Here is a 55,566-nt window from a genome sequence, read left to right on the forward strand (position 1 = left end):
TCGCTGACTTGTTGCGGCGACCAGTTCTTCCGCAATCGTTCCTCGACCACAGCGACCAACCGGGTGTCGGTGAGCTTGCCGGGCTTGGGCCTGCAGGCTCGATCCTGCGAGCTTCGACTGTTCGCATGGAGGCCCGAGGAGCGTTCCGCTTACGCAGCAGTGGAGAACCGGCTTACGGACCACTGTGAGTTGGCTAGCCATGTGAGCTTGGTCGAGACGCCGACCTAATGTGATGGCCACGATGAGCAACATAGAGTCTTCGATGGCGGAATCCGGAACGAACCGTAAGGCGTCCGTGGAACTAGATATCCTCACGAAAATGGATCTTGTTCGGAAACTCGCACTCATCAATGAACGCATCGCCGCAGCAGACGGTGGAGCCCTGTCGAATCTCGATGACTGGAAGGCCCAAACTGAGGTTGTCCTACGCGCCGTTCTTGGGGCGGAAGCGCATCTCTACAAGAAATTCACGAGGGTAAGTTACTCGCCGGGCATCTTCACGGAGAACACCGACTTCGGCCCGTATCGAGTTCGAGGCGTTCAGAAGGCCGTCACAGTTTTGGAAGCAGCCAAGAGGGAACTCGAGCTGACCAAAGAGTCTAGAAAGTTAGCGACGCAAGCGGTAAAAGAAGTTGTCGATGTGAGCGACAAAGGCTCGGTAGATTCGAGTGGCAGGATTTGTTTGTAAGCCGTCCAACTTCAGAGCCATCCGTTCAACCGTTCTTACGGCTCGGGCAGTGAACCGACATCGAGGTGGGCCAAGGTGAGAGTCGAGACTCGGATAAAACCACCTAGGTACAGCACTCCAGCCCATTGTCCAGACGGTGTCTGGACAATGGGCTGGAGTGTCGGGGCTGCCAACTGGCTGGCATCATCACCGACGGAGCACACTGAACCAGTTTCCGACGAACAGCCCGCCTCGGTGCAGCCCGAGTCGGTTCCTGCACCGGAAGCACCCCCGGTCACCGAGCTGCCTGCTCCCACTCCATCGGCGGAGGCACCGGCACCTTCCATCCCGGCAGAGGCAGAAATGGTTTCCCCCGAGGTTCCCGCCGAACCGAAGAGCCCCGCTCCAGCAGTCGCAAGGGCACAGCCAAGGACGCAGGTGAAACCCGGCGGGCGGTTGTCCCGCCTGTTGAACTTCCTGAGCTTCCGGTCCAAATACCCGAACCGGTTACGACGCCGCGCTCCGTGGTCCCGGTGGATCCGCCTGGACTTCCCGTTCCCGGCGGACTGCCGAAGCCTGTTCGGGGCGCGGAGCCGTCTCGCTGGCTCCTGTGATTCCGAAGACCTAGGCGGTGACCTGGCGTCTCGAGGAAATCACTCCGGTATTGAAACCTGCCAGGTTGAGGCCGCCGTGGAAGCGCGCGTGTTCAATCTTGACGCAGCGATCCATCACCACGTTCATGCCGGCGGCTTCGGCGTCGCGAGCGACGTCCTCGTGCCAGGAGCCCAGCTGCAGCCACAGGGTCTCTGCTCCGGCGGCTTTGGCCTCCTCGAGGACCGAGGGGAGATCGTCGTGCTTGCGGAAGACATCCACAATGTCAGGCTGTTCCGGCAGGTCCGCCAGCGACTTGTAGACCGGCTGCCCCAAAATCTCGGTGGCTGTCGGGTTCACGAAGTACAGCCGGTACGGCGCCGAGGACTGCAGATACGTCGCCACGAAGTAGGACGCGCGGGACGGCTTGTCCGAAGCCCCGACGATGGCAATTGACCCGGCGTTACGGAGGATGTTCAGGCGCTCCGGTGCGGATGGGCCTTCCCAGGTACGTTCCTGCATGCTCATGCCTTCACTCCCTCATTCTTGAATCCGAGCGCTTCTTCCAGGTGCGCGGGTGTCCCGGCCACCGCCATGTCCAGCGCCTGGTCGAGGTCCCAGAGGATGTCCTCCAGGTCCTCAAGCCCTACCGAGATGCGGATGAGATCCTCCGGGATACCCGCGGCCGCGAGCTGTTCGGCGGAGAGCTGCTGGTGGGTCGTGGATCCCGGGTGGATGATCAGAGTCCTGGCGTCTCCGACGTTCGCGAGATGGGACGCCAGCTGTAGGGCCTCGATGAACCTCTGACCCGCTTCCCGACCGCCCTGGACCCCAAAGCTGAAGACCGAACCGGGACCCTGCGGCAGGTACTGCTTGGCACGCTCATGGTGAACGTGGGAAGGCAGACCCGCGTAGTTCACGTACTCAACGCGGCGGTCCTTCTCAAGCCACTCGGCAACGGCCTGGGCGTTGGCGACGTGTTCATCAACGCGCTGCGCCAGCGTCTCCACTCCCTGCAGGAGCTGGAAGGCCGACGACGGCGACAGCGACGGCCCGATGTCCCGCAACTGTTCCGTCCGGAGCTTGGTGAGGAAACCGTATTCGCCGAAGTTGGCCCACCACTGGATGTTCCCGTAGGACGGGACGGGCTCGGTCATGGTGGGAAACTTGCCGTTGCCCCAGTTGAAGCGTCCGCTTTCGACGACGACGCCGCCGAGTGTGGTGCCGTGGCCGCCAATGAACTTGGTGGCCGAGTGGATCACGATGTCCGCGCCGTGCTCGAGCGGCCGAATGAGGTAGGGCGTGCTCAGGGTGGAATCGATGATCAAGGGGACACCGGCGTCGTGCGCGACCTTCGCCAGCCCGGCAATATCGGAGATTTCACCGCTGGGGTTGGCGATCACCTCGGCGTAGACGGCCTTGGTGTTCTCCTGGATGGCCGCGGCGTAGTCGGCCGGATCGGTGCCCGGCACAAAGGTGGTCCCAATCCCAAAGCGGCGCAGCGTGACGTCGAGCTGGGTGACGGTGCCGCCGTAGAGCTGCGCGGCCGCGACGATGTGGTCACCGGCCTGGCAGAGTGCCGCGAACGTGATGAACTCGGCGCTCATGCCCGACGCCGTTGCTACTGCCCCGATGCCGCCCTCAAGCGAAGCGATGCGCTCCTCGAAAGCCGCCACGGTGGGGTTTCCGATGCGCGAGTAGATGTTGCCGTACTTCTGCAGTGCGAAGAGGTTGGCGGCGTCATTGGTGTCCTTGAACACAAAGGACGTGGTCTGGTAGATCGGCACTGCCCGGGCGCCATGTGTGGCATCAGGGGTTCCGCCGGCGTGCAGGGCGCGGGTGCGGAAGCCGAAAGTGCGGTCAGCCATTGGAACGGCCACCTTTCCTGGGGGATGTTTCTGGTTCTTCTCAAGTATCGCCCTATCGGGCGGCGAGCACTTCAGCGATCTTCGGAACGCAGGCCTCGTTTTGCAGGCTCGTGGTGTCACCCAGCGGCGTTCCTTCGTACAGCTGGGTCAGCAACCGCCGCATGATTTTGCCGGAGCGCGTCTTGGGGACGTCCTCCACGACGACGACGGCGGACGGCCTGGCAATCGGCCCGATCGCCTTCGCCACGTGGTTTCGCAACTCTGTTTGTAGCTCAGTCTGCAGCGCCTTATCTTGAACGGCACCACCGTGCACGACGACGAACGCAGCGATGGCATGGCCGGTCACCGCATGAGCCACCGGGCAGACTCCGGCCTCGACCACCCGCGGGTGCGAGACGAGCGCGGACTCGATCTCGATTGTGGAGAGCCGGTGGCCGGAGATGTTGATGACGTCATCGACGCGTCCGAGGATCCAGGTGTCGTCGTCGTCGTCGTACCTCGCCCCGTCGCCGGCAAGGAACCAGCCCTGGCTCGCAAACTTCCGCCAGTAGGAATCGAGGTAGCGCTGCGGGTTGCCCCACACGGTGCGGGCCATCGCCGGACCGTGGCGGTCAACCACGATCAAGCCCGGCTCGCCTGAAGCCACGGGGGCGCCGTCGTCGTTCACGATCCGGGTGCTCACACCCGGAAGTGCGCGCGAGGCGCAGCCGGGCTTGAAGGAAGCGTCGGTGGGCCGGGGGCTGAGGACGGTCGCGCCCGTTTCCGACTGCCACCACGTGTCCACCATGGGTGCGCTGCCGGAGCCGACGTTCTCGCGGAACCAGCGCCATGCCTCCGGGTTGGTGGCTTCGCCCACGGTGCCGAGGACCTTGATGGAGGAGCGGTCGTAGGAGTCGGGAACGCCGTCCGGGAACCAGCCCATCAGCGAGCGGATGAGCGTGGGTGCGGTGTAGTAGCTGGTCACGCCGTACCGCTCGATGATCTCGAAGTGCCGTCCCGGATGCGGGGTGTTCGGCGTGCCCTCGAAGATCACCTGGGTAGCCCCGTTGGAGAGCGGGCCGTAAATCTCGTAGGTGTGGGCCGTGACCCAGGCCAGGTCGGCGGTGCACCAGTGAACGTCATCGGTTCGCTTCGCCGGGTCGGGATCGCTGAAGAGGTACTCGTAACTCCAGGACGCCTGCGTGAGGTAGCCGCCCGTGGTGTGCACCAGCCCCTTGGGCTTGCCGGTGGTGCCGGAGGTGTACATGATGAACAGCGGCGTCTCAGCGTCGAGGGCCGGAGCCTCGTGCACGGGGGAGGCGGTTGCGACGGCGTCGTGCCACCACACATCGCGTCCCTCCTGCCAGGCGATGTCGCTGCCCGTCCGCCGGATCACCAGGACGTGCTCAATCGAGTTCTCGCCGGCGACGGCGGCATCGGCATTGTCCTTGACCGGCACCGCAGTGCCTCGACGGTACTGCCCGTCCGTGGTCACGAGCAGTTTGGCGCCGGTGTCTTCGACGCGGAAGCGCAGCGCCTCGGCGGAGAACCCGCCGAAAACGAGCGAGTGCACGGCGCCGATACGCGCACATGCCAGGGTCACGACGACGGTCTCCACCAGCACGGGAAGGTAGATGACCACCCGGTCACCCTTGCCGACGCCCAGGTCGGTCAGGGCATTCGCCGCCCGGCTGACCTCTTCCTGAAGCTGGGCGTAGGTGACGGTGCGGCGGTCTCCCGGCTCACCCTCGAAGAACAGGGCGGGCTTGTCGGCGAGCCCGGCCTCGACGTGCCGGTCTACGCAGTTGTAGGCAGCGTTGAGTGTGCCGCCGGAGAACCATTCGATGCGGGGAACCGAGAGCTCGCCGTTCCGGTCCGGGCGTGCCGGGTCGAACGTATGCGCTGTGTGCCACGGGGAGGACCAGTGCAGCCTGCGCGCCTGTTCCTCCCAGAAAGCGATCCGCTCCTGCTCCGTGGTCAGGGCCGGATCGACCCTGGTTCCAGCGGAGCTCACGTCGACCGCGCTTACGTCCACCGTCGAACCGCCCACCTTTCGGCGATGCCAAGCAGGGCGTCGGTCGTCTTGCCGATAACAGCGAGCAGGATGATCGCCAGGAAGATCCGGTCTGTGCGGCCGTTGTTGGTCGAATCGGTCAACAGGAACCCGAGTCCCAGTGAAGACGCGATGAGCTCGGCAGCCACCAGGAACAGCCAGGCCTGCGCCAGAGCCAGCCGCAGCCCCGAGAACACTGCGGGCACGACGGCGGGCAGCTGCACCGTGGTCAGCAGCCTGATCCCCTTCAATCCGAACGCCCGTGCCGCTTCAACGAGGTTCCGGTCAACGTGGCGCAATGCCAAAAAGAGCGTGGTGAAGACGGGGAAGAACGCGCCGATGAGGATCAGCGTTACCTTCGAGTCCTCGCCGATTTTCATCCACAGAATGAGCAACGGGACCCAGGCCAGCGACGGAACCGCGCGCAGCGCGCCGATGGTCGGTGCGAGCAGCGCGTCGGCCATCCGGGACAACCCGAGCAGGGCGCCCAGCGCCAGTCCGAGCGTGGCACCCAGCGCGAAGCCAATGAGCACGCGCTGCGTGGAGATGGCGATGTGGATCCACAGTTCGCCGCGCTCAATCAGTTCGACGGCGGCGGTCAGCACAGCGGAGGGCGGCGGCAGCTGCACGGCGCTGAACACGCCCACGACCGAGTTCAACTGCCAGGCGACGAGGATGAGGGCGGGAACCACCAGCCCCAGCAGGAGACGGACCGGTCGCCGGCTCAGCAGCCCCCCGGAGGTCTCTGTGGGCTCAAGAGGTGAGCCGCCGTCGTCGTCCGCTGTTGTCACGGTATGGCCGGTGGCTTCCAGGCCTTCCTTGCTGGTGGGGTAGACGCTGGCCCCGGTATTACCGGGATTACCCATCTGAGTCATTAGGAACCCTGGATGGCGTCAGGATCGGCGTTGGTGACGAAGGAGTCGTCGAAGAGGGTGTCGAGGGCTTCATCGATCTGCTCCTGCGAGGAGACATCACCAGTTTCCACGAATACCGGGCCGACCTTCTCGAGAACCTTCCGCTGTGCCTCGCCCGGTGCGGGGTCGACGTCCAGGTTGGTGCGTTCGATGATGACGGCGTTGGCGATCTCGACGTCGATGCCGGCAACATCGGCGAGGATCTGTGCCGTCTCCTCCGGGTTTTCCTTCGCCCACTCGCGCGCCTTCTCGTAGGCATTCACCACGGTCTGGGCAAGCTCGGGGCTCTCGGAGAGGAATTCCTCGTTGGCGTTGAGGAAGCCGTAGGTGTTGAAGTCGATGTTGCGGAAGAAGAGCTCGGCGCCCTCCTGCTCAGCCGAAGCCATGATCGGGTCCAGACCCGCCCAGGCGTCAACGGATCCGTTGTTCAGTGCTGCCCAGCCGTCGGCGTGCTGCAGGTTCTGCACGGTGACCTCGGAGGGGTCGATGCCAGCGGACTCGAGCGACTGGATCAGGAAGAAGTAGGGGTCGGTGCCCTTGGTTGCCGCGATCGACTTGCCGCGCAGGTCCTCAAGGGTCTCGATGCCGGTGCCCTCGACGGTGACCATGGCGGACCACTCGGGCTGGGAGTAGATGTCGATCGTCTTGATCGGTGACCCGTTGGAACGGGCGAGGAGAGCAGCGGACCCGGCGGTGGATCCGACGTCGACCGCTCCGGCGCGGAGGGCTTCATTGGCCTTGTTGGAACCGGCGGACTGGACCCAGTTGACGGTCACGCCTTCGTCCTCAAGCTCCGCTTCGAGCCAACCCTGGTCCTTGATGACCAGGCTGAGCGGGTTGTAAGTGGCGAAGTCAATGTTGAGCTCGGTGGCCGTGGAAGCCTCTTCGGCGGACGCGGCGTTCTCACCGGCGAGGCAGCCGGTCAGGGCGAGCGTGCCGGTGGCGGCGAGCGCTACGGACAGGACGGCGCGGCGGGTGAAGGGCGAGCGGGTGCGGTTCATGGTTTCCTTTGCGAGGGGTAGCAGTCGCCGTGCAGACGGGCACGACGACGGAACAAGCTGTGTGTGGTCTAGTGGCCTTTGACGCCGAGGGTGGTGAGCAGGGAGCTGCGCATTCGGCCGAGGTCGGCGGCATTGCGGTCCCGCGGGCGGTCGCCCGGGACGGTGAGCACCTCGGTGACGGAGGCGCCGGGGCGTGACGGATCGGCGGACTTGCCGAGCACGATGATGCGGTCTGCGAGCTGGAGGGCCTCGTCGACGTCGTGCGTCACCAGCAGCACCGTAGTGGGCTGGGCTGCGTGGATATCCAGAAGGAGGTCCTGCATCTTCAGCCGGGTGAGGGCGTCAAGAGCGCCGAACGGCTCATCGAGGAGCAATACGCCCGGGTTCCGGGCGAGTGCCCGGGCCAGGGATGCCCGCTGGGCCATGCCGCCGGACACTTCACGGGGCCGGTGCCCGGCGAAGTCCGCGAGCTCCACGAGGCCCAGCAGTTCGGTGACCTTCGCCTTGCCGGCGGCCGCGCCGGTTCCCCTGGGCAGGCCGATTGCGACGTTGGCCCGGAGCGACAGCCAGGGGAGGAGACGCGGTTCCTGGAAGGCGACGGCGCAGCGGTCATCGATGCCGTTGACCGCGGTTCCGTCGATGAGGACGGCACCGGATGTCGGTGCGTCGAGGCCCGCTGCGGCCCGCAGGAGCGTGGACTTCCCGCAGCCGCTGGCACCGACGATGGCGAGTACCTCACCGGCGCGGACATCGAGGTTGATGTCGCGGAGGACTACATGCTCGCTGGTTCCGCCGCCGAAGGACCGCGTGAGGGAGGAAAAGGTCAGGGGAAGGGCCAGCTTGTCTGTGGCGTTGTTAGTGGCCTGTGCCTGCTGCTGCGCGCTGAGAACGGTGCTCATGTATAACTCCATCGCTCCTGGCAGTAGCACCCGTTCTCCTGCATGCAGGTAAGGGTTGCTGCGGCGTCAACGATCCAGGTCTCTCGGCCGCTCGGGATGGTGGACTTCCACTAAACGACTTTCTGACGTGCCTTTGCAATATATGTCGTAACAAAGCAGGCCCACAGCGGTCAGGCGAGCAGCCAGTCCACCGCGCGCTCCAGTAACTCCCGGTGTTCCGGTGACGCGTACGACGCCGCGTCGTGGCCGAGAGCGTCGTAGAAGCTCCGCGCTGTAGCGGTTCCCGCTCCCTGTTCCACGGTGCGCTCCAGCGGTCGCTCCAGCGACCACATCAGCGGATGCAGATGCCCCTCGTGTTCGTGGCGGGCATGGACGACGACCTCCGGTGACGTGCGCAGCCAGCTGTAACGTTCGTCGTCGACCGTGAAGTCAGAGACGCCTACCGGAAAGGAGCCCTCCAACACAATGTGTGCCCGGCCGTACTCCGGATGCATGGACACGCCCCGCACCCACCGACCCCCGAGTGCCTTCTCCCACGACTCCGAATCCAAGAAGCTGGTGGAGCTGGAGTGCAGGGCCAGCAACGGCCGCCCGCCGGCAACCCAGGCGTCCAGCCCCGCGGAGGCGGCCTCTGATCCGGGGGACGTGCCGTCGTCGTCGCGGGGGAGGCCGACGTTCACCACCAGCAGGTCCGGCCAGGAGGCGGAGTCCTGGAGGCCTTCGAGAGCGCAGTCGACGTCGTCCGCGGTTTCCACGGTGAGACCGTGGTCTTGAAGTAGGCCGGCAACCGCAGCGGATGTCTCGGCGAAGGGGTGCCAGGGGTCCGCGTACCGTCCGGTGCCGCTCAGGAGCAGTGCTGTTGTCATGGGAGCTCATCTCTGTAGGTGACGGGTGAGGCGTTCCAAGCGAGGAGTCCCTCACGATCAGGTCCGGATTCAGCTCCAGGCGGTGGACGGGCCGTCGCCGGCCCTCGGCGATCCGGGCGGCGAGCATCTGCACCGCCACCCGGCCGACGTAGTGCTTCGGCGGCCGCACCGCGGAGATGGCGGGCTCGGCAAGGTAGGCGACCTCGTCGTCGTACGCCACGACCGCCAGGTCATCCTTAGGATTTATCGAAGTGCTCGGCCCGCGGACTGCCCTGCTTTCCAGCCGTCTCGTCGAGTGCTGCGTCCGTGGAGAGGCGGAAAACGTGATTGCTTCATGCCGACTCTGAGTATGTACTGGTCCCGAACGTGATGCAAGGCACACCGATCGAGTATCAGGCACAGGAAAGGACCGCTCCATGAATAAGCCGGAGGCAGTAGCTGCGATGGGTTATGGAACCTTCGCCGAACGGATCGTCGCCGCAGGGCCGGAGCGGTTGGGATGGGTGGCGCCGGGTGAAGGACTCATGAGCGCATGAACAAGCTGACACTTCCGGCCCTGGACCGGGAACTCTCGCCCTATACGGGATGGACCCGCGAGCACCACGCGGCACAGGCCGACTCGATGCTGCTCGGCGTACGCAAGTGGGCCAGTCCCAGCCACGCCCGCATCACGCCGCCCGGACGCGAAGGCGGCTACGGCCGGGCCATCGACGGCCTCGAAGGCTTCGCGCGCACCTTCCTCACCGCGGGCTTCCGGCTCACAGGCGAGCGCGGCGACGATCCGCTAGGACTTGCCGAGTGGTATGCCGAGGGCCTGCGCTCCGGCTCCGATCCCACGTCGGCCGAACGCTGGGTTCGCCCCGACGAGCACGGCCAGGCAAAGGTCGAGGCTGCGGCCCTGGCCATCGTGCTCGACATGACGCGCCCCTGGCTGTGGGACGGACTGGACGCCACCGTCCAGGAACAGCTCGTCGACTGGTTCTCCCTGACCACCAACGCCGAGTACCCATCCACCAACTGGGTTTGGTTCCGCATCGTCGTCCAGCAGTTCCTGAAGTCCGTCGGAGCGGACTACAGCCAGGACAACATCGACGAGGACCTCGTGCGCCACGACACCTTCGTGCGCGACGCCGGGTGGTACAGCGACGGCAGTCAACGCGCCTATGACCACTACGCCGGCTGGGCACTCCATCTGTACCCGGCGCTGTGGCACCGGATGGCCGGTCACGACGACGGCGGCCCCGGCCCCGCCCGCCGCGACCGCGACACCGCGCACCTCGACCGGTTCCTGCTCGACGCCGTCCGCCTCGTCGGTGCTGACGGCTCCCCGCTCATCCAGGGTCGAAGCCTGATCTACCGCTTCGCTGCCGCCGGGCCGTTCTGGGGCGGCGCGCTCGCCGGCTGCACCGCCGTCGAACCTGGTCTCCTGCGCCGCGCTGCAAGCGGCATTCTGCGGCACTTCGCCGACCGCGGGGCCCCCGACAACGACGGACTGCTCTCACTCGGCTGGCACCACGAGTGGCCGAAGATGGCCCAGTCCTATTCCGGGCCGGGGTCACCCTACTGGGCATCGAAAGGGCTGCTGGGGTTCGCGCTTCCGGCAGATCACGAGGTCTGGACGGCCGTCGAGAAGCCCCTGCCCATTGAAGAAGGCGACTTCGCCTTTACTGCTGCGGCACCCGGCTGGGCTGTCAGCGGCACCAGGGCTGACGGCGTCGTACGTGTGATCAACCACGGCACCGACCATGCCCAGGAGGGAGCTGAGGTTGCCGACTCTCCGCTGTACGCGCGGCTTGGCTACTCGACCGCTACCGCCCCGATCATGGACGACGACGGCGAGACCCACCCTCTTGACATGTCCGTCACCCTCGCGGACGAGAACGGCCGGCCGAGTCACCGCACCGGCTTCACCACGCTTGAGATCCAGGCAACCGATGACGACGCCGGCGCCCTTATCGGGGCCTCCCGTGCGGCCACGCACTGGGTGGACCCGGAACCCACGGATGCGCACCACGGATACGGGCAGGCCGGGACCGTGCGCCATGGAGCGCCCGTCACCACGGTTTCCCTGGTACACGGGCCGTGGGAGGTGCGGCTGATTCGGGTGGACCGCGAGCCCACTCCGAACGAGGCACCTCTCGGCGCGCTCACCGTGGGCGGGTGGGCGCTGCCCGCAACCTCGGAGCTTGACTCCGTCATAGTTCCTCTTCAGGGCTGTGACCGTTCCGACGGCTTCGACCAAGCGCAGAGCCGGTTACACCTCGACGCCACCCCGTTAGCGGAGCGCACCACAGTTCCGTACGTGACGGCGCCGAATCCGGTTCCCGGAGCCTGGTACGCCGTGGCTGTCGGCCTCGGCGCGCCCAATTCCCTCGCAGAGCAACCGCGCCTTGAACTCGGGCCAGGCACCGCAACGGTGCAGTGGCCCAGCCGGAGCATCACAACGCTCATCCTGCCCGAACCATCCGAATAAACCCCACTCACCCACTCCCTCCGGCGTGAAGCCCTCGTCGCATTACCCGTGTCAGGATGGCACCGTGATGCTTGCCGAACTGGTCGACCGAATAGAGCGCATCTCGGCGCACGAGACCGCCGTCGTAATCGGGATAGTCGGCGCGCCGGGAGCGGGTAAGACCACCCTGGCCGGGCAGCTGATGGCCCTGCTGAACCGTGTTGAACCGAATCCGGAACGACAGCGCTACGCGCACGTGCCCATGGACGGCTTCCACCTGTCGGACCGGGAACTGCTGCGGCTGGGTCTATTGGAGCGGAAAGGTGCGCCCGAGACCTTTGATGCCTACGGGTATGCCGCCCTACTGCAGCGACTTCGCGGAGTTCGTGATTCAGTGGTCTACGCGCCCGGTTTCGAGCGGACGATTGAACAGCCGATTGCCGGCGTCGTTCCCGTGTATCCGTCAGCGCGGACCATTCTGACGGAAGGCAACTACCTCCTCCTCGATACACCGGGCTGGCGGGAGGTGCGCAGCCAGTGCACAGAGATCTGGTACTGCGAGCAGGAGGACCGCCTGCGTATTGAGCGCCTGGTTCAGCGCCATGTCACTTTCGGGAAAAGCCGGGCTGCGGCGCGGGACTGGGTTGAGCGGGTCGACGAGCCGAACGCGCGGCAGATCGCGGCCACAAGAGAGCGGGCGGATCTGGTTATTCGTCTCGGGTAGGGCATGAGCGACCGGACGAGTTGGCTTACGACCCGTTCCACAAGATTGACCAACCTATTGTTTTTCGATATGTTTCATCTGTAAAACAATCGAAGGGAATCCCGATGGGAAAGTTGACCATCCTCGCGTTGCAGATCGTCATCGCGATGGTGATTGCCGGTTCGCTGTTCGTCCAGCTCTGGATGGTGCCTCTCATACCGACGGACCTGGAAGAAGCGGGCGTGCCCACCGGGTTGCGCATCACTTTCAACGCGATCGTGGTGTTCGGCATCCTGACCGTGCAGGTGAGCGCCGTCTGTGTCTGGAAGCTGCTCACCATGGTCCGCAGCGGCACCGTGTTCTCCCACGGCGCATTCCGCTACGTCGACATCATCTTTGGTGCAATCGTGGCCGCTTCCGTACTGGTATTCTCCCTTGCGGTTCTCCTTGCGCCGGGCGAAATTGCTCCGGGGATCATCCTGCTCATCTGCGGTGCATCGCTCCTCATCGGCGGCGTAGCGCTGATCGTGCTGGTCCTGAGGATGCTGCTGGCGCAGGCGGTTGCCCGCGATGCCGAAGCCAAACACCTGCGCGACGAGCTCGACGAGGTGATCTGATGCCCATCATCGTCGACATCGACGTCATGCTGGCCAGACGCAAGATGCCGGTCGGTGTTCTGGCTGACCGGATCGGGATCACACCGGCCAACCTGGCGGTCCTGAAGAACGGGCGCGCCAAGGCTGTCCGCTTCACCACTCTCGAAGCCATCTGCCAGGTGTTGGACTGCCAGCCGGGTGATGTGTTGCGTTGGGAACCTGACGGGGCTGCGCAATCATCCGAAGGAGAACACGAGTCCGAAGCACGATAAAATCGCCGGGTGAGTGGGTTCAGGCCAGAAAGTGCCGCGACAACCAGGGTCCTTACGGGAGATGAAGCATTTAGGGCGGACCCGGTGCCGACGGTATTGATGGACCGCAATTCCGTCATTCGAGCGGTCAATCCATCGTTCAGCAGGACAATCGGACGACCCGCAGACGCGCTGCTGTCCCTGAACGCATTCGAGGCTTTTCCGGATAATCCGGATGATCCCGAGGCGAACGGCGTAGCGCGAATGGGCGCGTCCTTTGAACAGGTCTTCAGCTCGGGGATTGCCGACAACATGGTTATCCAGAGGTACGACATCGCTGATCCGCGGTCCGGGAAGTATCTTCAAAAGCACTGGATTCCGATCAACACGCCTGTCTTCCATGAGGGACGCGTCATCGGCATTCGCCAACAGGTCAAAGATGTGACGGTGCTGAGGGCCGATGCTCTTCAGGTGATGGAGCACTACCGGGACATCATGAACAGCGGCAAAGTGACTTCCCAGGAAGTCGAGAATCACCAGAACATGGTCAATGCCTTTACGGAAGGCGTTACCTACTACAAAGACCTGGCAGCGGAAGTGGCGCAGTTGCGGGAGGCGCTCACCACACGCGCCACGATCGAGCAGGCAAAAGGCATGCTCATGGTCAGCCGGCGATGCTCCGCAGAGGAAGCATTCGACATCCTGCGAGGGCTGTCCCAGAACACAAACGTTCGTCTTGCCGACGTCGCCGCGGCGCTGGTCTACCAGCTGCAGACGGAGAACTGACGCGCCCTGGTGCCGCCGCCACGTTGGGGCATTCACAGAGGCACTGTATGAGAAACTCGCGTAAGCCTTGGACGGACAAAGAGTAGGGACAACACGGTGGCCATCGTTGACAACGGCGTGTACGTGAATGGTCACCGGAGCGCCGACCCGGTGAACCTGGATGAAACGTTTGAGTTGAAACGTGATCGCGGAGGAATGGCCTGGATCGGGCTCTACCGCCCTGACGACGCAGAGATCCACAGGGTGGCCGAGGAGTTCTCGCTCCACGAACTTGCCGTCGAGGATGCTCTCCACGGTCACCAGCGGTCCAAGCTTGAGCGCTACGGGGAGACGCTTTTTGCGGTGCTCCGTCCTGCCCGTTATATCGACGCCGAGGAAATGGTCGAGTTCGGGGAGCTCCATGTTTTCATTGGTCCCGACTTCATCGTGACCATCCGTCAGGCAGAGTCACCCGACCTTGGGAAAGTACGACGGCGGCTCGAGGCTGATCCTGAATTTCTTGCGCTGGGGCCTCAGGCAGTGCTTTACGCCATCCTGGACGAAGTGGTGGATCAGTACGCACCCGTCGTGGCAGGACTTGAGAACGATATAGACGAGATCGAGGACGAACTCTTCAATTCTGCCCCTGACGTTGCACGCCGCATCTACGAACTTTCACGTGAGGTCATCGGCTTTCAAAGGGCCACGCATCCGCTGCGGCCCATGCTTGAAGCCCTGCTGCGCGGAGCCGAAAAGTATGACCTGGAAGTCGAGCTGCAACGCAGGCTGCGCGATGTGCTGGATCACGTGTTCCGGGTGGTTGAACGCGTCGATTCCTTCCGTATCCTGCTGGAGAACGCGCTGTCGGTTCACACGACTCTTGTCGCCCAGCGCCAGAACGAGGAGATGCGCCACCTCTCCGAAGCCAGTCTCGCGCAAAGCGAAGAGGTCAAGAAGATCTCCGGCTGGGCCGCAATCATCTTCGCTCCGACCCTCGTGGGCACCGTCTATGGCATGAACTTCGAACACATGCCGGAACTCGAATGGACGCTGGGCTACCCCTTCTCGCTCGCTCTGATGCTGCTGATGGGTGTTGGCCTCTACCTGACGTTCAAGTACAAGAAGTGGCTCTAGCGCCTGGCAGGAACGCGCTCTGCAGAATTCCGCTCAGTAGAACTCAACAGTGTCGACAACGTTGAGCAGCGGTTCGCCGTCCAGTAGGCGCCGGGCATTCTCTGCGAACAGTTCCGCAATCTTCCGCTCCTCCTCCTCGTAGGTTCCGGCGTTGTGAGGGCTTATGACAACGTCGGGCATTTCCCACAGCGGGCTGTTTTTCGGGAGGGGCTCCTGTTCGAATACGTCGAGCGCAGCGAACGCCACCCGCCCGTCGCTCAGCGCCTCGATCAGTGCGTCCTCATCGACGGTGGTACCGCGCCCTACATTGACGACAGTGATGCCCTTCTTTACCCTCTTGAGCAGTTCGCGGCTGAGCATGTGCCGGGTGTGTTCCGTGGCGGGAAGGCACAGCACCACGGCGTCCACCTCCGGGAGAAGATCGCCAAGGCGCTCAGGAGGGAGGATGCCGGACACTCCCTCAGCCTCTATATCGCGCCGATGTACACCAACGACGTCGGCCCCTAACGCACTCAGCTTCCGCGCAACGGCACGTCCGATGCCACCCAAACCGACGACGGCGACACGTTGGTTCGCTACCTGCGGCACCGTGCGCCGTGCTCCCCAGAGGTGCGCTCGTTGGTCCTCCAGCAGTTGTGGCAGACCCTGTGCGCCGGCGAGTACGCCGAACACCGCGAACTCGGCGAGTGGTTCGGCGTGAACGCCGCCCGAGGTGGTGAAGGTGATGCGGTCCAGTTCATCGGCAGTCAGCTGTGCCGCCTTGACCTGGCTGCCGCCGCCTGCCGGGGTTGTGTGGACCCAGCGAAGGTTCGGATTGGTGCGGACTGCCCGGCGCAGCTCCGTCCCTGACTGGCCCGGCACCCCGTACAGAGCCTCAGCACTGTCGATGAGGCGCTCGTATTCAACCTGTTGCGGTGGCGTGCGCCGGAAATCACCATTCCCCTGGTGATCACCCGCGTAAAGCTGTGGCGGCAGCAGGGAGTGATCCCTTACCAGTTCGATCCGCGGCTCCAGTTGCTCAATGAGCTCACACAGTGGCTCGGGTAGGGGAGTGGGTACAAATACGCGAAGTTCCGGCATGGTTCTCCAGTCAAGTAGGTGTTCTCACCGAAGCATATGGGACACCTCGGACAGACATCTCTCCCTAGCGTTCAGGCGGTCGGGTGCGCTCTCCCAGAATTGTCGGTGGTGGTTGTTTGACTGTATTCATGACGTTGGAGGCGGTGTTCGAGAGCTCATTGGCGCAGCCTGATGACTATGCCTGGCATGACTTCCTCACCGAACTCGACTTCCGGCCTGAGGACCTGTGTGAGTTTGACTGTGAAGCGCTGTCCGAGGGGAAAGCCGGTCCTTCCGAGGCCCCCTCAGGCTCATCCTATAATCCACCGCACCCAGAGGCGCCGCCGTCGGCGTCTAGTGGAGGTAAGGACGGTTCAGGGCCTTCACAGTTGGTATGGGAGCTGATCGCTCCCACACAGGACCCCCGCACCGATGCTGAGGACAACCGCGCCGACGACGACGGTCCTCACGCGGACAGGGCGGCCGGCCTCGGTGGGAGGGTGGTCCTGAGTGGGCTCGAAACCTGACCCTCAATGACACCACTGTTGCGTTGAAGGGCTTGGCCGGACTGCGATCGTGGGTCGATGCGATGGAAGTACGTATTGTCTTCAGACTGGCAAATCTCAGTCAGGACGACGTCTCGCCGCGCTTCGCGGGTGGTAGCCGTGGGGAGGAGTTGGCGCGGTCGGTTGCGGCGTCGGAAGTTGCCCTCACCCTGAACATTTCGGAACGCACTGCAAGCCGTCTGGTTGACGAGTCCACACACCTGACGGCGAAGCATCGGGCCACCCTCGAGGCGCTGGAATCGGGTCAGATTTCGCGTCGCCATGCTGTTCTTATTGCCGACGAGTCGCTCGGAATGTCGCCTGAGGCTGTGGCAGGGTTCGAGCGCGCTCTGCTGGATGAGGCAACCGGGCTGACTGTTGCCAAGCTCGCTCGCCGTGCCCGCCGGTTTCGCGAGGTGCACCACCCGGAAACCCTTCCCATTCGCAAGGCTAAGGAGGTTGCAGAGCGACACGTTGAGCTCCGGCCAGATGATGACGGCATGGCATGGCTGCACGCCTACCTTCCGGCGGAACAAGCATGTGGCATCTATCAACGGTTGACCGTGACGGCACAGAAACTCCGCACACCTGATGAATCCCGCAACCTCAGCCAACTTCGAGCAGACGTGTTTGCAGACCTGCTCACACACCGTTGCACCCCGGGTGAGCCGCAGATGCTTCCAGACGGCGGCTTCGCGGGCAGCGCCAACGCGGACGTCGCACCTGAGGCATCGGGGGCGCGCGAGGAACCGGCCTGGCAAGGGGTAACCGCACATGTGAACGTCACGGTGCCGGTCCTGGCGTTGCTGGATGTTCTCAATCCAAACGACAACAGCTCTGCTTGTACCGCGCCCGGAACCGGCGGCGTAGGCACAAGCGGCAAGGACAACGGCCTGGGGTTGGCTCCTCCTGCGGCTGAATCACCGCGCGATGCTCGCGGGCACAATCAGGTCGCAGAACTCGAAGGATATGGCCCAATGGACGCAGACACCGCGGCCAGGCTCGCAGCGCACGCACCGTCATTCACGCGAATTCTCACCCATCCGGTTAGCGGATCGGTGTTGGACGTCGGGCGAGAAACCTACCGTCCTCCCAAACATCTGCAGGACTGGGTACGAGCCCGCGACCGAACCTGTAGACATCCCGGCTGCAACCGATCCGCGATCGGTTGCGAGATTGACCATACGGCCCCCTGGGCCAGTGGAGGGACAACGAGCCACCGCAACCTTGCTTGCCTATGCCCAAAGCACCACCTGTACAAGTCAGAGGGGATCTTTGGATACCGCCAACCCTCTCCCGGAACCATCGTTGTGCGAACCCGCGCGGGAACAGTTCACACATCTACCCCCGAGCCACCTTTTTGAGGCGCTATGTCCACACCGAGCATCAACAATTAAGATCACCGAGCACCGAAAGCGAGCGCAGGGCAGGTAAGTTCCTAATCAAAGCTCGACGATAACGCGCGGCCTGTAACCCAGCCGCAAATCCGGCCAGGACCCCGACCCATAAACCCGATCCCTGATCCCGACCCGTAAACCCAACCAGTCAAAACGGAGACGCCCATGGCAGACCAACCCAGCCACCCCATCGACCCACGGCCCCTGGGCGCTTCAGGGATTCTTGCAAGCCCGATCACGCTCGGCACCTCATCCCTCGGGTCAGGAACCGGAGCGGGTGATTCTGAGGAGGCAGCCGCCGTCGAACTCGCCCAGGCAATGCTTCACGGACCGTACGCACTGATCGACACCTCCAACAACTACGCGAAAGGCAGAAGCGAGGCTGTTCTCGGTCTCGCCCTCGCCTCAGGCGGTATAGCGGAGGGCCGGTCGATCGTCACCAAAGCCGATCAGGATCCAGAAACGGGTGCGTTCGATCGGGACCGTGTCCGGCGGTCCTTCGAGGAAAGCTGCAAGCGGCTGGGAGTGGACCGGCTCGGGCTGCTTCACTTGCATGACCCGTACTCCGTCACCTTCGAAGAAGCAGCAGCACCCGGCGGTGCGGTTTCCGGAATGCTTGAGCTCAAAGAAGAGGGCTTGGTTGACGCCGTCGGCATCGCCGCAGGAACTGTCAGCCTGATGCGGCAATATGTCGCGACGGGAGCCTTCGACGTCCTCCTCACCCACAATCGATTTACCCTCGTAGACCGGAGCGCACTCCCGCTGATTGAAGATGCAGTAGGCCAAGGCATGGGCGTATTCAACGCCGCACCCTTCGGTGGTGGCCTGCTCGCCCGCGGCTCTGCCAGCGGCGCAAACTACGCCTACACGAACTCCCCACCGGAACTGCTTGAGTGGGTCGCCCGGGTCGAAGGCCTCTGCGACAACCACGGAATCGACCTCCCCACAGCTGCCCTCCACTTCTCGCTACGTTCATCCCTGGTCGATTCCACAATCGTTGGCATTTCCTCGGTGAAACGCATCGAACAACTCGAGCGCATGCGCCAGACCGAAGTGCCGTCGTCGTTCTGGCAGGGTCTCGACGCCCTTGGCACTCCACCGTCGAACATCGCTGACTGACTGGGTTAACCCATGCACTTCGCCGTAGCCGCGGACGGAACACGCCTTGCCTGGCGGTCGGACGGGACCGGCAGCCCCATGCTGCTGATCGCCGGTCAGGCTACCGGGCTGACCGGTTGGGGGCCCATCGTCCCCGAGCTGGCCAAAACCTTCCGGGTTATCCGCTTCGACCATCGGGGAACCGACAACAGCGATGACGGGCCAACCGAACACCTCAGCACCAGGGAATTCGCAGCCGATGCCATAGCCGTACTCGACGCAGCCGGTGTACAGCGGGCACACATCTACGGCCACTCGATGGGAGGGCGTGTAGCGCAGTGGCTCGCCATCGACTACCAGGACCGCGTGGGTGCACTCATCCTCGCCGGCTCCTCGGCAGGCGGTTTCCTTGGCAAGGACAGAGACCCCGACGTTACCCGCGCGCTCACCAGCGGCGACCCCGCGCGGCTCCAGCCACTGTTCTTCGACGCCGACTGGGCGGCTGCACACAGCGCCGCCGTCCGGACCTTCTTCACGTCCCACGCGTCCCGCCAGGCCAAACTCCGGCACTTCCGGGCAAGCAAAGAACACGACGCGCGAAACCACCTCGGCTCGATTCGTGCACCGACACTCATCCTTCACGGCACGGCGGACCCGCTGACGCCGCTCGAAAACGCACTTGTACTGCGCGAACTGATCCCGCGTTCGATGCTGGTGAAAGTCGCGGACGCGCGGCACGGCTTCCATCTCGACCACCCGGAAACAGTCGACTGGATCCGACGGTTCATCGCACGGAGGGCATCAGATATTTAGCGTGGCTGGATCTTAACTATCCGCCACGTACCTGCCAGACTGGGGGCATGCTCAGAAAAGTCGCCGTCGTGGCCCTGCCTGGCGTAACGCCCTTCGAGTTCGGTGTTGCGTGTGAGGTGTTCGGTGTTGACCGCTCCGCCCGGGGTGTCGGCATCCCTGCCTTTGACTTCTCCATCTGTACGCCCTCACCAGGTCTCATACCTACCAATCTGGGATTCTCGATCGCCGTGGAGGAGGACCTGACCGCCACGGAAACGGCGGACCTGATCATCATGCCGCCGTTCGGCATCGACGCCCAGGGACAACCGGAAGTCCACCGGGCGCTGCGAGCCGCTCATCAGCGCGGAGCGTGGGTGCTGTCAGTTTGCAGCGGAGCCTTTGCGCTGGCAGCGGCCGGCCTTCTCGATGGACGCCGTGCGACAACGCACTGGCTCCACGCACATCAGCTTGCCGAGCAGTACCCCGAAGTCCACGTGGACGAAAACGTGCTCTACGTCCAGGACGGCAACATCGTCACCAGCGCCGGTACTGCAGCGGGAATCGATGCCTGCCTCCATCTGGTGCGCACCGAACTGGGTGCCGCTGCGGCCACGAGCATCGCCCGATCCATGGTCGTTCCGCCACACCGCGCCGGCGGCCAGGCGCAATACATCGACCGGCCCATCTCGGTCGCGCAATGCGACACCCTCGAGGACATCCTCGTCTGGATGGATGAACACCTCGACGAAGAGCACTCCGTCAGCGCCCTCGCAGCCCGAGCACACATGTCGGAACGGACCTTCGCCAGGCGCTTCAAAGCAGAAACCGGCACGACGCCGGCCGCCTGGCTCACAGCCCAGCGCATCCTCCGCGCGCAGACCCTGCTGGAGGAATCCGACCTCAGCGTCGAAACCATCGCCCGCCAGGCAGGGTTCGGGCAGGCCGTGCTCCTGCGCCATCACTTCCAGCGAGCACTGGGCACGTCTCCGGCCGCCTACCGGAAAACCTTCCGGGGGCACCCCGCCCCCACGAAGAATGGTCATTCACAGCACGTCGATGCAACCTACGCCAACCTGCAGCCCGCCTGAACAGGAGCCATTCATGCCACACCACAACGATCCAGCCACGATCAAACGGCTCCTGACCACGCCGGCGCGTTGGGCCGTCGTCGGACTCTCAAACAATCCCCGGCGTGCAGCGATGGGAGTATCGCGATTCCTCATCGATCAGCTTGGAATGGACGTGATTCCCGTCAGCCTGAAGGGTGACGACGTCTATGGCCGGACAGGCTACAAACGGCTTGCCGACGTGCCGGGGGAAATCGACGTCGTTGACTGCTTCGTGAACAGCCGGAAGGTCGGCGCGGTTGTGGACGACGCAATAGCCGTAGGCGCCAAGGCAGTCTGGCTGCAGCTCGGCGTGATTGACGAGGCGGCCGCTCAGCGGGCTTCCGATGCCGGACTTGAGGTAGTGATGAACACCTGCCCCGCGATTGAGGCGCCGCGGCTGGGTCTCTAGCGGGGCGGGAACCAGTCTCAACCCGCACTCACATGCGCTGGTACCGGGATCGCACAATCATGAAGACGCCGTATGCAATCAACCCCAACGCAACAGCTCCGAGGATCCAGAACCCGAAGGGCTGTTCCTGCAGCGACTTCAGCGCACCGTCGAAACCACTTGATCTCTCCGGGTTGTGCGTTACGGTCGCGATGACCACCAAGAGTCCAAGTACGCCGAGCGCAACGCCCTTGGCGATATACCCTAACGTGCCGAGTGCGGTGAGGGCCTTGCCTGCGGAACCGGAGGGTTTGCCCTTCAGGTTCTCTTCGAACTTGCGGGTAGCGCCGCTGTAGATGAAGTAGGCGCCCACCGCGAGGATGCCCACTCCGATGGCAAGCAACAGCGCCGCTCCAGCCGGGTTGGACATCAGGGCAGCACTGGTGATCTGGGGGGACGATCCGCTGCCCCCTCCGCCCATCGCGTACTGCGCGAAGGCCAACCCGATCACCGCGTACACCACAGCCTTCGCGCCGTCCTTGAGGCGGTGCTTGAGCTCCTCCTTACCGTGGAGCCGCTTCGGGGGGAAAAACACCTCGCTGAGCAGGAACAGCGCCAGGGCGCTACACCCGATGAAACACGCCCACAGGAGTATGCCGCCGCCAGGGGTGCCGGCAAGGGATGCCATGGCACCATCCTGGTCGGGACTGCCCGATCCTCCTGCGGCGATCCTCACAGCAATGACGCCGATCAGGACGTGCAGGATCCCGGCTGCCACGTACCCTGCGCGCGCGGCGATCAGGAATGGCTTGGAATCAGTGGCTTCTTCTGCCCCATCGGCAACCTTGCGCGCCTGTCGGCCGAGGTCTCCCATATGTGCGCTCCTTGATCGTGAGTTCTTATAGTGTGCCACCGCTTGGCTGTACGCTCACTATGTGGATCCGGCACAGCTTCGCGAGACCTGTCTCTCCTTCCCAGGCACGTTCGAGGACTTCCCTTTCGGCCCGGAAGCGTCGGTCTTCAAGGTGCGCGCGCCGGGCGGAACGGCGAAGATGTTCGCGCTCTCGGATCTCGGTTCGCCGGCCCTGTCAATCAGCCTCAAATGCGATCCCGATCTCGCCCGGCAATTGCGGACAGCACACCCCGAAATCACGGGCGCATGGCACATGAACAAGACCCACTGGAACGGTGTGGACTGCACGGGCGCGTTGCCGGACGGCATGCTCCGCGACATGATTGAGGACTCCTATGACCTTGTGGTGGCAGCATTTCCAAAAAAGGATCGTGAGTCGCTCGGGTGGTCCCGGCTCTCCCAGGGCAGCGATGCCTGACATCACCCACACCGCAATCGGCTGGACCCAATCCGGCGCCTGGCCTATGGGGTTCCGTCCTCTACATCACCGCATCCGCGTCGGCGCCGGCGAGGCCGCCTTCCGCCGTCTGGCCGAGGGAATCCTCACCTTCGAACTCCATCGCCACGCCAGACTGCGCATCCAGGCCGCACCGCGAGCCGCCGTCGGCGGCACCGTCTTGGTGGGCTTCGGGATAGGGGACTTGAGGTTGAGCATCCCGTGTGAAGTGGTGTGGGTTGAAGAGCTCAAAGACAAAAACAACGACGACGGCGGTGTCCGCCGCGCCGGTTTCGGCTACGCCACCCTGCCGGGTCACCCGGAATGCGGCGAGGAGAGTTTCGCTGCGGTATGCGAGGCTGATGGTTCTGTTTTCTTTGAACTTCACGCCTACAGCCGTCATGCGAACTGGTTCTACCGCGCAGGCGCCCCAGTGGCACGGTTCTGCCAGGAACTGGTCACCCGCCGCTACCTCGAAGCAGCCCGTCAGTTGGCGGCAGGAACGGGACCGACAGCAGCAGTAGAGACAGCAACCGGGTAGGCAGGAACCGCCACATCCGGGTTCACGTCCCGCGCAACGCGCCAGACATAAAGCGGCGTTTCGACTGAACCGTCCGACGCGTTCACCCGACCGTAGCCCGCTTTCCTTAGCACCGCAGCCGACGCATCGGACTGCGCATAGGCCTCAATGAAGTCCACCTCCGGGCGGGTGCTTGCATACTCGGTCAGGCAATGCAGTGCTTCCAACGCCATGCCGTATCCCCGTCGTGACGGCACAATCCCGTAGGAAACCTGGAGTGCTCCGTCTTGGGGCAGGCCGTCGAAGCCGATTGTTCCGATGACTGAGCCCGTTGTCCGCTCAATGATCAGCCAAACACCGAAGCGGTCACCGTCGTCGGCATAGAGCAGTCCGGATTCGAAGAGGTTGCGCGCCGCGTCCATATCGGTTGGCTGCGGGTAGTCCGGCGCCCAACCGGGCTCCCGCTCCCACCGTGCGAGCAGATCGGCATGCGCTGCCCTCATCGGCACCAGCTGCAGCCGTTCCGCGCTGAGCGACCTTCCACTCGTCATTCAGGCACGCTCATCATTCGGGCACACCGTCGTGTGGGGGAACCAACGAGGGGAGCGAAGCGATCAGGCCTGCATCATCGGTACGGTGACCAGCGCAAGCAACGGGGGGAGCCCCTGCACCAGGGCCGCAATCCAGAGCGATCTGTTGGTCACCACCAGAACGACGGCGGCGAGCACCATGATTGCCAGCGCGAGAACGATCATGCCGTACCCGACCAGCGTGCCGGACAGGGCCAGCCCAACGATCACACCGGCAGCAAGAAAAAGGTTGTAGAAGCCCTGGTTGAACGCCATCGGGCTGATGATGTTGGCGTGTTCCTGGGAGGCGATACCGAACTTCCGCCACGCGGACGGATGGCGCCACCGGACACTCTCGAGAACAAAGATGTACACGTGCAACAAACCCGCGATCATGGCGAAAAGCGCGCTCAAAAGCGGAAATGTCATGAATTAACCCTATCTGTTGGGTCGCTTTACCCATGGGTTGTGAACGTAACGATATGGCAGAGCACCGGCGCCATGGCACCGGTGCTCTGCCGGGTCGTCTGCTTATGCGAAGTGCTTCGGAAGCGTGGCTTCGTGTGCTTCCTTCAGTTCCGACAGCGGGAGGGTGAAGTGGCCCTGGACATCGAGGGCCTGGTTCTCCACGTCGACCACACCGATTCGGGTGCGCGGGAAGTTCCTTGCAGTGCACATGTCGTTGAACCGCACCTCCTCCGAACGCGGGACGGAGACGACGGCGCGTGCCTGTGATTCAGAGAACAGCGCAGTGAACGGATCGATACCGTCACGCTCGCAGAGCTCGTCGATTGCGATGCGGGCACCGACTCCAAAGCGCAGAGCAGCTTCGGCGAGAGCCGCGGCAAGGCCGCCCTCGGAGAGGTCGTGCGCGGCGTCGATCATTCCGTCACGTGAGGAGTTGATGAGGATCGCCGCAAGGGTCTTCTCCGCCTGCAGATCCAGCGCCGGGGGCTGCCCGCCGAGGTGTCCGCGCAGGTTGGCCCACTCGGATCCGTCAAGCTCATCCCGGGTGGTTCCGAGCAGGTAGATGGCCTGTCCGTCCTCCCGCCAGCCCGACGGCGTGCGGCGTGCGACGTCGTCGAACACTCCCAACACACCCACAACCGGCGTCGGGTGGATGGCCACTCCGCCGGTCTGGTTGTACAGCGATACATTGCCGCCCGTGACCGGAACGCCGAGCTCCTGGCAGGCGTCGGCAAGGCCGCGTACGGACTCCGCGAACTGCCACATGACCTCGGGATCCTCGGGAGAACCAAAGTTGAGGCAGTCGGTGACGGCCATCGGCTGTGCACCCGAGGTAGCGACGTTTCGGTACGCCTCGGCCAGAGCCAGGCGGGCGCCGTCGTACGGGTTGAGGTAGGAGTAGCGTCCGTTCGCGTCCGTCGAGAGCGCGATCCCAAGGCCCGTTTCCTCGTCAACGCGCACCACTCCGGCGTCATCCGGCATGGCGAGGGCAGTGTTGCCCTGGACGTAGCGGTCGTACTGGTTGGTGATCCAGTCTTTCGAGCACATGTTCGGTGAAGCCATGAGCTCCAGCACCGCCGACCTGAGTTTCTCACCGTCAGCCGGGCGGTCCCCCGCGAAGGAGTCAGCCTGCACACTGTCCAGCCACTCGGGGCGGTGGTACGGGCGCTCGTAGACCGGACCGTCATGGGCGACCGTGCGGGGGTCGACGTCAACGATCTTCTCGCCGTCCCACTCGATGATCAGGCGGCCGGTGTCCGTGACCTCACCCAGCCAGGAGTACTCGACGTTCCACTTGTCCATGATGGCCTCGAACGCCGCGACGTTCTCCGGCGTAACCACGGCCATCATGCGTTCCTGCGATTCCGACATCAGGATCTCGCCCGGAGTCAGCGACGGATCGCGCAGGAGGACGTCAGTGAGCTCGACGTGCATGCCGCCGTCGCCGTTCGAGGCAAGTTCGGAGGTTGCACAGGAGATGCCGGCTGCGCCGAGGTCCTGGATGCCTTCCACAACGGAGGCCTTGAACAGTTCGAGGCAGCACTCGATGAGCACCTTCTCGGCGAAGGGGTCGCCGACCTGGACGGCTGGGCGCTTGGAGGGTTTGGCGTCGTCGAAGGATTCCGAGGCCAGTACCGAGGCGCCGCCGATGCCGTCGCCGCCGGTCCGAGCACCAAAGAGCACGACCCTGTTGCCGACGCCGGACGCGTTGGCCAGCCGGATGTCCTCGTGGCGCAGGACGCCGACAGCCAGCGCATTGACCAGCGGGTTGCCCTGGTACACCGAGTCAAACACCACTTCACCGCCGATGTTCGGCAGCCCGAGGGAGTTCCCGTATCCGCCGATGCCGGACACGATGCCGTGAACCAGACGAGGGGTGTCGGGGTGGTCGATCGCACCGAAGCGCAGCGGGTCCATGACCGCGACCGGACGCGCACCCATTGAGATGATGTCGCGCACAATACCGCCGACGCCGGTCGCGGCGCCCTGGTACGGCTCAACGAAGGACGGGTGGTTATGGGACTCGACCTTGAAGGTCACCGCCCAGCCGTCACCGATGTCAACGACGCCGGCATTCTCGCCGATTCCCACGAGGAGGTGTTCCTTCATGGCGTCGGTGACCTTGTCGCCGAACTGGCGCAGGTGCACCTTGGAGGACTTGTAAGAGCAGTGCTCGCTCCACATGACCGAGTACATGGCGAGTTCGGCAGCGGTTGGCCGGCGTCCGAGGATTTCGACGACGCGCTCGTACTCGTTTTCCTTCAGGCCCAGTTCGGCCCAGGGGAGGAGCTGCTCAGGAGTCTGCTCGGCGTGCGCGACCGTGTCGATATTGAACTTCTTGGAGGTTGTCTCTGTAGTCACTTATTAACCAGTTTCTGCAGTACCGAGGTGAAAATGCCGAGTCCGTCCACGCCGCCGCGGACCTCGACCTCGCCGAATGCTGAGGAGTCAGGGCCGAAACCCGCCTCGACGGCGTGTTCCGGGTGGGGCATGAGGCCCACGACGTTGCCGTGCTCGTTGGTGATGCCTGCGATGTCCCGGCGGGATCCGTTCGGGTTGCCGCCCACGTAGCGGAAGACCACTCGGCCCTCACCCTCGAGCTCGTCGAGGGTGCGCTCGTCGGCAACAAACTGGCCGTCCTGGTTCTTCAGCGGCACCACAATTTCGCTGCCCTGTTCATACACGGAGGTCCAGAAAGTCGAAGTGTTCTCGACCTTCAGCCGCTGGTCCTTGCACAGGAAGTGGAGGTGGTTGTTCTTCACCATGGAGCCCGGAAGCAGGTGCGCTTCGGTGAGGACCTGGAAGCCGTTGCAGATACCGAGCACGGGCAGCGAGCCGCCGGAAGCGGCTGCCGTGATCTGCTCCATCAACGGTGCGAAGCGGGAGATGGCGCCGGCACGCAGGTAGTCACCGTAGGAGAAGCCGCCCGGGATGATGATGGCGTCGACGTCCTTGAGATCGTGGTCACCATGCCAGAGCTGGACGCCGGTGCCGCCTGCGAGGCGGACAGCACGCAGGGCATCGCGGTCATCGAGCGAACCGGGGAAGGTGACGACGCCGACACGGACGCCGGACAGGCTCGCATCCACGGTCTCAGCCGCGGAGTGGCCGATCAGGGGAGTTTCGACAGTCACTGTGCGTCCTCGATGACCTCGACCCGGGTCACGTCCTCGATCACGGGGTTTGAGAGCAGCGTGGCAGCTGCGCTGCGGGCGTGGTCCAGCACTTCCTCGGTTACATCACCCTCGACGGTCAGCTCGAACCGCTTGCCCTGGCGCACCTCAGCGAATCCGGTGAACCCGAGACGGGGGAGGGCGCCGGCGATAGCCTTGCCCTGCGGATCGAGGATTTCAGGTTTGGGCATGACGTCAACAACGATCCGGGGCATCCGGCAACTCCTGTGAAGTATAAACACGGCGAAAATGCGGTTAAATGCGGTTGCCCGACGGGTGCCGTCTCACGCTCGGATGTTGTGTGTGTTCAAGGATGATCCTGAAGCGAGATCCAGCGCTCCGCGAGCTTGCTGTTCCATTCTACCGGCCGAATACAGCGGCCTGTGACCCGGGCCCTGCAGGAGGGCGTCAGCTCGCGCCGGCCGGGCCCAGAATGGATTCCAAAGCGTTCCACCGTGCAATCTCACAGCCGTCGGTGGCGGAGAAGGACGCGTAGACGCGGTGCCCATCGACGGTGCCCTTGACTGTGGCTGTTTGGGGGCCGCCGTACTGCTGGGTGCACATCCGGTTGGGGTCCGGCTGGGCATTGAAAAAGGAGGCGCCGAGACGTTTGACGGCCTCGCAGGCGGCCTCGGGTTGAGGCACGGTCGTATTTTCGCCGATGCCGTCCGGAGTGCATTCAAGGAAGTACTCGGTGGGCTGCGTTTCGGGACTCAGCTTTATGCTGATGGTCAGCATCGCGGTCCCGACTGCCGCCGGGTCGGACGGGAGGCTGGGCGTCGGCTTCGGCGACTCCGGTGACATGCTGCTCTCCGAGGCGGTTGGCGATGGGGACGGTTCGGCGGAATCGGTAATGGGTGAACTGGGAGGGGCGGCGGTCAGTTCGGTGCTGGGATCACCTGTTGCCCCGCATCCGCCCAGCGACACGGCGAGAATGATGCCGGTAAGAATGGAGGCGCTCCTGACTGCAACGCCATGTGCGAATCCCATGGGGAACCTCCTTGTCGCCCTCGATGTTTCTCTCTGCACGGTTCCGACCTGAATCAGCGCTCGGAACCGAGCTGCAGTTGTTTGATGTACTCATGCAACTCTGCACGCTTTAGCTGGGATTCAGCCGAGAACGCGCGCTGAGCCCGCACATAGTCTGCCCTGCCGGCCGGTGTCTCGATGGCGATCGGCGGATAGCCCCACTCGGCGAGATCGTACGGAGAAGCCTGCATGTCCATGATGCGGATCTGCCAGGCGAGTTCAAAGCAATCCATCACCACCTCGCTGGGAAGAGCGGGCGTGAGCTTGTACGCCCATTTGTAGAGGTCCATGTTCGCGTGCAGACACCCCGGTTGCTCAAGGTCCCGTTGTGCCGCGCGGGTGGGCTGAAGTTCATTCAGCGGAGCCGCCTGCGGTGCGTAGAAACGGAAAGCGTCAAAGTGGGTGCACCGGATGCGGTTCGCTTCCACCGCCTCGTCGGTCCCGCCGGCACCCAGCCGGAGGCCCAGGTATTCGTGGCGGATCGAGTTCTCCTCCGACTTGTACGCCATCGCCCATTCATGCAGACCAAAGCAGCCGAACTGCGCCGGGCGGGCGGCCGTGCCGGAAAGGATGATTCCGGCGAAATCCACTGCCTCGCGCCGCGCACTCAGGAAAGCGGCGAGATCGAGGGTGACGGCGGCGTCGTCGTCGTTCAGTCCCAACTGCTGCCGCTCTTCGGCGGTCAGCGCGCGGTAGAACTTCCAGTCAACACGCTCGACGGCGCCGGGACCGGTCAGTACGGAATGCGCACCCGGGTGCCACTTCAGCAGCTGTGCGGGCTTCTGGGTGTAGTAGGTGAACAGGAAGTCCTCGACCGGGTGCTTGCGCTGCTGGGCGCGGCGACGGAGGTAGGGCTCGGTGTAGGCGCGCACCCGCTCGGCATGGGCGAGGGCTCGGGGCTCCCACACTTCCGGAGCGAGGACTGTTACAGGCACCGTCCCATTATCCCTGATGGCCTCAGGCAACGGTCTTGTACCATTTCGGGCCTGCGAAGTGAATGAACGAGCGTTCTGAAAACGATTTGTTGCCCGAAAGCTCTGTTTACCGGCAGGTTCTCCTCAGGACCGACCCAGGGCCACCCTACTCGGGGGTAGCCTATGGAAAGTTCGGTCGTGATTCAGGGCACAGACCCCACACCGGCTGCTTTCTGTCCGGCCGAGGACGGCCGCTTTTTCAATGAAAGGTAACCTCGCGTGAAAGATCCCCACAACAGGAATTCGCGGGCAGGTGGGCTGCGCAGAGCTACAGCTCTCATGCTTGGCCTCCCGCTGATCCTTGGTTCAATGACAGCGGTTCCCGCCGCTGCTGCCCCGGCTGGTTCTACTGCTACCCAGCAGATCCAGCCGGTTGAGAAAGTGGACCCCCAGGACTATCCCGACGGCCGCTACATCGTAGTGCTCAATGAAGAGCCTGCGGCGACGTACGACGGCGGCGTGCCCGGGATTGCGGCCACCAAGCCGGAGAAGGGCGAAAAGCTCAGCGAAAAGAAGGACTTCCAGAAGTACAAGAGTCACCTGGAGCGGAAGCAGCAGGCCGTAGCGGCCGAGGAAGGTGTGGAGATCAACCGCGCCTACACCGCTGCACTCAACGGCTTCAGCGCCAAGCTCACTTCGGACCAGGCGGTTGAACTCGCCAAGGATCCGAACGTCCGCCTGGTTGCTCCGGACGTCGAAAACGCACCGGATGACTACTCAAGCCTGGACATCCTCAACCTCCGCGGCGGGGACGGCGCGTGGAACTCCCAGTTCGGCGGCGAAAAGAACGCGGGAGCGGGAACCGTCGTCGGCGTCATCGACACCGGTTACACACCGAGCAACCCCTTCTTCCAGGGCGACAAGGTCGTCAAGCTGAAGAAGGGCCAAGAGCCGAAGGTCGGCCAGCCATACCGGGCCAAGGACGGCATAGCGATGCTGAAGTCCGACGGCACGACGTTCGTCGGTGAGTGCCAGGTCGGCGTCCGCTTCTCCGGCACAGAGTGCAATTCGAAGGTGCTGGCGGCCCAGTACTTCGCGGAGGACTTCGAAGAGTTCGTACCGAAGGCGGACCGCGCGCCTGAAGAGGTCCTCTCGCCCGTCGATGTCGATAGCCATGGGACGCACACCGCCAGCACGGCTGCGGGCAACAGCAACGTTACCCAGACGGTTGACGGGCGCGACTTCGGCAAGTCTTCCGGTGTAGCCCCGGCCGCCAAGCTGTCGATTTACAAGGTGTGCTGGGCCGACACCGACCCCAATACCGGCGGTTGCTACTCCTCGGCTTCGATCGCTGCCATCAACCAGGCGGTTCTCGACGGCGTGGACGTGCTGAACTATTCGATCTCGGGCAGCGCAACGACCACCACAGACCCCGTCTCGCTCGCCTTCCTGGGTGCGGCATCCGCGGGTGTCTTCGTGGCAGCTTCGGCCGGTAACTCCGGCCCGACTGCCAGCACCGTCAACCATGGAGCTCCCTGGGTGACCACCGTTGCCGCGAGCACCTTCAGCCACGCACTTCAGGGCACCGCTGAATTCTCCGATGGAACGAAATTCCGGGGAGCGAGCATCATGAATGCCGGTGTCCCCGCAAGCCCGGTGGTTCTGAGCGGCAACGCCGCCGCGGCAGGAGCGACCGAAGCTGCCCTGTGCGCACCGAACTCTCTGGACCCGGCGGCGGTAACGGGCAAGATCGTTGTCTGCGACCGCGGCGTGTATGACCGCGTTGCGAAGTCCGCTGAAGTTTCACGCGCCGGCGGTCTGGGCATGATCCTGGTCAACCTCACCGATTCATCGATGGACACCGACAAGCACTCGGTCCCGACCGTGCACGTCAACGCTCCGCAGAGCCTTGCGCTCAAGGAGAAGGTTGCAGCCGACCCGGACATCAAGGTTGCACTGGTGCCCGAAGACACAACCGGTGAGGCACTGCCTCCTGTTCCGCAGATCGCAGGCTTCTCCTCACGCGGCCCGCTGCTCGCCACGGGCTCCGATCTGCTGAAGCCGGACATCGCGGCACCCGGTGTTGCGGTCCTCGCGGGTGTATCTCCGATCGGTACCGGCGGCGATGAATACGGATTCCTCTCCGGGACTTCGATGGCTTCCCCTCATGTCGCCGGGGTCGGCGCACTCATCCTTGCCAAGAACCCCAAGTGGTCGCCTGCTGCGGTCAAGTCCGCCATGATGACCACCGCCGATCCGGTGAAGAACGCGGACGGCGGCGTTGACGGCGACGTCTTCGCAACCGGCGCGGGCCAGGTCGATCCCACGAACGTGCTGAGCCCGGGCCTGATTTACGACGCTGGACGCTACGAATACCTCCAGTTCGTAGAGGGAACCGGCTACGCGGACGTCAACGGACTCGAGGGCATCGACGCCAAGGACATGAATGTGCCGTCCTTCGCGGTAGGCAACCTGACCGGCAAGGTGACCGTCACCCGTACGGTCACCGCGCTCACCCCGGGAATTTACACCGCAACTGCCAACGTGCCCGGTGTGAATGTCACGGTCACCCCCTCGGTGCTGAACTTCACCTCCGCCGGTGAGACCCGCACCTTCGAAGTGACCTTCGAGAACGCTGATGCGCCCCTGGCCGAGTTCGCCAAGGGATCCCTCGTCTGGGAAGGACAGAACAAGGTTGTCGCTTCGCCGATCGCCGTTCGTCCGCAGTCCGTGGTCGCTCCGTCTGAAGTGTCCTTCACCTCTGAAGGGCCGGACGGCAGCGCAACGATCCCCGTGACTTCCGGTACGGACGCTCCGGTCAACCTGACTCTTCAGGGCCTCTCCAAGGCCAGCAGCTCTTCGCTGTCCCTCACCCCGGGTCCGGTAGCGGTCGAGAACAACGCGTCGAACTACATGACCGAAGTGGCCGTTCCAGAGGGGACCCCGTTCGCCAGCATGTCGGTGTTCTCCTCTGATCCCGGCGCTGATTTCGACCTCTTCGTGTTCGACCCGAGTGGCCGCCTCTACCAGGTGGCGACCGCGTCGGCGAGTGAAACGCTGAACCTGCAGGACCCGATCCCGGGCACCTACACAGCGGTCGTCAATCTCTATGCGAGCCCCAATGGTCAGGCGACTGCGGCGACCTTCGACGCCGCGATCCTCGGCGCAGACGAAGGCAACGCCTCCATTGCGCCGAATCCGCTGGAGTTGGCGAACGGTGAGTCCGGAGAAGTCACCCTGAACTGGACTGGCCTGGAGCCGGGCTCCTATGTTGGCCGCGTGACCTACGAGGGATCCACTTCGGTGACGTTCATTTCGGTTGTCGTGAACGGTTCGGGCGAAGCCTCAGCGGCAGTAGTCCCGGAGACCGGTGGCGCTGACAAGCTACCTCCTGCTCCCAGTGAGGGCACCAGTCCAGCAAACGGCAAGTAACAGACGCCAACAGCAGACGCAGAGATCCCCTGCACCAGTATCGGTGCGGGGGATTTTTGCGTGCTGCCGGATCTTTTTCACCCACACAGACTTAAGATGTGGATACTCGAACAGCCGCAGAAAGAAGGCGATACCCATGGCTGAGAGACCCCGGCGCCGCTGGATCAAAAACCCCGCCACCATCTTCCTTGGACCGCCCGAGCGGGACGCCCTGGATGAGCCGGTAGTGCACCGGCATGATGAGTTCGAAGTCGCCTCTGAGGCCGAACTCGCCGAACTCAACATTGAGGTGGATTCAGACGGCCATCACTACGCCGTCCGGAGGCACCCGGACCATCAGACAGCCCGCCGCACGGAGCCTGTCCAGAAGTACAAGGACTACTTCACCAAACCGGTGCTCCACACGGAGGAATAGTGCGTTGAGTTGGCAGGACACACCCCGTTTGGCAGTGCATTCGGGGTGTGTCCTGCCAACTCAACGCTGAGAGAAGTGCGGAGCCTAGCGGCCGGTTCCCGCGTACACGGTCGCTACGGCGTCGCCGTCGAGGTCGAACGCTGCGTGCACAGCGCGCACCGCGGTGTCGAGCAGGTCTGCGCTGGTGACCACGGAAATACGGATTTCCGAGGTGGAGATCATGTCGATGTTCACCCCGGCGTCGGACAGCGCCCGGAAGAACTTGTAGGACACACCTGGGTTCGAGCGCATCCCGGCGCCGATCAGTGACAGCTTGCCGATCTGCTCGTCGTACTCGATGCTCTCGTAACCAACGGTCTGCTGCGCGGCCTTGAGCGCGGCGAGCGCCTCCGCGCCCTCGACGATGGGCAGGGTGAAGGAGATGTCCGTGTGTTCGGAGCCGTGCGTGGAGACGTTCTGCACAATCATGTCGATGTTCGAGTGGGCGCCCGCGACAATGCCGAAGATTTCAGCGGCCTTGCCTGGGATGTCGGGTACGCCGACTACGGTGACCTTCGCTTCTGAACGGTCATGTGCAACACCGGAAATGATGGGCTGTTCCAAGGGTTCTCCCTCTTGAATCTTGATGGTGTCGTCGGGGTTGGGAAGCACCCAGGTCCCCTCGAGCTGGCTGAAGGATGAGCGGACATGCAGGGGAACGCCGAAGCGCCGAGCGTATTCCACGCAGCGAAGGTGGAGGATCTTGGCGCCTGAGGCGGCCATCTCGAGCATTTCTTCGCTGGAAATCGCCGCGAGTTTCTTCGCGGACGAGACAACCCGCGGATCAGCGGTGTACACGCCGTCGACGTCGGTGTAAATCTCACAGACGTCAGCTTTGAGGGCTGCGGCGAGGGCCACGGCGGTTGTGTCGGAACCGCCCCTGCCCAGGGTGGTGATGTCGTTGCTGTCCTGGCTCATTCCCTGGAAACCGGCCACGATCGCGATGTCGCCCTTGTCGATGGAGGCCTTGATCCGATAGGGCGAGACGGCGATGATCCTGGCCTTGCCATGGATAGCGTCGGTGATCATGCCGGCCTGGCTACCGGTGAAAGACTGCGCGTTGGACCCTGCCTCATGGATGGCCATCGCGAGCAGCGCCATGGAAATGCGTTCACCGGCACTGAGGAGCATGTCCATCTCGCGCGGGTTCGAGGAGGTGCTGACCTGCCCGGCGAGATCGAGCAGTTCATCCGTGCTGTCGCCCATAGCGGAAACAACGACGACGACCTGATTGCCGGCAAGCTGCGTCTCCACGACGCGCTTGGCGACACGCTTGATGCCTTCCGCGTCGGCCACGGACGAGCCACCGAACTTCTGAACAATTAATGCCATGCGCCACGCTCGCTGAAACTTGGGAGATGCTCTGTGGCGGCGTCATCGGCGCCCGGAACAAGGTCGATTATTGGGACACTGGAAAACGGACGATCAACGGCCGATAACCGCACACCATGTTAACCGCTGCATATCGGCTCACCCAATCGTGAGTCGAATTATGCCGGGAATCCGGCCTCCTTGCTACTGTCGCCTCATGACCAATGGGTATGGGGGAATCATTGCCAGAGGTATCAGACGAAGTTTCGGGTCTGTTGCTGCTGTCCGCAACATCGACTTCGAGGCGCCGCCGGGGGAAGTGACAGCGCTGATCGGCCCGAATGGGTCCGGCAAGACCACACTGCTGCTGATCCTGGCTTCGCTGCTGGCACCGGATTCAGGCACCCTTTCCGTGGGAGGGTCGGACCCGGCAATCGATGCCGCCGCGGTGCGCCGCAAGGTCGGCTGGATGCCGGACACACTTGGTGTCTGGGAATCCCTCAAGACCCGCGAAATCCTCACCACCGTGGGTGCACTGTACGGACTGACGACGACGGCGGCCTCGCGCCGCGCCGCTGAACTGCTCGCCGAGGTTCGGCTGAGCGACTACGCCGACGCGCCGGCAGGAATACTCTCCCGCGGACAGCAGCAGCGGCTCAGCCTGGCCAGAGCGTTGATCCACAATCCGGAGGTGCTCCTACTGGATGAGCCGGCATCCGGACTGGATCCAGGATCCCGGGTTGAACTCCGCGTCATGCTCCGGAGGCTTGCAGCGGAGGGTAGAACCATTGTGGTGTCCAGCCATGTCCTGTCGGAACTGGACGAGATCGCTGATCGCGCCGTGTTCGTTAACAGGGGTGAATCGGTCAAGAGCCAGACCCTGGATGAAGCGGGTACGCAACTGCGCAGGTACTGCATCCAGGCAGCTCCGATGCGGGCGCTTGCCGACGCGCTCGCGAGCCACGGTGTCGCTTTCGAGGAACGCGGGGATTCCAGGCGGACCGAGTATCAGGTGCTGCTCAGCAGCACGGAGCAGGCGGCGTGGCTTCTGCGTACGCTCATTCTCGCCGACGTCGTCGTCACCGCTTTTGCGCCTGCAGGCGGTGCCCTTGAAGAGACCTACATGAGCTTGGATACGGAGCAGGAATGAGCACGCAGATAGTGGACGAGGGCCGTACCCACGAGCTCGGTTATGTTTCAGGCGTGCGCACCATCTTTGGTCTGGAGATGAAGCAACGGCTGCGGGGCCGCGCCTGGTACATCATGATGGCCGTCTGGTTCCTCGTAGTCGGCCTGGTTTTCCTGCTGGCGGCGCTCACGATGGCGGCCACGGACGGCACCGGTCCGTTCCTGTTCGACCTTGTGGTGGGCTTCGTCCTGTTCTTTGGACTGCTGGTTGCGCCGGGCCTGTCTGCGAACGCGATCAACGGCGACCGGGCCGGTGGCACATTGGCCATCCTCCAGGTCACTCTGCTGACACCCGGGCAGATTCTGTGGGGCAAATGGCTAGCGTCCTGGGTGGCGTCGCTGGCATTCCTTGCGCTGAGCTCCCCGTTCATTCTCTGGGCATTGGCACTGGGAGGAGTCAATCCGCTCGAGGCTATCGTCTCGCTGGTATTGCTGGCGGTTGAACTGGGTCTGGTGTGTGCCCTCGGGGTCGGTATTTCCGCCCTGGCGGGCAGGCCCCTGTTTTCGATTGTCACCACCTACATGGTGGTTGCACTGCTGGGCCTCGGAACGCTGATCGCGTTCGGGCTCAGCATGAGCCTGGTCATGGAGGAAGACGTGCGCGTCACCCAGTCCTTCTACGACTATCCTCCCGAGGCGTTTGCGAACGGGCGGGTACCCACCCAGGATGAGCTCGAGTGCGTGACGAATGAGGTGTTCACGTCGGTCTGGCACACCGAGCGCACAACCTGGCTGCTTGCTGCCAACCCGTTCGTGATTGTTGCGGACGCGGTCCCTTATGACCGGGATGCTGATGCACCCTCCACAGGTCAGTTCGGTGAAAACTACCGCGCGCCCGGAGTGATGGAAAGTATCAGCCAACAGGTCCGCCTTGCACAGGCCGGCCCCGACTACGAGGTCACCTGCGAGGAAGCGCAAATGTTCGGACCGGGTTCGCGTGAAATTGACTCCGAGCCCCTGCCCATCTGGCCGCTGGGCCTTGGCCTGCAGGGCCTCCTGGCGGCTTTGGTGCTGTGGGCCGGCCGACGCAAACTAGTGACTCCGGTTCGCCGTCTGGCGCGGGGCACCCGTATTGCCTGAGCTCCATCCGGCAGCCTTCCTCGTTTCACAAAGGCCAGCGCGAGAGGCTCGACATCCGATGTGACTCTTGACACGGGTGTTTAGATTACCTAAGGTCAACTTTCATTGCATCGGTGACACCTCCGCTGCTTCTGACCTTTCAAAAAGGAATTCATGGACAGCTTCGAGCTCCGCCAACCCTCCGAGCGCGAAGTCTTGGAAGCGGCAGCACGCATCGTGGACGCATTTGCGGCGACGGATACGGATAGGTATTTCTCTGCCTTCGCGCCGGAATCGAGCTTCATCTTCCACACGGAGCAGCATCAGCTTGACAGCCGGGCGGCATACGAGGAGTTGTGGTCGGGTTGGGTCTCGAGCGGGTGGTCCGTTGTTTCCTGCGCTTCAAGCAATCAACAAGTCACCGTTTTCCACGGGGGAGCAGTTTTCAGCCACGAAGTGGCCACTACCGCGCGGACCCGCGACGGTGAGGAGTCATACCGAGAGCGGGAAACCATCGTCTTCCGCTGGGATGACAACGACAGGCTCATCGCAATTCACGAACATCTCTCGCCGTCTCCCGCTTCTGCGGAGTAGTTCCCGGCCCCCACTTCCAGGAGCGTCATGAATCTCTACAAGCGTCTCGATACGCGTCTGCAGGAAAATGCGGATGGTTTCGGTCCACTCCGGGGCACGCTGCCCCTGGGCCGCATTGGAATGATATGGCTGGCGGCCAATTTTGTTGTCACTACGCTGCTGACCGGAACCCTGTTCGTGCCAGCGGTCAGCTTCACCGACGCCCTCCTCATGATCGTCATCGGTACGGTCGGCGGCGCCGTCGTGCTTACCCTGGTCGGCAACATTGGTACGCGCACGGGACTGCCGACCATGGCGATCACCCGTGGAGCGTTCGGTACGCGAGGAACCCTCCTGCCGGTGGCCGCGAATGTCATCATCCTGATGGGCTGGAGCTGGGTGCAGGCGATGCTGGCCGGTGTGACGGTCAACTATCTCGTCGAGTCGGCGACCGGATTCTCCAACCCGATCCTCTTCGCAGTCCTGGCCCAAACCCTGGTGGTCGCATTGGCCATCCTCGGACATGAGGGCATCGCCAAAGTCGAGCCGTGGCTCGCCGTCATCATCCTGGCAATCATGGGTTATGTCTTCGTCACTGCATTCACCGCTTTCAATCCGGCAGAATTCGCCGCCATTGAAGTGGACGAGTCCCTTGGGTTCACCAATTTCGTGGTGCTGGACATTGTGATTGCCACAGCCATTTCCTGGACGGTGCTCTCAGCCGACTTCAACCGGCTGGCAAGGTCAAGCCGCGCAGGCATTCTTGGCTCCGGTATTGGTTACGTCGTCTCGACTGTGCTCGCCATGACGCTTGGTGCCACCGCCATCGGCTATGTCATCCTGTCCGGGGGTCCCGCTGCGCCGTTCGACCCGACTGTTATCGTCGCAGCTTTCGGCACCCCGCTGGCCATTGTCATCTTCATGTCGGTCATGGCCACCAACACCATGGTGGTGTATGGAATGGTGACGTCGGTCGTCAACGCGCAGGCGCATTGGAATTTCCGCTTCCTGCCCACCGCGCTCGTGGTCGGAGTGATCTCGATCATCGGTTCCACCTGGCTCGCCCTTCTGAACCAGTTCACGGACTTCCTCGTAATGATCGGTGCGTTCTTCATACCGGTGTTCGCCATCATGATCGTTGATTACTACATCATCAAGCGCGGTAGCTACACGCTCGACATCCTGCGTGAGGGCCCAGGGCGCTACTGGTACACGGCAGGGGTGAACCGGGCGGCAATCGCCGTATGGGTAGTCGGTGCGGCGGTCTCCTACATACTCACCTACCTATGGCCGAGCCCCATCGGTGCCACCATCCCGGCCTTTGTTCTCAGTTTCATCCTGTATCTCGCGTTCTCTTTCCGGGGCCGACGTGTCGAGGAGGAACCCGCCGGTCATCTGGCGGAGGAGGCCCGGCTTGGGAAGGTACGTTGACCTCAGCCACCCGATCACCTCAGGGATGCAGGTCTTCCCCGGTGATCCTCAGGTCGCCCTCGCGCCTTCGTTGACCGTCAGCGAAAATGGCGTGTCTGTTATGGCCGTACACCTCGGCTCCCACTCCGGAACACATATCGACGCGCCGTCCCACAGTATTGAGAGTGGTCGTACGATCAGCGATGTCGGTCTGGACGAATTGGCAGGAGCTGCTGCCATTGTGCAGGTAAGCGGGCTTGCGCCCGGAGAGGAGATCGCCTTTTCGCGGTTTGCGGATCAGGTTGATGAGGTCGTGCCGCCGATAGTTATTCTGGCAACTGGTTGGGACCGCATGTTCGGGACAGAGGCCTACCTCAACCACCCGTACCTTGCCCCTGACGCGGCCGCGGAACTCTCGGACCGCGGCATGCGCGTCCTGGGAATTGACACTCTGAGCCCGGACCCCACGTTGCAGGAGGACGACTCTTTCCAGCTACCGGTTCATGACCTGATTCTGGGCCGCGACGGTTTGATCGTTGAGAATCTGCGCGGTGTTAGCGAGCTCCCTGCCCGCTGCTGGGTAGGTATGTTCCCGTTGCCGCTGCGGGACGCGGACGGTGCTCCTGTCCGCGCCGTGGCCGGGACTGAAGCGTAGCGACAGGAAAAGACTGACCTCCGCCCGATCAGGAGACGGTGCGGCGGCCCTCGAAGGCGCGGCCGAGGGTGATCTCGTCGGCGTACTCAAGATCGCCGCCCACGGGAAGGCCGGAAGCCAGGCGGGTGACCTTGATGCCGATGGTTTTCAGCATGCGCACCAAGTATGTGGCTGTTGCTTCGCCCTCGAGGTTGGGGTCAGTGGCGATGATGATTTCCTGAACCTGGTCATCGGAGAGACGGTTCAGCAACTCTCGGATTCGCAATTGCTCGGGGCCGATCCCGGCAATCGGATTGATGGACCCCCCGAGCACGTGGTACTTCCCGCGGAAGGAACGCGTACGTTCGACGGCGATAACGTCCTTGGACTCTTCGACCACGCAGATCGCAGAGGGATCACGCCGGGGGTCACGGCAGATGCCACAGGTCTCCTGCTCTGCGACGTTGCCGCAGATTGTGCAGAACTTGACCTTCTCCTTGACGGTGACAATCGCGTTGACGAGACGTTTCATGTCGTCCCCATCGGCTTCAAGAATGTGGAACGCGATGCGCTGTGCCGACTTGGGGCCCACGCCGGGCAGGCGTCCCAGCTCATCGATGAGCTCCTGAACTGCGCCTTCGTACACGGGGTTGCCTTAGCTGTAGGTGGTGCTGAGTTGGCCGGGCTGGACTGACCGGTCCCTTACTGGTCGAGGCTGCGTTCTTCGATCAGCCGACCGTTGAGGATTCGTTCGATCGCCTGACGTCCAACAAGCCCGGACTGTTCGATGGTTTCGTCATCCGCACTGGGAATGTCCTCGACGTATTTCAAGTCTACGGCTCCGGTCTGACGCCCCTGCGGCTGCGGCCGGGCTGCTTCAGCCCGCGCGGCTTCATCGAGCAGCTGCTGGTAGCGGCTTGGACGCACCGAAGGCTCCTCCTCGAAGGGGGGCTCCTCGGGACCCGGGTCCTCAGAGTCCTGTGGCGGTTCGACTCTGAGCCAGTCGTCGGTTGCTGCTGGTGCGCTGGGGCTCTGTTGTGCTTGAGGCTGCTGCACGCGCTCGCTACGCGGAGGGTTCTGGACAGAGGTTTGTCGCCCGGGAACCTGCGGGGTCTGGGCTTGCTGCGCTGGTTCTTGCTGTGCCGGTTCTTGCTGTGCCGGTTCTTGCCGGGAATCGGGCTGTTGCGTGACCTGCTGTGCGGTGGGGCGCTGCACGGGGTTCTGCTGCGCGGGCACGCCCTCTGCGGGGTTCAGATGGGCGGGCACGCCCTCTGCGTTGTTCTGATGCGCGGGCACGCCCTCTGCCGGGTCGGCATGGCTGGGGACCCCCCAGGCATCATCGGCCGCCGTTGCGGATGCTTCACCATTCGAGGCTGGTGAAACGGACTTGTTGGCGCCAGGGTGTCCCTGCGCCTTTGCCGGCTCGTTCCGGCTAGTAGGTACTTTTGGGTCGGGTTCACCCGCTGCCGCGGCGCCGTCGTGGATAGCTTCGATCGAGCAGGTCAGGCCAAGCACCTTGTTGATTGCCTGCTTGAGGTTGTCCGTGTGCTGGCCACGCTGGAAGCCGAGCGCGTTCCCTTGCGACGCGAAAGCCAGTGTGAGTTGGTTGTCGCTGAAGGATCGCGGCTTTGCGTCCGCGTTGACGTTCAACCAGGTACTGCGCTTGATGCGGGCAAGCTCATCCATGATTTCTGGCCAGGCTCTGCGGATCATTTCGATCTGCCCGGATCCCTGTCCTGCCGGTGCCCCAGCCGAAGGCTGCGGCGCCTGGGGAGATGTTTGGGGAGGGCCAGACGGCTGCGGTAGCGACCCGCGCGGAGCCTGCGACTCATTCTCCGAGGTTGGACGCCCGGGGGCCGCCGGTTGCTGCTGAGGTGCGGGTGGTTCCGACGGCTGCGGCGTGCGCGCGTCTTTCGAACTGCCTTCCTCGGACTTGCGCGGTTCAGGCGGCATTCCCCATCCGCCACCCCAATCCGCAGCAGCAGGTTCCTGTGTCGATGGGGTTGCCCGCTCCAGCTTCTCCGCAGGAGCCGGGGCTTCCTGCTGAACGGGTGCGGCCTGCGCAGAGGCAGGCTTAGCGGGAGAGGGCTGGGAGGGTGCAGGCTGCGACGCAGAGGGCTGTGATGCGGGCGCCTGAGGCGCAGCCGGCGGTGCGGCAGCCGGCTGCGGGGGTGTGGCTTGCGCAGAGGCAGGCTGCTTAGCGGCAGCAGCCTGTCGTGAGGAATCCGGCTGGGAGGGGGCTGACTGGGACTCAGACGGGACGGGTGCCGCCATCGCGGTGCTCGCGTCCGGAAGGCCGCTGGCGTAACTGAGGCGGCGTTCAATGCGGTCAACCCGGGCGAGAGTCCCCTGTTCCGACTGGTCGGCAGCGGGCAGCAGGACCCGGGCGCACAGCAGTTCAAGATGGAGGCGCGGAGAGGTGGCTCCGGTCATCTCGGTCAGTGCCGTGTTGGTGATGTCTGCGGCGCGCGACAGCTCAGCCCGCCCAAGCTGCTGCGCCTGGGTTCGCATGCGGTTCAGTTGATCGTCAGGGATGCCGCGCAGGATAGACGCTGCGGCATCGGGTACGGCGTTCACGATGATCAGGTCGCGGAACCGTTCGAGAAGGTCCTCGACGAAGCGCCGGGGATCATGACCGGTTTGGATGACACGGTCAACAGCGCCGAAGACGGTAGCGGAATCATCCGCCGCAATGGCATCGACCACATCGTCCAGCAGTGATGCGTGGGTGTAACCGAGGAGCGACACGGCCAGCTCATAATCCAGCCCGGACGCCCCCGCGCCGGCCATCAGCTGATCCAGCACCGACAGGGAATCCCGCACAGACCCGCCGCCCGCACGAACCACGAGGGAGAGGACGCCGGGTGCCACCGGGATGTTCTCCTGGTTGCACAGGAGCTCCAGGTAGGCCATCAACGGCTCCGGCGGCACCAGCCGGAACGGATAGTGGTGCGTACGGGAACGGATGGTCCCGATCACCTTGTCCGGCTCGGTGGTGGCGAAGATGAACTTGATGTGTTCCGGCGGCTCTTCGACGATCTTCAGCAGCGCGTTGAAGCCCGCGCTGGTGACCATGTGCGCCTCATCGATGATGAAGATCTTGAAGCGGTCACGGACCGGAGCGAAAGTGGCACGCTCACGGAGGTCACGGGCGTCGTCGACACCACCGTGTGACGCAGCGTCGATCTCGATGACATCCAGGCTGCCCGAGCCGTTACGGGCGAGTTCAACACAGCTGTCGCAGGTGCCGCAAGGGACCGGAGTGGGGCCCTGTGCGCAGTTGAGGCAGCGCGCGAGAATGCGGGCAGAGGTGGTCTTGCCGCAGCCGCGCGGGCCGGAAAAGAGGTAGGCGTGATTGACCCTGTCCTTGGAGATTGCCGTCATCAGTGGTTCGGTGACGTGCTCCTGACCGATCACGTCGGAGAAGGTCTCCGGACGGTACCGGCGGTAAAGGGCTGTACTCACAGAAGAACTCTATCGGTTGGGTGGGGCCGCGGCGGCATCGGTGGAGGACAGGTGGGCAGGGTTCACAATCCATGGTTCACGGGGCAACGACTGCGGATCAAATACCCTCAACGCAGCCTCCAGTGAGCTGTCCGGCAAGCCGAGCGATCGCAGGATAAGCGCCCGGATTTCCGCGACTTCCCAGCCCGCCGCGGTGAGTGCTTCGAGAGTGACGGCGCCGTCCCGCTTGGCCAGCCGGCGTCGTTCGGGGTTGAGCGCCAGCGGGACGTGCGCGTACTCAACGGGAGGCAGGCCGAGTAGTAACCCGAGATAGGCCTGGCGCGGTGCTGAACTCAGCAGGTCATCGCCGCGGACCACCTGGTCGATGCCTTGCTCGGCATCGTCAACCACGACGGCAAGGTTGTAGGCGGGCACCCCGTCATTGCGAACCACCACGAAGTCGTCCACGGCACCGGTGTACGGACCGTGGAGGACGTCGCGAATCTCATAATGCTCGACGTCGGTGCGCAACCTCAGCGCGGCCGGCCGCACCCGACTGGCCGCTTCCCGCTCTGATTCCGGGAGGTTCCGGCAGGTGCCTGGGTAGTGGCCGGGAAGAACATGCGGAGCGGACGCAGCCTCGGCGATGTCGCGGCGCGTGCAGAAGCACTCGAAAAGGCGCCCGTCGCGCTGGAGGCGGCTGACGGCGTCGTCGTAATGGTGCTGCCGCTCGCTCTGCCGGGCGACCTCGCCATCCCAGGAAAGCCCGACGGCGGCGAGCTCAGCAAGCTGCTCGTCCTCCGCTCCGGCGCGGACGCGGTCAAGGTCCTCGACGCGCAGCAGGAACCGGCGGCCGGTGGAGCGGGCGAAGAGCCAGGCGAGGACCGCAGTCCGAAGGTTCCCCACGTGAAGTTCGCCCGTGGGGCTTGGCGCGAAGCGGCCGGCGGTCACTGATTCTCCTGATGGAAGTCGCTGGAACGAAACGTGTTGTCAGGGAACGTAAAGACCCCTCATGCACCTGCCAGAGCCCGCCTACCCTTGCTACCTTCCGGTCCTGGGGGAGTTCAACAGGATGACACCACATGAGGGGCCGCGTAATAGTCTACACAAACTGCCGGGAGGGTCGCCTGCTCCGGCAGTTACCTCCCGATTCGGCACATCTGGCATGTACGGGTATTCTGGAACCTGCTCCAAATGAGGAGGATTCGCCTAGCGGCCTATGGCGCACGCCTGGAACGCGTGTTGGGTTAACGCCCTCGGGGGTTCAAATCCCCCATCCTCCGCAGTAAACATGCACCCCGGTCCACACGGCCGGGGTGCTTTGCTTTGTGCCTGAGGTCGAGCTAGCCCACTACCGCCAGCGCACGCGGCACGCTCCTGATCTTCACCGACGTGTGCGCCGGGGCAGACCGGACTTCCCCGTCGATCTGGTAGGGAATCGGCTTCAGCGTCGTGAACTCGTAATATCCCATGCTGGGCTGGTCACCGAGTCCCTTGGTTGTCGCCCGAAGCGCCCGCAGCAGGATTCGCCACTTTGCCTGGTGGGCGAAGGTGATGACCTCGAACTTGCCGTCAGAGGCGTCGTCGTCGGCTTCGCTGAGCGTGGCGTACTTCGCCATCTGCGAGATGTTGGCGAAGACCAAGCTGTCGAAGCGGCGGCGCTTGCCGTCGTTCTGGCGAATCTCGAACGGGCGGAACTTTGCGAAGGTGCGGACCACAGTGAACATTTCCTTGAAGGCACCCTTGCTGCCTTTCTCAAGATCGATGGCAACGATGGGGGTCAGTCCGAACCCTATATAGGAGTGGGCATAGACCGAGTGGGCATCAGAACCCGCCTCAACACTGATTTCCAACAGGTCGATCCTGCGGACCGAGCCTTCAAGGATGGCGTCCGCAAGCGGCTGCCGGTTGATGGTGCGATGATGGTCATTGGCATTTCCGGCCGCGAGGACGGCGCTGGCAGCATTCGCGTTTGAGCTCGCCATCACACCGTTCACCACTTCGTTATAACCGCCGTCGCCACTCACCGACACAACGAGCACCTTGCCTCCGCTGTCGGCAGCGTTACGGGCCAGTTCGACGGCGTGACCCGCGTGAGCGGTTGGGTGCAGTTCCACCCTTGCCGGGTAATGCAGGGAATCCTTGAGTTGTTGCTGCAGCTCCGCTGCCAGCTTCGGAGCGTCTCCAGTGCTGTTGGGGTTGAAGATAATTGAGATGGTGTCGAATGATTGCGATGTGTTCATGCTGGGCGCCTCCGGGCGTTTTTCGAGGCCGCCTCCGCGACGGGCTCTGAAGTAATCGTAAGCCTGCTGAGTAAAGTATTCTTGAGTGAACCGTACTAACGGTGGAGTATTGAGTTCACACGGACACGGCACCAGCCGTGATCTGACAGCTTTCGGCCATGTGCCCACCTGTGAGGAGTTTCGATTGGACCTGCAGGGATGATGATCCGGCGACCGAGGCTGAAACACGCTGTTTCCGCACTGACAACTCCGCTGGCGCCGGAAGATTTCATGGCGCTGTTCAACCCGGTATTTTCCTCCCGCCAGTTGCGCGGAATCGTCACCAAAGTGGTGCCGGAGACGGATGACTCAGTCACCATCTATTTTCACCCCGGCCGCGGGTGGAAAGCTCATCGCGCAGGGCAGTGGGCGCGTATCGGAGTTGAACTGGACGGCGTCCGCCATTGGCGCTCGTATTCCCTGAGCGCCGCAGCGGGCCAGGATCCAGCGATTACCGTCACGGACATGGGTGCGGTGTCCGGGGTCCTGGTGCGCGAAACCAAGCCGGGGGACGTCCTGTTCCTCGCTCCACCGCAGGGCAGCTTCGTGCTTCCCGACAGGCCCCGCCCGCTCCTGATGCTGACCGCAGGCAGCGGTATCACGCCGGTGATGTCCATGATCCGTACCCTGGTTCCGCGACGTCCCGATGCGGACGTTGTCCTGATCCATTCGGCGAGAACGCCCTTGAAGAGCCTCTTTGTGGAGGAGCTTCGTGAGCTTGCAGACCAGTTCCGCCAGTTCCGGGTGAAGTTGTGGTTCACTGCCGAGCACGGCCGTATCGACTTCACAACCCCGGACACTCTGGACGAGCTCTGCGAGGACTGGCGGGAGAGGGCAGCCTACGCGTGCGGTCCGGAGGAGTTCCTTCAAAGTGCCGAGTCGCTGTGGGAAGGCCAGGCAAGACTGCCTGGAGGGAGCCTGACCATCGAACGGTTCACCACAACGCTCGCGGGCGGGAGTGGGAACGACGGCGGTCTGGTCACCTTTGAGGCCTCCGACCGCGAAGTGGAAGCCGACGGTGATACCCCGCTTTTGGAGGTGGGGGAGGATGCGGGCCTGCTCATGCCGAGCGGCTGCCGCATGGGCATTTGCCACAGTTGTTTGCTTCCGCTCCGCGCGGGACAAGTCCGGGACCTCCGCACCAACGAAATACATGGGGACCCAGGCCAGTTAATCCAAACGTGCGTTTCGGCGGCAGCCGGACCGGTGAACCTCGATATCTAAGGAGTGAGGGTATGACAAACCTCGTAGAACAAGTGTCAGAGGACACAGCAGTAGAGAAATCCGCACCCCGCCGACGGCCCGGAGCGCTCGCCGAAACCGGGCATCCGCTCGTTCGTCCGCCCGCGGCCGCGCATCTCTCGGACGAGCAGGTCGCGGAGCTGGCCCGTGAACTCGACGCCATCCGGGACGAAGTACTCGGACGCCGCGGGCAGCACGACGCGAACTATATCCGACGGGTGATCAAGGCCCAGCGCGCCCTCGAGTTCGGCGGACGCGCAGCGCTGCTCTCTGGCCGGAACAAGACGGCCTGGGTGGCCGGCACCACGATGCTGAGCTTCGCCAAAATCCTCGAGAACATGGAGCTCGGCCACAACATCCTGCACGGCCAGTGGGACTGGATGCGGGACCCGGACATCCACTCGACCACCTGGGACTGGGATTTCGTTACCCCGACGCGGTCCTGGCAGCACACCCACAATGACCTGCACCACCGCTGGACCAACGTCGTGGGCAAGGACCGTGACGTCGGCTACAACCTCCTGCGCATGGACGATGACCAGCCCTGGAAGCCCTTCAACCTGGGCAACCCCGTGTATAACGCCGTACTTGCGCCGCTCTTCGAGTGGGGAATTGCCCTCTACGACCTGGAGATCCCGGAGTACAAGGAGGGCCTCAAGTCCAAAGAGGCTATGAGGAGAGACCTCCAGGCTCTCGGCCGCAAGGCCGCCAAGCAGTTCGGCAAGGACTACCTTGCGACACCTGCGGTGGCCATGCTCACTGGGTCGGGCCGGCGTGCGCTGTTCGGAACGCTCACCGCTAACGCTGTGCGAAACGTCTGGGCCCACGCGGTGATCTTCTGCGGGCACTTCCCCGCCGGCACCGACACCTTCACGGAAGAGATGGTCGACGGCGAGACCCGCGGCGACTGGTATGTCCGGCAGATGATCGGGTCGGCGAACATCTCCGGCTCGAAGTTCATGCACCTGATGACAGGCAACCTCTCGCACCAGATCGAGCACCACCTGTTCCCGGACCTGCCGTCGAACCGTTATCACGAGATTGCCCCCAAGGTCCGGGAAATCTGCGATCGCTACGGACTGCCGTACACCACGGGGCCGCTGCTCAAGCAGGTCGGCTCTGCCTGGGCGAAGGTCTTCCGGCTCGCAGTGCCTGACCGCAAGCCCGCGACCGCCTAGGACGCAGGCGCGGAGCTCAGCTGCCGGTAGGCGGGTGCGGGGATTGCACCCGCCTGATCCGGCGAAGCGCCGCGGCCTCGCTCGGTCCCTGGCGGCCCAGCCCGAGCTTGAGTACCCCGAGCACCAGCAGGACCGCAGGCTTCACAGGCAGAGGCAAGGGACCGATATGCGGCAGCGAAAGCCCGAGCAGCTCTCGTTGCCGCGGAGTGAGGGTGGCCACTGCACCGGCAAAGAGAACCCGGTAGCCCGGCCGCTGTGACCGCGGAAGGGGCGGGCGCTTGATGTAGGCCAGCGCGTCCTGCACCTGGTGGCTGGAGGTGAGCTCGTCGTCGTACGCGGCAAGCTGCGCGCGCAGCTCGGCGACGTTGCGCGGCGGATCGGTCAGACCCATCAGTTCACCGGCTACTGCCCACTGCCCGACGTACTCATCGGGACCGCCCGGGAAGCTGAGCCCGTACGTCTGGTGCGCGCTGAGGAAAGAGTCCGTGAAGGCCAGATGGACCCAGCGCAGCAGGTGCGGATCGTTGGCGCTGTAGGAATGTTCGACGCCGTTCGCGTCCTCGTATGTACCGGTCACTTTCTCATGCAGGCGGCGCACCCATCCGGAAGCGTTGCGTGCGGCCTCGGTGGACCCGTAGGTGACGGTAAAGATCCAGCGGATCGTGTTGGCGAGCCGGCCAAGCGGGTCTTCGCGGAAGTCGGAGTGGGCGTACACGCCGGCCATCGCGCCGGGGTGCAGCGCCTGCAGCAAAAGCGCACGAATGCCGCCCACGGTCGGGGTCATGGAACTGTGGACCGCCCATACGGCGGACCCGGGAGCGAAGTAGCCGACGTCGTCGCCCTCAGCCAGTTCTTCGGTCCAGGCCGGCGGTGCGGCGCCCGTGCCGGTGAAGGTGTTCTTGAGTTCGATCCGAAGACGGGTGAAAGGTGACGCCATTGCACCAGTATGCGCGGTCAACCGGGTGGCTACATCCGGACAGGCATCGCTGACGAACCTCAATCAGCAACGCATTCAAGCGAAATTCCTAATACCAAGGAGCATCAGTGCCACTGCAAAACCTTCACGACATCCCGCTGACCATGATCGACGGCACCGAACGCAGCTTCGGCGACTTCAAAGGGAAGACCGTTCTGGTGGTGAACGTTGCCTCCCAGTGCGGATTCACTCCGCAGTACACTGCGCTGGAGGCGCTCTACCGGAAGTACGCGGACCAGGGCCTGGTGGTGCTGGGGGTACCGAGTAACCAGTTCATGGGACAGGAACCCGGTACGGAGGAGGACATCCAGGCCTTCTGCTCCAGTACCTTCGACGTCACCTTTCCGCTGACGAAGAAGAGCGACGTCCGGGGCCGCGACCAGCATCCCCTCTACGCCGAGCTCACGAAGTTCAAGACCGGACCCTTGCCGGGACTGGTGAAGTGGAACTTCGAGAAGTTCCTGGTGAACGACGCCGGCACTGTGGTTGCGCGGTTCGCACCCACAGTGGAACCCGACTCCGAGGAGGTCGTCGCAGCGATCGAGAAGGCGCTGCAGTCCTGAGGGAGTTTCAGTCCTAGATGGAGGAGACCGCGATGTCAGCGCAGCGCAGCAGGAAGGCGGCACCGGCGTCGTCATTGGTCAGTTCGCCCTCGGTGAGGACGGGGTAGGGCTTCTCCGGCACTCCGTCGGCGGGCCGGACGTCGACGTGGGCGACGCTGTACCCGTGTTCGTGGAGGTAGTCGGCCATGGCGTAGTCGGTGCGTGAATCGCCGACGGTCCGCCAGGTGTGTGGGATGTTCCCGTCGAGCAGCCGCAGCGCACGCTCGGCGCCTAGGTCCTTGCCCACACGCACCGATTCGATGTCGGTGGAGATGATGGTCGGGTCCACCCGGTAGTCCACGCTGTCGTCGCTGTCCGGAAGGTGGTGTGACAGGCGGCAAACGCCCATGTCGAAGCGCTGCATGAGCTTGAGGACCGCGGCGTCGAACGGCCCCTGCCGGTCGAGGTAGTCCACGTTTTCGACGTCGAGGCGCTGCTCGATCGACACCATGGCGCGCTTGGTTTCGTCGAAGAACATGTGGTCGGCAAACTCGTCTTCGACGAGGCGGCGCACCTCGTTTCCAAACTCCTGCGACAACGCGAGGGTCTCGTCCACCTGCACCTCGGTTGCTCCATTGCTGCCGAAGCTGAACCAGGTGGCACCCTTTTCGCAGATGGCGTGGAAGGTGATGCCCTCGGGAATGCAGGCGGCAACCATCGGCTTCATGACCTCTTCGCGGATGAACTCATCCGACCGGCCGGTGTTGAAGATGACGGGCCAGCCAGCTCCCGCCAGACTGATGAGCGCGTCAATGATTTCGGGCCGTACAGTCCGCGTGACGGGGCTGGCAACCGGCCCGTCGACGTCGAGCAGGAGGCCGATGGGGGCAGGTCCGGTCAGCGAAGAAGTCACCGCCCAAGTATCGGCGGAACCGGTCACCCCTGGGAAATCGATGACGTCTCAGGGCCAAGGGTTTCTCCAAGGTATGGAGATAAAACTTAGGACCTGCAGCATCCACGCATGACATAGAGGCGAGTAATGGCGATCGAAAGATTCGCGCTGGCCGGGCAGGATGCGGCTGACCTGATGCCTGGGGAGGCAGCCGATCGTCCCGACGGTATCACGCGAAGAGTATTTGGCATTCTGATAGGCGCCGGTGCACTGGGCACCGCAGCAGGCTGGGGCATAATCTCCGCCGCCGGGGGCACCGAGGAGGTTCCGACGTCGTTCGGTTCCGTCCGGATCGCAGCCGCCGAGCGGCAGTCCCGGCTGATCGGGGCAACCGGTGCACCCACAACCAGCGCACATTCCCCACACGGGACCGCTTCATCAGCAGGCGCCGCCCAACCGTTCAACCACACCTGGGGCGAACACCTGGCAGTGAAGCTCAATGTGCACAACACCTCCGAGCGCAACGTGTTGTTTGCACCAGGGCAGCTGCGCCTCATCGTCACGAAAACGACGACGGTGACCAACCGTGCAGCCGACGTATCAAAGATCCTGCTGCCCGCCGGCTCACATCGCAGCCTGTGGATCAGCTTCCTCGTCCCGAGCGGCGCATCAAGCCTCGCGGCACAGTTCACGGACCCCTGGGGCGGCCCGGCTCCGCTGGTGCTTGCGCTTCCTCGAATCTCCGTTCGACCCGGCTCCCTGGAGGACAACCATGGCTGAGCAGCTGCCTCCGGAAATACTCGCCCGCGCGGACCTCCTGAAACTGGGTGCGGCCGCCGGCATGGGATTTGCTGCCCTGCCGCTGGTGCGACCCGGCACCCCACCGTCGCGGACGGCCCGCACGTCCATTCCACTGGCGTTGGCGCCGTTGCCGGGCGTGCTGGACCTCTACATCAATGAGGGCTACCTCAAGATGGTCGACGACACGCTCGTCTACCACCGCGGCTTCGGCAGCAGGCCCACCGACATTGATGACGCCAGTCCGAGTCTTGGGATGGACCCGACGGTCATCACGGTGGCCGGCGAGGTAATCCCGAGCCGCAGTTATCCGCTCGGGGCACCCCTGCCCCCGCGCGGCACACCAACCCCGGTCGGCCCCGACCCTGCCAACCTGGGCCAATACTTCATCCGCCGCAACTACTGGGCAAGCTATCTCCCGCAGCGGACCATCATCGCCGAGTTGGGCAGTACTGTCCGGCTGCGCGTGCAGAACCGGCTGAACAAGCCGCACACCCTTACGGTGCATGGGGCAGGGCCCGACGGCGGCGACCTCACCACCGGTCCCATTGCCCCCGACTCGGTGGCCCTCCTGGAGTTCGATTGCCCCGGGCCCGGGACCTACATCTTCGCCGATCCGACGAACGCCCCGGTGGAACGGGTCCTGGGCCTCTATGGGGTGCTCGTGGTCATGGACCCGGCGCACCAGTGGGACATCGCGGCGGACGGCGCAACGTTCGAGCGCCAGTGGCTCTGGATCTCCCACGCAGTTGAGCCCCGGTGGGCGTCCATGGAGGCCTCGGGCCAGACCGTAAATCCTGCGCAAACCCGGGCGGTTCCCCGGTATTTCACCCTCAACGGTCGCAGCGGGTTCGAATCCCTCGGCATCACGTACGACGACGCGGTCAACCTGGCCACGGAGGAGGAAACCCTGATTTCAGGATATCCGCGACAGCTCGATGTACGTCAGTTCGGCGAGGGGACCGAGCTGGGAACCCTGCGCGGCGGGCAGCTGGTGCGGTTGGTTAACCCCGGGATTGTTTTCCACCAGATGCACTTCCATGGAAACCATATCTGGACGGTTCGCCGGAACAATGCGGACTGGCCCCGTCATGAGGGATTCGTCGACAGCGACGGCCACGTGGTCCTACAGCAGTGGGAGGACGTCGTTGAACTGGAGCCGATGGACCGCAAGGACTGCATCATCCCGATCAAGCGACCGCCGGACGCCATCGATCCGGTCTGGTTTGCCCGCACCGGCGACTGGGTTTACCCCATGCACTGCCATGCGGAACCGTCACAGACCGCAGCCGGCGGCCTTTATCCCGGCGGCCTTGTTGCCCACTGGACCCTCAAGGGCCCCAATCCAGGAGCCACGCAGTGAAAATCTCCCGCCGGAAGCGCTCTGACCGTCGCTCGGCGCGCAAAACAGCCAAACCGACCCGTCAGCCCACAGCCTCCCCGTCACCAAGTGCGACGACCAGTCCGAGCGCGACAACCAGCCCTTCTCCCAGCGCAAGCACCAGCGCCTCGTCATCCGCTTCCGCATCAGCCAGCGCGACGGCGGCCGCGTCACCTACTCCAACGGCCGCAGCTGCACCTGAGACGGAACCGACGCTGCATCACCGGTTCGAGAGCCAGGTGGACTTCAGTTCTGCGCAACTGGAGGTGCTGAACCCGGTCACCGAGTTCCGCCAAACCCCGGCGGTCGCCGTCGACTTCGCATTCCACAGCCGGGATCTGCGCATGGACGACCGCGCGCTGTTCGAGATGTGGAGCTTCGAGGACGACCGGTACGAGCGCGGGTTCCCCGGGCCGACCCTCCGGGTTCAGGAGGGCAAGGTGTTCCACGCCACGGTGCATCCGAGCAAGGGCCCGCACACCATCCACTGGCACGGCATGGAGCCGGATCCCCGGAACGACGGCGTCGGGCACACATCCTTCGAGGTGGACGGACAGTACACCTACCAGATGCAGCCGGAAGCCGGCCGTCCCGGTGACCCCAACTACGGGGCAGCCGGAACCTACTTTTACCACTGCCACGTCAATACTCCGCTGCACGTTCAGATGGGGATGTTCGGTCCGCTCGTGATCGACCCTGTAGTGCACCCCGACTATCCGGTGAGTCCTGGAGCCCGCCGTGCCTTCGTGGACGGGCCGGAGTACGACATCGACACCGAGGCACTCTTCGCTCCCTATTGCCTGGATCCGCGCTGGCACCAGATGAACCATGCGGACGGACTGTCCGGGGAAGACACCGGCCTCAACCGGTTCGAACCCCGGCATTTCTACCTACTGGGCGGCGAACTGGCGCGGCGTCCCGCTGGTCAGGAGCGTGTGTGGAGCCTGTCCAAACTGCGGGCCAACGTCAAGGGAGGGCCGAAGAAGCCGACCCTGCTGCGAACGGTGAATGCCAACTATCTGCCAAATCTGGTGACCTTCACCGACGCAGCAGGGGTGGAAGTTCCTATTGCCGAGTTGATTTCCCATGACGGGCGCCCGTTCCGGGATACCTCCGTGCCCGGCGCACCCGCGCTGAGCTGCAGAGATTCAGGCTATCCACTCACAACCAGCAGGCTGGCCTATGGTGCCGCTGAACGCTTCGATATGCTGCTTCACCCGCCGGCGCCCGGCAGGTATTACCTTCACATCGAGTGGGAGGACTGGATCACCGGGGCTGTCGTTGGAAAGCGGTCGGTTCCAATAGACGCGACCTGACCCCTCCGGAAAAGACTGATAACCAATTCGGTGGCGACGGGGGCGCCTCCAGAGCGTCACATTCCCTTGGGGCGATATCTTGCCTAGGCTGTATTGGTGATCTTCAAAGCAGTGAGTGATGGACGCCCATATCCCGACCACGGACACGTGACGCCCAAGGACTGGGCAGGCGTAGCACCGCGCCAGGTCCGGCTGGACGAACTCGTCACCACCAAAACCACCCTCGACCTTGAGGCGCTGCTGGCAGAAGACTCCACATTCTTCGGCGATCTGTTCCCGCACGTGGTGCAGTGGAACGACACGCTGTATCTCGAGGACGGACTGCACCGGGCCGTGCGTACGGCGCTTCATCAGCGCACCATCCTCCATGCACGCGTCCTGGTCATCGATGAATAGGCCTCCCAGACGAAAGCCCATCCGGTCCAAGAAGAACCCGATCGAGTGGCACGGTCACCGCATTGTTACCGAGAACGATCTCGAAACGGTCTTCGCTGACGACGGCAATGTGGAGCGGCCCCACGTCTACATGCGCAGGCTGCGACACGGCGTGGTCCTGGTGCTGCTCGTCGCGCTGTTGGCAGCGGCAGTGCTCTTCGCGCTCGCCCTGGCAAGGGGAGACATCAAGCTCGCTGCAAGCGAGCCGACGCCCAGCCCCGTGAGCGCGTGCCCTGCCGGCCCGTTCGAGCTCGTTGATCCAGCCACCGTCACCGTGAATATTCTCAACAGCACCAGCATCGCCGGTCTGGCCGGCAACGCGGCGGCCGCCCTCGAGGAACGCGGGTTCGTGTTGGGGGCCATCGGCAACCGCTCGGTAGGCCAGACCAACATGACCGCAATCATCGTTTCCGGGCCGTCCGGGTATGAGCAGGCATTCACGTTGCAGCGCGCCATCCCGGGTACAACCTACGTCGAGGACGAGCGGCCGGACGACACCGTGGACGTGGTCCTCGGCTCCGAGTTCGAGGCCCTGGTGCCGGCAGAAGAAGTCAACACCGAACCGGGTGCCCTCACCTGTGAGTTGCCGTCCACGGCTAGCGCCACGCCGTCGCCGTCCGCTCCCTGACCGGCGCCTGAGGCCAGCCGGATCGGACGACCGACGACGGTCGCGGCCGCTTCGCTAGCAGCCGTCCGGACCGCAGGCCTCGCCGTCGGCTGTGGCAGAGACGGGGATCAGAGGGTGGGCTTCCTGCCACGCCTGATCCAACGCCTGCCGGAACAGCTCAACCGGCTGCGCGCCGGAGATGCCGTATTTCCGGTCGATGACGAAGAACGGCACGCCGCTGACGCCCAGGGTCTGCGCTTCGCTGATGTCCCGCCGTACGTCGTCGGCGAATCGGTCGCCGGCCATGGTGTCGCGGACCGACTGCTCATCGATGCCAAGGTCCTGTCCCAGCTTCACGAGGACATCGATATCGGAGGTGTTCAGTCCCTGTTCGAAGTGCGCCGAGAGGATCGCTTCCTTGGCTTCGTTGCCCAGACCCAGCGACTTGGCGAGATGCAGGAAACGGTGGGCGGTGAAGCTGTTACCGACAACAACGGAGTCGAAGTCGAAGTTCACCCCGACGTCGTCGGCTGAGGACGTGAGCTGGTTCCACATCTGGCGGACCTGCTCCGGAGCGATGCCCTTGCGTTCGGAAAGGTACTGCTGTTCCGTGCCGTCGTAGTGGTCGGGGAGGTTGGGATCAAGCTGGAAGCTCTTCCACGTGACCTCCACCTTGTCACGGTGCGGAAATTCAGCGAGGGCCTTCTCGAAGCGGCGCTTGCCGACGAAGCACCACGGGCATTTGACGTCTGACCAGATTTCAATGTGCATACCTTTCGCAACGGAACGACGGCGGCGTGCTATTCCCGCGCACCGCCGTCGTGCCGTTACACGCCGCGTTGAGTTGGCAGGACACACCCCGTTACCCCGGGCTTTCGCGGTGTGTCCTGCCAACTCGAGGGGAGGCGCTACCGCTGGAGGGCCGGCGAAGGACGCCGTCCGGTGCAGAGATGCCGGCTGTAGGCGGGAAGCGTGAGGAATTCAGGGAAGTCCTCGCCGAGGGCCACTTCCTCGAACAGTTGGCGGGCGTCGTCGTACCGGTCATCGTCGAAGCGGGGGAGCCGCTCGAATTCCTCCTCCAGCAGTTCCGAAACCCATTCGCGGGTGATGATTTCGCCGGTGTCGGTGACCGCGTGGACGTGGATCCACTGCCAGATCTGCGAACGGGAGATCTCGGCGGTGGCAGCGTCCTCCATCAGGTTCTTCAGCGTCACCGCGCCGTTGCCGCGCAGCCAGGCCTCAAGATAGCGGACCCCCACCTCA

General features: G+C 63.8%; 56 protein-coding genes, 1 tRNA gene, 1 other RNA gene, 1 pseudogene and 1 riboswitch (1 of these 60 only partly in view). Of the genes and pseudogenes, 32 read left to right on the forward strand and 27 right to left on the reverse strand.

What is annotated here, in order from left to right:
* Window positions 1–228, forward strand: a 228-nt coding sequence (locus AC4D2M_RS13880; RefSeq protein ID WP_490892482.1) for a hypothetical protein, incomplete at its 5' end; no start/stop codon positions are given.
* A gap of 67 nt (window positions 229–295) precedes the next feature.
* Window positions 296–688, forward strand: a complete 393-nt coding sequence (locus AC4D2M_RS13885; protein ID WP_490892483.1) for a hypothetical protein — start codon at window positions 296–298, stop codon at window positions 686–688.
* A 603-nt stretch (window positions 689–1,291) separates the two neighbouring features.
* Here the strand turns inward: AC4D2M_RS13885 and AC4D2M_RS13890 are convergent.
* From AC4D2M_RS13890 to AC4D2M_RS13925, 8 genes and pseudogenes are all read right to left on the reverse strand, one after another.
* Window positions 1,292–1,786 carry a CoA-binding protein gene (locus tag AC4D2M_RS13890; RefSeq protein ID WP_490892484.1) on the reverse strand — a complete coding sequence of 165 codons (495 nt, stop codon included), beginning with the start codon at window positions 1,784–1,786 and terminating at the stop codon, window positions 1,292–1,294.
* Entirely contained in the window at window positions 1,783–3,126 is a 1,344-nt protein-coding gene (locus AC4D2M_RS13895; protein WP_490892485.1) for an O-acetylhomoserine aminocarboxypropyltransferase/cysteine synthase family protein, read from the reverse strand. Before AC4D2M_RS13895 ends, AC4D2M_RS13890 begins: the two co-directional genes overlap by 4 nt.
* A gap of 52 nt (window positions 3,127–3,178) precedes the next feature.
* Window positions 3,179–5,140 carry an acetate--CoA ligase gene (acs, locus tag AC4D2M_RS13900; protein ID WP_490892486.1) on the reverse strand — a complete coding sequence of 654 codons (1,962 nt, stop codon included), beginning with the start codon at window positions 5,138–5,140 and terminating at the stop codon, window positions 3,179–3,181.
* A complete protein-coding gene (locus tag AC4D2M_RS13905; RefSeq protein ID WP_490892487.1) occupies window positions 5,131–6,033 on the reverse strand; it encodes an ABC transporter permease in 903 nt (300 codons plus the stop codon). Before AC4D2M_RS13905 ends, acs begins: the two co-directional genes overlap by 10 nt.
* Window positions 6,033–7,073 (reverse strand): aliphatic sulfonate ABC transporter substrate-binding protein, encoded by a 1,041-nt coding sequence (locus tag AC4D2M_RS13910; RefSeq protein ID WP_490892488.1) that lies wholly within the window; start codon window positions 7,071–7,073, stop codon window positions 6,033–6,035. Before AC4D2M_RS13910 ends, AC4D2M_RS13905 begins: the two co-directional genes overlap by 1 nt.
* A 68-nt stretch (window positions 7,074–7,141) precedes the next feature.
* Window positions 7,142–7,972, reverse strand: coding sequence for an ABC transporter ATP-binding protein (locus AC4D2M_RS13915; protein ID WP_490892489.1), 831 nt, complete (start codon window positions 7,970–7,972; stop codon window positions 7,142–7,144).
* Between the two features lie 5 nt (window positions 7,973–7,977).
* Window positions 7,978–8,075, reverse strand: a riboswitch (SAM riboswitch).
* Window positions 8,076–8,142: 67 nt separating this feature from the next.
* The gene (locus AC4D2M_RS13920) at window positions 8,143–8,838 is read right to left on the reverse strand and encodes a ThuA domain-containing protein (protein WP_490892490.1); all 696 of its coding nucleotides are present in this window, start codon (window positions 8,836–8,838) and stop codon (window positions 8,143–8,145) included.
* A gap of 52 nt (window positions 8,839–8,890) precedes the next feature.
* Window positions 8,891–9,256, reverse strand: a pseudogene (locus AC4D2M_RS13925) (substrate-binding domain-containing protein); the annotation flags it as partial.
* A gap of 114 nt (window positions 9,257–9,370) precedes the next feature.
* Here AC4D2M_RS13925 and AC4D2M_RS13930 point away from each other — a divergent pair.
* From AC4D2M_RS13930 to AC4D2M_RS13955, 6 genes are all read left to right on the forward strand, one after another.
* Complete coding sequence (locus AC4D2M_RS13930; RefSeq protein ID WP_490892491.1) at window positions 9,371–11,311, forward strand: DUF2264 domain-containing protein; 1,941 nt, start codon at window positions 9,371–9,373, stop codon at window positions 11,309–11,311.
* A 67-nt stretch (window positions 11,312–11,378) separates the two neighbouring features.
* Window positions 11,379–12,014 carry a nucleoside/nucleotide kinase family protein gene (locus AC4D2M_RS13935; RefSeq protein WP_490892622.1) on the forward strand — a complete coding sequence of 212 codons (636 nt, stop codon included), beginning with the start codon at window positions 11,379–11,381 and terminating at the stop codon, window positions 12,012–12,014.
* 104 nt (window positions 12,015–12,118) lie between these two features.
* Window positions 12,119–12,610: a DUF2975 domain-containing protein gene (locus AC4D2M_RS13940; protein ID WP_490892492.1), complete on the forward strand. Its 492-nt coding sequence runs from the start codon at window positions 12,119–12,121 to the stop codon at window positions 12,608–12,610.
* Complete coding sequence (locus AC4D2M_RS13945; RefSeq protein ID WP_490892493.1) at window positions 12,610–12,861, forward strand: helix-turn-helix domain-containing protein; 252 nt, start codon at window positions 12,610–12,612, stop codon at window positions 12,859–12,861. The genes AC4D2M_RS13940 and AC4D2M_RS13945 overlap by 1 nt, the downstream gene beginning before the upstream one ends.
* Window positions 12,862–12,960: 99 nt before the next feature.
* The gene (locus AC4D2M_RS13950; RefSeq protein ID WP_490892494.1) at window positions 12,961–13,626 is read left to right on the forward strand and encodes an ANTAR domain-containing protein; all 666 of its coding nucleotides are present in this window, start codon (window positions 12,961–12,963) and stop codon (window positions 13,624–13,626) included.
* A 96-nt stretch (window positions 13,627–13,722) separates the two neighbouring features.
* Window positions 13,723–14,739: a magnesium and cobalt transport protein CorA gene (locus tag AC4D2M_RS13955; RefSeq protein WP_490892495.1), complete on the forward strand. Its 1,017-nt coding sequence runs from the start codon at window positions 13,723–13,725 to the stop codon at window positions 14,737–14,739.
* Between the two features lie 33 nt (window positions 14,740–14,772).
* On the opposite strand, the gene AC4D2M_RS13960 is transcribed toward AC4D2M_RS13955, so the two are convergent.
* Window positions 14,773–15,819, reverse strand: coding sequence for a D-2-hydroxyacid dehydrogenase (locus AC4D2M_RS13960; RefSeq protein WP_490892496.1), 1,047 nt, complete (start codon window positions 15,817–15,819; stop codon window positions 14,773–14,775).
* A gap of 128 nt (window positions 15,820–15,947) precedes the next feature.
* Here AC4D2M_RS13960 and AC4D2M_RS13965 point away from each other — a divergent pair, with 128 nt between their 5' ends.
* From AC4D2M_RS13965 to AC4D2M_RS13990, 6 genes are all read left to right on the forward strand, one after another.
* Window positions 15,948–16,325, forward strand: coding sequence for a hypothetical protein (locus tag AC4D2M_RS13965; RefSeq protein WP_490892497.1), 378 nt, complete (start codon window positions 15,948–15,950; stop codon window positions 16,323–16,325).
* Window positions 16,326–16,387: 62 nt separating this feature from the next.
* The gene (locus AC4D2M_RS13970) at window positions 16,388–17,707 is read left to right on the forward strand and encodes an HNH endonuclease signature motif containing protein (RefSeq protein WP_490892498.1); all 1,320 of its coding nucleotides are present in this window, start codon (window positions 16,388–16,390) and stop codon (window positions 17,705–17,707) included.
* A 198-nt stretch (window positions 17,708–17,905) separates the two neighbouring features.
* A complete protein-coding gene (locus tag AC4D2M_RS13975; protein WP_490892499.1) occupies window positions 17,906–18,859 on the forward strand; it encodes an aldo/keto reductase in 954 nt (317 codons plus the stop codon).
* A gap of 12 nt (window positions 18,860–18,871) precedes the next feature.
* Window positions 18,872–19,651, forward strand: coding sequence for an alpha/beta fold hydrolase (locus AC4D2M_RS13980; RefSeq protein WP_490892500.1), 780 nt, complete (start codon window positions 18,872–18,874; stop codon window positions 19,649–19,651).
* 47 nt (window positions 19,652–19,698) lie between these two features.
* Window positions 19,699–20,718 (forward strand): helix-turn-helix domain-containing protein, encoded by a 1,020-nt coding sequence (locus AC4D2M_RS13985; RefSeq protein WP_490892501.1) that lies wholly within the window; start codon window positions 19,699–19,701, stop codon window positions 20,716–20,718.
* A 13-nt stretch (window positions 20,719–20,731) separates the two neighbouring features.
* Entirely contained in the window at window positions 20,732–21,148 is a 417-nt protein-coding gene (locus AC4D2M_RS13990) for a CoA-binding protein (RefSeq protein WP_490892502.1), read from the forward strand.
* 28 nt (window positions 21,149–21,176) lie between these two features.
* On the opposite strand, the gene AC4D2M_RS13995 is transcribed toward AC4D2M_RS13990, so the two are convergent.
* On the reverse strand, window positions 21,177–22,001 hold the full coding sequence (locus AC4D2M_RS13995) for a DUF1206 domain-containing protein (RefSeq protein ID WP_490892503.1): 825 nt from the start codon (window positions 21,999–22,001) through the stop codon (window positions 21,177–21,179).
* 61 nt (window positions 22,002–22,062) lie between these two features.
* Between AC4D2M_RS13995 and AC4D2M_RS14000 the strand changes: the two genes are divergently transcribed.
* Together AC4D2M_RS14000 and AC4D2M_RS14005 are read left to right on the forward strand one after the other, a co-directional pair.
* Window positions 22,063–22,458 (forward strand): MmcQ/YjbR family DNA-binding protein, encoded by a 396-nt coding sequence (locus tag AC4D2M_RS14000; RefSeq protein ID WP_490892504.1) that lies wholly within the window; start codon window positions 22,063–22,065, stop codon window positions 22,456–22,458.
* Window positions 22,451–23,017 carry a DUF1990 domain-containing protein gene (locus AC4D2M_RS14005; protein ID WP_490892505.1) on the forward strand — a complete coding sequence of 189 codons (567 nt, stop codon included), beginning with the start codon at window positions 22,451–22,453 and terminating at the stop codon, window positions 23,015–23,017. The genes AC4D2M_RS14000 and AC4D2M_RS14005 overlap by 8 nt, the downstream gene beginning before the upstream one ends.
* Here the strand turns inward: AC4D2M_RS14005 and AC4D2M_RS14010 are convergent.
* The 7 genes from AC4D2M_RS14010 to AC4D2M_RS14040 form a co-directional block, all read right to left on the reverse strand.
* On the reverse strand, window positions 22,963–23,547 hold the full coding sequence (locus AC4D2M_RS14010) for a GNAT family N-acetyltransferase (protein WP_490892506.1): 585 nt from the start codon (window positions 23,545–23,547) through the stop codon (window positions 22,963–22,965). The two genes, AC4D2M_RS14005 and AC4D2M_RS14010, sit on opposite strands and share 55 nt — an antisense overlap.
* Window positions 23,548–23,610: 63 nt before the next feature.
* Window positions 23,611–23,994, reverse strand: coding sequence for a DUF1304 domain-containing protein (locus AC4D2M_RS14015; protein ID WP_490892507.1), 384 nt, complete (start codon window positions 23,992–23,994; stop codon window positions 23,611–23,613).
* Window positions 23,995–24,096: 102 nt separating this feature from the next.
* A complete protein-coding gene (gene purL / locus AC4D2M_RS14020) occupies window positions 24,097–26,394 on the reverse strand; it encodes a phosphoribosylformylglycinamidine synthase subunit PurL (RefSeq protein WP_490892508.1) in 2,298 nt (765 codons plus the stop codon).
* On the reverse strand, window positions 26,391–27,167 hold the full coding sequence (gene purQ, locus AC4D2M_RS14025; protein ID WP_490892509.1) for a phosphoribosylformylglycinamidine synthase subunit PurQ: 777 nt from the start codon (window positions 27,165–27,167) through the stop codon (window positions 26,391–26,393). The genes purL and purQ overlap by 4 nt, the downstream gene beginning before the upstream one ends.
* A complete protein-coding gene (gene purS / locus AC4D2M_RS14030; RefSeq protein ID WP_490892510.1) occupies window positions 27,164–27,421 on the reverse strand; it encodes a phosphoribosylformylglycinamidine synthase subunit PurS in 258 nt (85 codons plus the stop codon). The genes purQ and purS overlap by 4 nt, the downstream gene beginning before the upstream one ends.
* Before the next feature lie 193 nt (window positions 27,422–27,614).
* A complete protein-coding gene (locus AC4D2M_RS14035; RefSeq protein WP_490892511.1) occupies window positions 27,615–28,196 on the reverse strand; it encodes an SSI family serine proteinase inhibitor in 582 nt (193 codons plus the stop codon).
* A 53-nt stretch (window positions 28,197–28,249) separates the two neighbouring features.
* A complete protein-coding gene (locus AC4D2M_RS14040; protein ID WP_490892512.1) occupies window positions 28,250–29,170 on the reverse strand; it encodes a 3-methyladenine DNA glycosylase in 921 nt (306 codons plus the stop codon).
* A 318-nt stretch (window positions 29,171–29,488) separates the two neighbouring features.
* Between AC4D2M_RS14040 and AC4D2M_RS14045 the strand changes: the two genes are divergently transcribed.
* Together AC4D2M_RS14045 and AC4D2M_RS14050 are read left to right on the forward strand one after the other, a co-directional pair.
* Window positions 29,489–32,581 carry a S8 family serine peptidase gene (locus AC4D2M_RS14045; protein WP_490892623.1) on the forward strand — a complete coding sequence of 1,031 codons (3,093 nt, stop codon included), beginning with the start codon at window positions 29,489–29,491 and terminating at the stop codon, window positions 32,579–32,581.
* A gap of 136 nt (window positions 32,582–32,717) precedes the next feature.
* A complete protein-coding gene (locus AC4D2M_RS14050) occupies window positions 32,718–32,996 on the forward strand; it encodes a hypothetical protein (protein ID WP_490892513.1) in 279 nt (92 codons plus the stop codon).
* Window positions 32,997–33,080: 84 nt separating this feature from the next.
* Here the strand turns inward: AC4D2M_RS14050 and AC4D2M_RS14055 are convergent, their stop codons facing one another.
* Entirely contained in the window at window positions 33,081–34,367 is a 1,287-nt protein-coding gene (locus AC4D2M_RS14055; RefSeq protein WP_490892514.1) for an aspartate kinase, read from the reverse strand.
* A gap of 196 nt (window positions 34,368–34,563) precedes the next feature.
* Here AC4D2M_RS14055 and AC4D2M_RS14060 point away from each other — a divergent pair, with 196 nt between their 5' ends.
* The 5 genes from AC4D2M_RS14060 (at window position 34,564) to AC4D2M_RS14080 (ending at window position 39,231) form a co-directional block, all read left to right on the forward strand.
* Window positions 34,564–35,496 (forward strand): ABC transporter ATP-binding protein, encoded by a 933-nt coding sequence (locus tag AC4D2M_RS14060; protein ID WP_490892515.1) that lies wholly within the window; start codon window positions 34,564–34,566, stop codon window positions 35,494–35,496.
* Window positions 35,493–36,614 (forward strand): ABC transporter permease, encoded by a 1,122-nt coding sequence (locus AC4D2M_RS14065; RefSeq protein WP_490892516.1) that lies wholly within the window; start codon window positions 35,493–35,495, stop codon window positions 36,612–36,614. Before AC4D2M_RS14060 ends, AC4D2M_RS14065 begins: the two co-directional genes overlap by 4 nt.
* Window positions 36,615–36,767: 153 nt before the next feature.
* Entirely contained in the window at window positions 36,768–37,187 is a 420-nt protein-coding gene (locus tag AC4D2M_RS14070; protein WP_490892517.1) for a YybH family protein, read from the forward strand.
* Between the two features lie 27 nt (window positions 37,188–37,214).
* Window positions 37,215–38,597 (forward strand): purine-cytosine permease family protein, encoded by a 1,383-nt coding sequence (locus AC4D2M_RS14075; RefSeq protein ID WP_490892518.1) that lies wholly within the window; start codon window positions 37,215–37,217, stop codon window positions 38,595–38,597.
* Complete coding sequence (locus tag AC4D2M_RS14080; protein WP_490892519.1) at window positions 38,581–39,231, forward strand: cyclase family protein; 651 nt, start codon at window positions 38,581–38,583, stop codon at window positions 39,229–39,231. The genes AC4D2M_RS14075 and AC4D2M_RS14080 overlap by 17 nt, the downstream gene beginning before the upstream one ends.
* 28 nt (window positions 39,232–39,259) lie before the next feature.
* On the opposite strand, the gene recR is transcribed toward AC4D2M_RS14080, so the two are convergent.
* From recR to ffs, 4 genes are all read right to left on the reverse strand, one after another.
* Complete coding sequence (gene recR, locus AC4D2M_RS14085; protein WP_490892520.1) at window positions 39,260–39,856, reverse strand: recombination mediator RecR; 597 nt, start codon at window positions 39,854–39,856, stop codon at window positions 39,260–39,262.
* Window positions 39,857–39,912: 56 nt separating this feature from the next.
* Entirely contained in the window at window positions 39,913–42,675 is a 2,763-nt protein-coding gene (locus tag AC4D2M_RS14090; protein WP_490892521.1) for a DNA polymerase III subunit gamma and tau, read from the reverse strand.
* A gap of 9 nt (window positions 42,676–42,684) precedes the next feature.
* Window positions 42,685–43,605, reverse strand: coding sequence for a tRNA glutamyl-Q(34) synthetase GluQRS (gene gluQRS / locus AC4D2M_RS14095; RefSeq protein WP_490892522.1), 921 nt, complete (start codon window positions 43,603–43,605; stop codon window positions 42,685–42,687).
* 47 nt (window positions 43,606–43,652) lie between these two features.
* An RNA gene (gene ffs, locus AC4D2M_RS14100) (signal recognition particle sRNA small type) lies at window positions 43,653–43,749 on the reverse strand.
* A gap of 103 nt (window positions 43,750–43,852) precedes the next feature.
* Here ffs and AC4D2M_RS14105 point away from each other — a divergent pair.
* Window positions 43,853–43,937, forward strand: a tRNA-Ser gene (locus tag AC4D2M_RS14105).
* A gap of 60 nt (window positions 43,938–43,997) precedes the next feature.
* Here AC4D2M_RS14105 and AC4D2M_RS14110 read toward each other — a convergent pair.
* Window positions 43,998–44,897 carry a diacylglycerol/lipid kinase family protein gene (locus AC4D2M_RS14110; protein WP_490892523.1) on the reverse strand — a complete coding sequence of 300 codons (900 nt, stop codon included), beginning with the start codon at window positions 44,895–44,897 and terminating at the stop codon, window positions 43,998–44,000.
* 201 nt (window positions 44,898–45,098) lie between these two features.
* Here AC4D2M_RS14110 and AC4D2M_RS14115 point away from each other — a divergent pair, with 201 nt between their 5' ends.
* The gene (locus AC4D2M_RS14115; protein WP_490892624.1) at window positions 45,099–46,160 is read left to right on the forward strand and encodes a ferredoxin reductase; all 1,062 of its coding nucleotides are present in this window, start codon (window positions 45,099–45,101) and stop codon (window positions 46,158–46,160) included.
* 11 nt (window positions 46,161–46,171) lie between these two features.
* The gene (locus tag AC4D2M_RS14120) at window positions 46,172–47,356 is read left to right on the forward strand and encodes a fatty acid desaturase family protein (RefSeq protein WP_490892524.1); all 1,185 of its coding nucleotides are present in this window, start codon (window positions 46,172–46,174) and stop codon (window positions 47,354–47,356) included.
* A 16-nt stretch (window positions 47,357–47,372) separates the two neighbouring features.
* On the opposite strand, the gene AC4D2M_RS14125 is transcribed toward AC4D2M_RS14120, so the two are convergent.
* Window positions 47,373–48,293 carry an oxygenase MpaB family protein gene (locus tag AC4D2M_RS14125; protein ID WP_490892525.1) on the reverse strand — a complete coding sequence of 307 codons (921 nt, stop codon included), beginning with the start codon at window positions 48,291–48,293 and terminating at the stop codon, window positions 47,373–47,375.
* 113 nt (window positions 48,294–48,406) lie between these two features.
* Between AC4D2M_RS14125 and AC4D2M_RS14130 the strand changes: the two genes are divergently transcribed.
* Window positions 48,407–48,895, forward strand: a complete 489-nt coding sequence (locus tag AC4D2M_RS14130) for a glutathione peroxidase (protein WP_490892625.1) — start codon at window positions 48,407–48,409, stop codon at window positions 48,893–48,895.
* A gap of 13 nt (window positions 48,896–48,908) precedes the next feature.
* Here the strand turns inward: AC4D2M_RS14130 and AC4D2M_RS14135 are convergent, their stop codons facing one another.
* On the reverse strand, window positions 48,909–49,787 hold the full coding sequence (locus AC4D2M_RS14135) for a Cof-type HAD-IIB family hydrolase (protein WP_490892526.1): 879 nt from the start codon (window positions 49,785–49,787) through the stop codon (window positions 48,909–48,911).
* 126 nt (window positions 49,788–49,913) lie between these two features.
* Here AC4D2M_RS14135 and AC4D2M_RS14140 point away from each other — a divergent pair, with 126 nt between their 5' ends.
* The 5 genes from AC4D2M_RS14140 to AC4D2M_RS14160 all read left to right on the forward strand — a co-directional run bounded on the left by AC4D2M_RS14140 (window position 49,914) and on the right by AC4D2M_RS14160 (window position 54,324).
* Complete coding sequence (locus tag AC4D2M_RS14140) at window positions 49,914–50,546, forward strand: DUF4352 domain-containing protein (protein WP_490892527.1); 633 nt, start codon at window positions 49,914–49,916, stop codon at window positions 50,544–50,546.
* Window positions 50,539–51,927, forward strand: coding sequence for a multicopper oxidase domain-containing protein (locus tag AC4D2M_RS14145; protein ID WP_490892528.1), 1,389 nt, complete (start codon window positions 50,539–50,541; stop codon window positions 51,925–51,927). Before AC4D2M_RS14140 ends, AC4D2M_RS14145 begins: the two co-directional genes overlap by 8 nt.
* Window positions 51,924–53,261, forward strand: coding sequence for a multicopper oxidase domain-containing protein (locus AC4D2M_RS14150; RefSeq protein ID WP_490892529.1), 1,338 nt, complete (start codon window positions 51,924–51,926; stop codon window positions 53,259–53,261). The genes AC4D2M_RS14145 and AC4D2M_RS14150 overlap by 4 nt, the downstream gene beginning before the upstream one ends.
* A gap of 96 nt (window positions 53,262–53,357) precedes the next feature.
* Window positions 53,358–53,657, forward strand: a complete 300-nt coding sequence (locus AC4D2M_RS14155; protein ID WP_490892530.1) for a type II toxin-antitoxin system VapB family antitoxin — start codon at window positions 53,358–53,360, stop codon at window positions 53,655–53,657.
* Window positions 53,650–54,324 carry a LytR C-terminal domain-containing protein gene (locus tag AC4D2M_RS14160; RefSeq protein WP_490892531.1) on the forward strand — a complete coding sequence of 225 codons (675 nt, stop codon included), beginning with the start codon at window positions 53,650–53,652 and terminating at the stop codon, window positions 54,322–54,324. The genes AC4D2M_RS14155 and AC4D2M_RS14160 overlap by 8 nt, the downstream gene beginning before the upstream one ends.
* A gap of 54 nt (window positions 54,325–54,378) precedes the next feature.
* On the opposite strand, the gene AC4D2M_RS14165 is transcribed toward AC4D2M_RS14160, so the two are convergent.
* The gene (locus AC4D2M_RS14165; protein ID WP_490892532.1) at window positions 54,379–55,074 is read right to left on the reverse strand and encodes a DsbA family oxidoreductase; all 696 of its coding nucleotides are present in this window, start codon (window positions 55,072–55,074) and stop codon (window positions 54,379–54,381) included.
* Window positions 55,075–55,211: 137 nt separating this feature from the next.
* Window positions 55,212–55,566: the 3' end of a malate synthase A gene (gene aceB / locus AC4D2M_RS14170; RefSeq protein WP_490892533.1), read on the reverse strand. The gene runs 1,262 nt beyond the window's last position; the window shows 355 of its 1,617 coding nt (coding positions 1,263–1,617); its start codon lies beyond the right edge, outside the window; it ends in the stop codon at window positions 55,212–55,214.

It is taken from the genome of Arthrobacter sp. TJ-270 (assembly GCF_058269075.1).

Excerpts from the sequence above, each read along its gene's own strand:
- AC4D2M_RS14070 (WP_490892517.1), top strand. The coding sequence starts at position 36,768 with ATGGACAGCTTCGAGCTCCGCCAACCCTCCGAGCGCGAAGTCTTGGAA.
- AC4D2M_RS13890 (WP_490892484.1), bottom strand. The coding sequence starts at position 1,786 with ATGAGCATGCAGGAACGTACCTGGGAAGGCCCATCCGCACCGGAGCGC.
- purS (WP_490892510.1), bottom strand. The coding sequence starts at position 27,421 with ATGCCCCGGATCGTTGTTGACGTCATGCCCAAACCTGAAATCCTCGAT.
- AC4D2M_RS13910 (WP_490892488.1), bottom strand. The coding sequence starts at position 7,073 with ATGAACCGCACCCGCTCGCCCTTCACCCGCCGCGCCGTCCTGTCCGTA.
- AC4D2M_RS13995 (WP_490892503.1), bottom strand. The coding sequence starts at position 22,001 with ATGGGAGACCTCGGCCGACAGGCGCGCAAGGTTGCCGATGGGGCAGAA.
- AC4D2M_RS14110 (WP_490892523.1), bottom strand. The coding sequence starts at position 44,897 with ATGAACACATCGCAATCATTCGACACCATCTCAATTATCTTCAACCCC.
- AC4D2M_RS14060 (WP_490892515.1), top strand. The coding sequence starts at position 34,564 with ATGACCAATGGGTATGGGGGAATCATTGCCAGAGGTATCAGACGAAGT.
- AC4D2M_RS13930 (WP_490892491.1), top strand. The coding sequence starts at position 9,371 with ATGAACAAGCTGACACTTCCGGCCCTGGACCGGGAACTCTCGCCCTAT.
- AC4D2M_RS14010 (WP_490892506.1), bottom strand. The coding sequence starts at position 23,547 with ATGACGAGTGGAAGGTCGCTCAGCGCGGAACGGCTGCAGCTGGTGCCG.
- AC4D2M_RS13960 (WP_490892496.1), bottom strand. The coding sequence starts at position 15,819 with ATGCCGGAACTTCGCGTATTTGTACCCACTCCCCTACCCGAGCCACTG.
- AC4D2M_RS14075 (WP_490892518.1), top strand. The coding sequence starts at position 37,215 with ATGAATCTCTACAAGCGTCTCGATACGCGTCTGCAGGAAAATGCGGAT.
- AC4D2M_RS13945 (WP_490892493.1), top strand. The coding sequence starts at position 12,610 with ATGCCCATCATCGTCGACATCGACGTCATGCTGGCCAGACGCAAGATG.
- AC4D2M_RS14055 (WP_490892514.1), bottom strand. The coding sequence starts at position 34,367 with ATGGCATTAATTGTTCAGAAGTTCGGTGGCTCGTCCGTGGCCGACGCG.
- AC4D2M_RS13970 (WP_490892498.1), top strand. The coding sequence starts at position 16,388 with ATGGAAGTACGTATTGTCTTCAGACTGGCAAATCTCAGTCAGGACGAC.
- AC4D2M_RS14160 (WP_490892531.1), top strand. The coding sequence starts at position 53,650 with ATGAATAGGCCTCCCAGACGAAAGCCCATCCGGTCCAAGAAGAACCCG.
- AC4D2M_RS14120 (WP_490892524.1), top strand. The coding sequence starts at position 46,172 with ATGACAAACCTCGTAGAACAAGTGTCAGAGGACACAGCAGTAGAGAAA.
- AC4D2M_RS13985 (WP_490892501.1), top strand. The coding sequence starts at position 19,699 with ATGCTCAGAAAAGTCGCCGTCGTGGCCCTGCCTGGCGTAACGCCCTTC.
- AC4D2M_RS14115 (WP_490892624.1), top strand. The coding sequence starts at position 45,099 with ATGATCCGGCGACCGAGGCTGAAACACGCTGTTTCCGCACTGACAACT.
- AC4D2M_RS14065 (WP_490892516.1), top strand. The coding sequence starts at position 35,493 with ATGAGCACGCAGATAGTGGACGAGGGCCGTACCCACGAGCTCGGTTAT.
- AC4D2M_RS13915 (WP_490892489.1), bottom strand. The coding sequence starts at position 7,972 with ATGAGCACCGTTCTCAGCGCGCAGCAGCAGGCACAGGCCACTAACAAC.
- AC4D2M_RS14035 (WP_490892511.1), bottom strand. The coding sequence starts at position 28,196 with ATGGGATTCGCACATGGCGTTGCAGTCAGGAGCGCCTCCATTCTTACC.
- AC4D2M_RS13980 (WP_490892500.1), top strand. The coding sequence starts at position 18,872 with ATGCACTTCGCCGTAGCCGCGGACGGAACACGCCTTGCCTGGCGGTCG.
- AC4D2M_RS14125 (WP_490892525.1), bottom strand. The coding sequence starts at position 48,293 with ATGGCGTCACCTTTCACCCGTCTTCGGATCGAACTCAAGAACACCTTC.
- AC4D2M_RS14045 (WP_490892623.1), top strand. The coding sequence starts at position 29,489 with ATGCTTGGCCTCCCGCTGATCCTTGGTTCAATGACAGCGGTTCCCGCC.
- AC4D2M_RS13975 (WP_490892499.1), top strand. The coding sequence starts at position 17,906 with ATGGCAGACCAACCCAGCCACCCCATCGACCCACGGCCCCTGGGCGCT.
- AC4D2M_RS13920 (WP_490892490.1), bottom strand. The coding sequence starts at position 8,838 with ATGACAACAGCACTGCTCCTGAGCGGCACCGGACGGTACGCGGACCCC.
- AC4D2M_RS13990 (WP_490892502.1), top strand. The coding sequence starts at position 20,732 with ATGCCACACCACAACGATCCAGCCACGATCAAACGGCTCCTGACCACG.
- AC4D2M_RS13895 (WP_490892485.1), bottom strand. The coding sequence starts at position 3,126 with ATGGCTGACCGCACTTTCGGCTTCCGCACCCGCGCCCTGCACGCCGGC.
- AC4D2M_RS13935 (WP_490892622.1), top strand. The coding sequence starts at position 11,379 with ATGCTTGCCGAACTGGTCGACCGAATAGAGCGCATCTCGGCGCACGAG.
- AC4D2M_RS14145 (WP_490892528.1), top strand. The coding sequence starts at position 50,539 with ATGGCTGAGCAGCTGCCTCCGGAAATACTCGCCCGCGCGGACCTCCTG.
- AC4D2M_RS13905 (WP_490892487.1), bottom strand. The coding sequence starts at position 6,033 with ATGACTCAGATGGGTAATCCCGGTAATACCGGGGCCAGCGTCTACCCC.
- AC4D2M_RS14015 (WP_490892507.1), bottom strand. The coding sequence starts at position 23,994 with ATGACATTTCCGCTTTTGAGCGCGCTTTTCGCCATGATCGCGGGTTTG.
- AC4D2M_RS13950 (WP_490892494.1), top strand. The coding sequence starts at position 12,961 with ATGGACCGCAATTCCGTCATTCGAGCGGTCAATCCATCGTTCAGCAGG.
- AC4D2M_RS13940 (WP_490892492.1), top strand. The coding sequence starts at position 12,119 with ATGGGAAAGTTGACCATCCTCGCGTTGCAGATCGTCATCGCGATGGTG.
- AC4D2M_RS14165 (WP_490892532.1), bottom strand. The coding sequence starts at position 55,074 with ATGCACATTGAAATCTGGTCAGACGTCAAATGCCCGTGGTGCTTCGTC.
- AC4D2M_RS14005 (WP_490892505.1), top strand. The coding sequence starts at position 22,451 with ATGCCTGACATCACCCACACCGCAATCGGCTGGACCCAATCCGGCGCC.
- AC4D2M_RS14050 (WP_490892513.1), top strand. The coding sequence starts at position 32,718 with ATGGCTGAGAGACCCCGGCGCCGCTGGATCAAAAACCCCGCCACCATC.
- AC4D2M_RS14140 (WP_490892527.1), top strand. The coding sequence starts at position 49,914 with ATGGCGATCGAAAGATTCGCGCTGGCCGGGCAGGATGCGGCTGACCTG.
- AC4D2M_RS13965 (WP_490892497.1), top strand. The coding sequence starts at position 15,948 with ATGACGTTGGAGGCGGTGTTCGAGAGCTCATTGGCGCAGCCTGATGAC.